52 protein-coding genes (2 of these 52 cut by a window edge) are annotated in these 56,216 nt (G+C 73.4%); 10 read left to right on the plus strand and 42 right to left on the minus strand.

Annotated elements, in window-relative coordinates:
- The 6 genes from AB0910_RS02740 to AB0910_RS02765 form a co-directional block, all read right to left on the minus strand.
- Positions 1 to 1,224: the 5' portion of a cytochrome P450 gene (locus tag AB0910_RS02740; RefSeq protein WP_366742654.1), read on the minus strand. Its footprint begins 6 nt before the window's first position; 1,224 of the gene's 1,230 nt are visible here — the first part of the coding sequence; its start codon is at positions 1,222 to 1,224; its stop codon lies beyond the left edge, outside the window.
- Entirely contained in the window at positions 1,221 to 2,810 is a 1,590-nt protein-coding gene (locus tag AB0910_RS02745; RefSeq protein ID WP_366742655.1) for an MFS transporter, read from the minus strand. The genes AB0910_RS02740 and AB0910_RS02745 overlap by 4 nt, the downstream gene beginning before the upstream one ends.
- A gap of 278 nt (positions 2,811 to 3,088) precedes the next feature.
- On the minus strand, positions 3,089 to 4,267 hold the full coding sequence (locus AB0910_RS02750; protein ID WP_366742656.1) for an FAD/NAD(P)-binding oxidoreductase: 1,179 nt from the start codon (positions 4,265 to 4,267) through the stop codon (positions 3,089 to 3,091).
- A complete protein-coding gene (locus AB0910_RS02755; protein ID WP_366742657.1) occupies positions 4,264 to 4,467 on the minus strand; it encodes a ferredoxin in 204 nt (67 codons plus the stop codon). Before AB0910_RS02755 ends, AB0910_RS02750 begins: the two co-directional genes overlap by 4 nt.
- A 121-nt stretch (positions 4,468 to 4,588) precedes the next feature.
- Positions 4,589 to 5,809 (minus strand): cytochrome P450, encoded by a 1,221-nt coding sequence (locus AB0910_RS02760; protein ID WP_366742658.1) that lies wholly within the window; start codon positions 5,807 to 5,809, stop codon positions 4,589 to 4,591.
- A gap of 154 nt (positions 5,810 to 5,963) precedes the next feature.
- The gene (locus AB0910_RS02765) at positions 5,964 to 6,134 is read right to left on the minus strand and encodes a hypothetical protein (protein WP_366742659.1); all 171 of its coding nucleotides are present in this window, start codon (positions 6,132 to 6,134) and stop codon (positions 5,964 to 5,966) included.
- Positions 6,135 to 6,612: 478 nt separating this feature from the next.
- Between AB0910_RS02765 and AB0910_RS02770 the strand changes: the two genes are divergently transcribed.
- Positions 6,613 to 6,945 (plus strand): hypothetical protein, encoded by a 333-nt coding sequence (locus AB0910_RS02770; RefSeq protein WP_366742660.1) that lies wholly within the window; start codon positions 6,613 to 6,615, stop codon positions 6,943 to 6,945.
- 30 nt (positions 6,946 to 6,975) lie between these two features.
- Here the strand turns inward: AB0910_RS02770 and AB0910_RS02775 are convergent, their stop codons facing one another.
- The gene (locus AB0910_RS02775; protein WP_366742661.1) at positions 6,976 to 7,272 is read right to left on the minus strand and encodes a hypothetical protein; all 297 of its coding nucleotides are present in this window, start codon (positions 7,270 to 7,272) and stop codon (positions 6,976 to 6,978) included.
- Between the two features lie 55 nt (positions 7,273 to 7,327).
- Positions 7,328 to 9,025, minus strand: a complete 1,698-nt coding sequence (locus tag AB0910_RS02780; protein WP_366742662.1) for a sodium:solute symporter family protein — start codon at positions 9,023 to 9,025, stop codon at positions 7,328 to 7,330.
- A 667-nt stretch (positions 9,026 to 9,692) separates the two neighbouring features.
- Between AB0910_RS02780 and araB the strand changes: the two genes are divergently transcribed.
- The 5 genes from araB (at position 9,693) to AB0910_RS02805 (ending at position 15,716) form a co-directional block, all read left to right on the plus strand.
- Entirely contained in the window at positions 9,693 to 11,405 is a 1,713-nt protein-coding gene (araB, locus tag AB0910_RS02785; protein ID WP_366742663.1) for a ribulokinase, read from the plus strand.
- A 64-nt stretch (positions 11,406 to 11,469) separates the two neighbouring features.
- Positions 11,470 to 12,978 (plus strand): L-arabinose isomerase, encoded by a 1,509-nt coding sequence (gene araA / locus AB0910_RS02790; protein ID WP_366742664.1) that lies wholly within the window; start codon positions 11,470 to 11,472, stop codon positions 12,976 to 12,978.
- A 133-nt stretch (positions 12,979 to 13,111) separates the two neighbouring features.
- Positions 13,112 to 13,825: an L-ribulose-5-phosphate 4-epimerase AraD gene (araD, locus tag AB0910_RS02795; RefSeq protein WP_366742665.1), complete on the plus strand. Its 714-nt coding sequence runs from the start codon at positions 13,112 to 13,114 to the stop codon at positions 13,823 to 13,825.
- Positions 13,826 to 13,933: 108 nt separating this feature from the next.
- On the plus strand, positions 13,934 to 14,980 hold the full coding sequence (locus AB0910_RS02800) for a LacI family DNA-binding transcriptional regulator (protein ID WP_366742666.1): 1,047 nt from the start codon (positions 13,934 to 13,936) through the stop codon (positions 14,978 to 14,980).
- Positions 14,981 to 15,134: 154 nt separating this feature from the next.
- A complete protein-coding gene (locus AB0910_RS02805) occupies positions 15,135 to 15,716 on the plus strand; it encodes a methyltransferase domain-containing protein (protein ID WP_366742749.1) in 582 nt (193 codons plus the stop codon).
- A gap of 97 nt (positions 15,717 to 15,813) precedes the next feature.
- On the opposite strand, the gene AB0910_RS02810 is transcribed toward AB0910_RS02805, so the two are convergent.
- Both AB0910_RS02810 and AB0910_RS02815 read right to left on the minus strand, forming a co-directional pair.
- Entirely contained in the window at positions 15,814 to 16,479 is a 666-nt protein-coding gene (locus tag AB0910_RS02810; RefSeq protein WP_366742667.1) for a hypothetical protein, read from the minus strand.
- A gap of 41 nt (positions 16,480 to 16,520) precedes the next feature.
- Entirely contained in the window at positions 16,521 to 17,141 is a 621-nt protein-coding gene (locus tag AB0910_RS02815; protein WP_366742668.1) for a CGNR zinc finger domain-containing protein, read from the minus strand.
- A 181-nt stretch (positions 17,142 to 17,322) separates the two neighbouring features.
- On the opposite strand from AB0910_RS02815, the gene AB0910_RS02820 reads away from it, so the two are divergent.
- Positions 17,323 to 18,252: a pyridoxamine 5'-phosphate oxidase family protein gene (locus tag AB0910_RS02820; RefSeq protein WP_366742669.1), complete on the plus strand. Its 930-nt coding sequence runs from the start codon at positions 17,323 to 17,325 to the stop codon at positions 18,250 to 18,252.
- A 33-nt stretch (positions 18,253 to 18,285) separates the two neighbouring features.
- Here the strand turns inward: AB0910_RS02820 and AB0910_RS02825 are convergent, their stop codons facing one another.
- The 8 genes from AB0910_RS02825 to AB0910_RS02860 form a co-directional block, all read right to left on the minus strand.
- On the minus strand, positions 18,286 to 20,100 hold the full coding sequence (locus AB0910_RS02825; protein ID WP_366742670.1) for a glycoside hydrolase family 2 TIM barrel-domain containing protein: 1,815 nt from the start codon (positions 20,098 to 20,100) through the stop codon (positions 18,286 to 18,288).
- Positions 20,101 to 20,228: 128 nt separating this feature from the next.
- A complete protein-coding gene (locus AB0910_RS02830) occupies positions 20,229 to 20,864 on the minus strand; it encodes a hypothetical protein (protein ID WP_366742671.1) in 636 nt (211 codons plus the stop codon).
- Positions 20,865 to 20,868: 4 nt separating this feature from the next.
- On the minus strand, positions 20,869 to 21,705 hold the full coding sequence (locus AB0910_RS02835; RefSeq protein ID WP_366742672.1) for a carbohydrate ABC transporter permease: 837 nt from the start codon (positions 21,703 to 21,705) through the stop codon (positions 20,869 to 20,871).
- Positions 21,702 to 22,667: a sugar ABC transporter permease gene (locus tag AB0910_RS02840; RefSeq protein ID WP_366742673.1), complete on the minus strand. Its 966-nt coding sequence runs from the start codon at positions 22,665 to 22,667 to the stop codon at positions 21,702 to 21,704. Before AB0910_RS02840 ends, AB0910_RS02835 begins: the two co-directional genes overlap by 4 nt.
- A complete protein-coding gene (locus tag AB0910_RS02845) occupies positions 22,664 to 24,004 on the minus strand; it encodes an extracellular solute-binding protein (protein WP_366742674.1) in 1,341 nt (446 codons plus the stop codon). The genes AB0910_RS02840 and AB0910_RS02845 overlap by 4 nt, the downstream gene beginning before the upstream one ends.
- 123 nt (positions 24,005 to 24,127) lie before the next feature.
- Entirely contained in the window at positions 24,128 to 24,853 is a 726-nt protein-coding gene (locus AB0910_RS02850; protein WP_366742675.1) for a cupin domain-containing protein, read from the minus strand.
- A complete protein-coding gene (locus AB0910_RS02855) occupies positions 24,850 to 25,773 on the minus strand; it encodes a PmoA family protein (RefSeq protein ID WP_366742676.1) in 924 nt (307 codons plus the stop codon). Before AB0910_RS02855 ends, AB0910_RS02850 begins: the two co-directional genes overlap by 4 nt.
- A complete protein-coding gene (locus tag AB0910_RS02860) occupies positions 25,770 to 26,918 on the minus strand; it encodes a Gfo/Idh/MocA family oxidoreductase (RefSeq protein WP_366742677.1) in 1,149 nt (382 codons plus the stop codon). The genes AB0910_RS02855 and AB0910_RS02860 overlap by 4 nt, the downstream gene beginning before the upstream one ends.
- 273 nt (positions 26,919 to 27,191) lie before the next feature.
- Between AB0910_RS02860 and AB0910_RS02865 the strand changes: the two genes are divergently transcribed.
- Both AB0910_RS02865 and AB0910_RS02870 read left to right on the plus strand, forming a co-directional pair.
- Positions 27,192 to 28,235: a LacI family DNA-binding transcriptional regulator gene (locus AB0910_RS02865; RefSeq protein ID WP_366742678.1), complete on the plus strand. Its 1,044-nt coding sequence runs from the start codon at positions 27,192 to 27,194 to the stop codon at positions 28,233 to 28,235.
- Positions 28,236 to 28,427: 192 nt separating this feature from the next.
- Positions 28,428 to 29,657: a beta-1,3-glucanase family protein gene (locus AB0910_RS02870; protein ID WP_366742679.1), complete on the plus strand. Its 1,230-nt coding sequence runs from the start codon at positions 28,428 to 28,430 to the stop codon at positions 29,655 to 29,657.
- Between the two features lie 29 nt (positions 29,658 to 29,686).
- On the opposite strand, the gene hydA is transcribed toward AB0910_RS02870, so the two are convergent.
- The 22 genes from hydA to AB0910_RS02980 all read right to left on the minus strand — a co-directional run bounded on the left by hydA (position 29,687) and on the right by AB0910_RS02980 (position 53,796).
- Complete coding sequence (gene hydA / locus AB0910_RS02875) at positions 29,687 to 31,090, minus strand: dihydropyrimidinase (protein WP_366742680.1); 1,404 nt, start codon at positions 31,088 to 31,090, stop codon at positions 29,687 to 29,689.
- A gap of 40 nt (positions 31,091 to 31,130) precedes the next feature.
- A complete protein-coding gene (locus AB0910_RS02880) occupies positions 31,131 to 32,414 on the minus strand; it encodes an aspartate aminotransferase family protein (RefSeq protein WP_366742681.1) in 1,284 nt (427 codons plus the stop codon).
- Positions 32,411 to 33,283 carry a nitrilase-related carbon-nitrogen hydrolase gene (locus AB0910_RS02885; RefSeq protein WP_366742682.1) on the minus strand — a complete coding sequence of 291 codons (873 nt, stop codon included), beginning with the start codon at positions 33,281 to 33,283 and terminating at the stop codon, positions 32,411 to 32,413. Before AB0910_RS02885 ends, AB0910_RS02880 begins: the two co-directional genes overlap by 4 nt.
- Before the next feature lie 108 nt (positions 33,284 to 33,391).
- Positions 33,392 to 33,796, minus strand: coding sequence for a PPOX class F420-dependent oxidoreductase (locus tag AB0910_RS02890; RefSeq protein ID WP_366742683.1), 405 nt, complete (start codon positions 33,794 to 33,796; stop codon positions 33,392 to 33,394).
- Positions 33,797 to 33,806: 10 nt separating this feature from the next.
- Positions 33,807 to 35,018 carry an alginate lyase family protein gene (locus AB0910_RS02895; protein ID WP_366742684.1) on the minus strand — a complete coding sequence of 404 codons (1,212 nt, stop codon included), beginning with the start codon at positions 35,016 to 35,018 and terminating at the stop codon, positions 33,807 to 33,809.
- 132 nt (positions 35,019 to 35,150) lie between these two features.
- Positions 35,151 to 36,965, minus strand: a complete 1,815-nt coding sequence (gene ggt, locus AB0910_RS02900) for a gamma-glutamyltransferase (protein ID WP_366742685.1) — start codon at positions 36,963 to 36,965, stop codon at positions 35,151 to 35,153.
- 652 nt (positions 36,966 to 37,617) lie between these two features.
- Positions 37,618 to 38,058, minus strand: coding sequence for a DUF6278 family protein (locus AB0910_RS02905; protein WP_366742686.1), 441 nt, complete (start codon positions 38,056 to 38,058; stop codon positions 37,618 to 37,620).
- Positions 38,059 to 38,172: 114 nt separating this feature from the next.
- A complete protein-coding gene (locus AB0910_RS02910; protein WP_366742687.1) occupies positions 38,173 to 39,249 on the minus strand; it encodes a DUF2891 family protein in 1,077 nt (358 codons plus the stop codon).
- Positions 39,246 to 39,887, minus strand: coding sequence for a pyroglutamyl-peptidase I (gene pcp / locus AB0910_RS02915; protein WP_366742688.1), 642 nt, complete (start codon positions 39,885 to 39,887; stop codon positions 39,246 to 39,248). Before pcp ends, AB0910_RS02910 begins: the two co-directional genes overlap by 4 nt.
- Positions 39,888 to 39,906: 19 nt before the next feature.
- A complete protein-coding gene (locus AB0910_RS02920) occupies positions 39,907 to 40,875 on the minus strand; it encodes a DUF979 domain-containing protein (protein ID WP_366742689.1) in 969 nt (322 codons plus the stop codon).
- Positions 40,872 to 41,585 carry a DUF969 domain-containing protein gene (locus tag AB0910_RS02925; RefSeq protein WP_366742690.1) on the minus strand — a complete coding sequence of 238 codons (714 nt, stop codon included), beginning with the start codon at positions 41,583 to 41,585 and terminating at the stop codon, positions 40,872 to 40,874. The genes AB0910_RS02920 and AB0910_RS02925 overlap by 4 nt, the downstream gene beginning before the upstream one ends.
- Positions 41,586 to 41,751: 166 nt before the next feature.
- Positions 41,752 to 42,459 (minus strand): GntR family transcriptional regulator, encoded by a 708-nt coding sequence (locus AB0910_RS02930; protein WP_366742691.1) that lies wholly within the window; start codon positions 42,457 to 42,459, stop codon positions 41,752 to 41,754.
- Positions 42,460 to 42,605: 146 nt separating this feature from the next.
- A complete protein-coding gene (locus tag AB0910_RS02935; protein ID WP_366742692.1) occupies positions 42,606 to 43,385 on the minus strand; it encodes an exodeoxyribonuclease III in 780 nt (259 codons plus the stop codon).
- 30 nt (positions 43,386 to 43,415) lie between these two features.
- On the minus strand, positions 43,416 to 44,048 hold the full coding sequence (locus AB0910_RS02940; protein WP_366742693.1) for an MBL fold metallo-hydrolase: 633 nt from the start codon (positions 44,046 to 44,048) through the stop codon (positions 43,416 to 43,418).
- A 97-nt stretch (positions 44,049 to 44,145) separates the two neighbouring features.
- Positions 44,146 to 45,762 (minus strand): 4-carboxymuconolactone decarboxylase, encoded by a 1,617-nt coding sequence (pcaC, locus tag AB0910_RS02945; RefSeq protein WP_366742694.1) that lies wholly within the window; start codon positions 45,760 to 45,762, stop codon positions 44,146 to 44,148.
- A gap of 152 nt (positions 45,763 to 45,914) precedes the next feature.
- Positions 45,915 to 46,586, minus strand: a complete 672-nt coding sequence (locus AB0910_RS02950; protein WP_366742695.1) for a GntR family transcriptional regulator — start codon at positions 46,584 to 46,586, stop codon at positions 45,915 to 45,917.
- 119 nt (positions 46,587 to 46,705) lie between these two features.
- A complete protein-coding gene (locus AB0910_RS02955) occupies positions 46,706 to 47,362 on the minus strand; it encodes an amino acid ABC transporter permease (RefSeq protein ID WP_366742696.1) in 657 nt (218 codons plus the stop codon).
- A complete protein-coding gene (locus AB0910_RS02960; RefSeq protein ID WP_366742697.1) occupies positions 47,362 to 48,051 on the minus strand; it encodes an amino acid ABC transporter permease in 690 nt (229 codons plus the stop codon). Before AB0910_RS02960 ends, AB0910_RS02955 begins: the two co-directional genes overlap by 1 nt.
- On the minus strand, positions 48,045 to 48,965 hold the full coding sequence (locus AB0910_RS02965; protein ID WP_366742698.1) for a transporter substrate-binding domain-containing protein: 921 nt from the start codon (positions 48,963 to 48,965) through the stop codon (positions 48,045 to 48,047). The genes AB0910_RS02960 and AB0910_RS02965 overlap by 7 nt, the downstream gene beginning before the upstream one ends.
- Before the next feature lie 23 nt (positions 48,966 to 48,988).
- On the minus strand, positions 48,989 to 49,723 hold the full coding sequence (locus AB0910_RS02970) for an amino acid ABC transporter ATP-binding protein (protein ID WP_366742699.1): 735 nt from the start codon (positions 49,721 to 49,723) through the stop codon (positions 48,989 to 48,991).
- Between the two features lie 86 nt (positions 49,724 to 49,809).
- Complete coding sequence (locus tag AB0910_RS02975; RefSeq protein ID WP_366742700.1) at positions 49,810 to 52,512, minus strand: M14 family zinc carboxypeptidase; 2,703 nt, start codon at positions 52,510 to 52,512, stop codon at positions 49,810 to 49,812.
- Positions 52,513 to 52,764: 252 nt separating this feature from the next.
- On the minus strand, positions 52,765 to 53,796 hold the full coding sequence (locus AB0910_RS02980; RefSeq protein WP_366742701.1) for a medium chain dehydrogenase/reductase family protein: 1,032 nt from the start codon (positions 53,794 to 53,796) through the stop codon (positions 52,765 to 52,767).
- 156 nt (positions 53,797 to 53,952) lie between these two features.
- Here AB0910_RS02980 and AB0910_RS02985 point away from each other — a divergent pair, with 156 nt between their 5' ends.
- Complete coding sequence (locus AB0910_RS02985) at positions 53,953 to 54,603, plus strand: TetR/AcrR family transcriptional regulator (protein ID WP_366742702.1); 651 nt, start codon at positions 53,953 to 53,955, stop codon at positions 54,601 to 54,603.
- A gap of 30 nt (positions 54,604 to 54,633) precedes the next feature.
- On the opposite strand, the gene AB0910_RS02990 is transcribed toward AB0910_RS02985, so the two are convergent.
- Positions 54,634 to 55,224 (minus strand): hypothetical protein, encoded by a 591-nt coding sequence (locus AB0910_RS02990; protein ID WP_366742703.1) that lies wholly within the window; start codon positions 55,222 to 55,224, stop codon positions 54,634 to 54,636.
- On the minus strand, positions 55,221 to 56,216 hold the 3' portion of the coding sequence (locus AB0910_RS02995) for an ROK family glucokinase (RefSeq protein ID WP_366742704.1). The gene runs 177 nt beyond the window's last position; only the last 996 of its 1,173 coding nucleotides appear in the window; the start codon falls outside the window, past its right edge; its stop codon occupies positions 55,221 to 55,223. The genes AB0910_RS02990 and AB0910_RS02995 overlap by 4 nt, the downstream gene beginning before the upstream one ends.

A 56,216-nucleotide genomic window follows, 5' to 3' on the forward strand; every position in this document is an offset into this window, starting at 1 on the left:
GGTGACGGGCAGGGAGTGCAGGCCGTAGATGACCGCGTCGTACTTGAAGGGGATGCTGCCGAGCTCTCCCGCCGCGCGCAGGGTCGGCACGCGGCGGAACAACGTCGGGTAGATGACCTGGAGTTCCATCCGGGCGAGCGGCTGGCCCACGCAGTGGTGGGTGCCCGCGCCGAACGCCTGGTGCCTGCGGGCGTCGCGGGTGAGGTCGAGGCGGTCGGGTTCGGGGAAGACGTCGGGGTCGCGGTTGGCGAGCTCGCCGAGCAGGATGACGCCGTCCCCCGCGCGGATGGTGTGCCCGGCGACCTCGATGTCCTCCAGTGCGGTGCGGCGGCGGCCGAGATGGACGATCGAGAGGTAGCGCAGCAGTTCCTCGACGGCCTCGCGGACCACCGCGGGGTCGTCGGTGTCGCGCAGGACGGCCAGCTGATCCGGGTGCTGGAGCAGCAGCAGGGTGCCGAGGCTGATCATGTTGGCCGTGGTCTCGTGGCCGCCGAGCAGGAGGAGCACGCCCATGGCCGCGGCCTCGCGCCGGGTGAGCTCGCCCCGGGTGATCTGGGCGCACAGGCCGGAGAGCAGGTCGTCGCCCGGCGCGGTGAGTTTGCGGCCGATGAGGTCGTCGAGGTAGCCGGCGAGGCTGGTGTGGGCGCTTCGCCGGTCCTCGACGCTGGAGACCGCGGAGACCAGTGTCTTGCTGTTGGTCTGGAAGAACGCGTGGTCCTCGTAGGGGACTCCGAGGAGTTCGGAGATGACGAGCGAGGGGATCGGCAGGGCGAGGCACTGGACGAGGTCGGCGGGCCGGGGGCCTTCGAGCATGGCGTCGATGAAGTCGTCGGCCATCTTCTGCACCAGGGGCCGCATCGCCTCGACGCGTTTGATGGTGAAGGTACCGCTGACCATGCGGCGCAGCCTGGCGTGCTCGGGGTCGTCCATGCCGACGAAGCTCAGGTCGGTGCCGCCCGCGTGGGCGTGCGCGGGGTCGACGGGGCTGGGAAAGCCGGGCTGGGAGAACTCGGCGCTCAGGCGCGGGTCGGACAGCAGCGCCTTCTGCTCCGCGTGTCCGGTCACGGCCCACGGGGTGGTGCCGCTCCAGGACCGCACCCGGGTGAGCGGCCCGTGTCCCGCGAGCGCGCGCATGCCGGGTGACGGGTCGAAGGGGCAGCCGGCCGAGCGGGGCGCGGGAAAGTCGGGAAGGCCGGCGTGCGGGGTGGCGGGCGTGGTCGTCATGCTTCCTCCGACGGGGTGGAGCCGGCTCCCGGGGCGCGGGAGGGGCGGTGGGTACGGGGGTGGTCGGTGTGCGGCAGGGGCGCGTCGCCGTCGCCGTGACGGCTGCTGCCGCCGTCCTGTTCCTCCGGCCCGTGGGAGCCCTGGCGGCCGTCGGCGCGCGCGGGGACGCCGCTGTCGCCCTCCTCGGCCGGTGCGGCGTCCGCGCGGTACGGGATGGCGGCGGCGATCGCCGCCGCGGCGAGCGCGACGCCGCAGCCGAGCAGCAGGCCGGTGCGGAAGCCGCCCTCGCTCGGCACCGCGACGGCACCCGTCCGTACGGTCATCCGGGCGAGGACGATGCCGACGACGGCCGCGGCCACGGAGGTGCCGACGGAGCGCAGCAGGGTGTTGAAGCTGTTGGCCGACGCGGTCTCGGACCTGGGGACGCCGCTCATGATGAGGGCGGGCATGGCGCCGTAGGCGAGGGCGACCCCCGTGTTGCAGATGCAGGTGACGACGAGCAGGCCCGGGGCCGACCCCATCAGCACGGTCGACGAGCCGTAGCCGAGGGCTATGACGAGCCCGCCCACCACGAGGGTCGTCTTCGGGGAGCGGGCCGCCGACAGCTTCGCGCCGAGCGGCGACACCGCCATCATCGTCAGGCCGGAGGGCGCCATCCACAGACCTGCGGCCTGCATGGACCGGCCGAGGCCGTAACCGGTCTCCCTGGGCAGCTGCAGCAGTTGCGGCACGATCAGCGAGGCCGCGTACATGGCGAAGGCGACCACGACGGAGGCCGCGTTGGTGACCAGGACGCGGGGCCGCGCGGTGACCCGCAGATCGACCAGGGGCGCGGGGGTGCGCAGTTCCCACCGGCCCCAGGCGAGCAGGAGGACGGGCGCGGCGACCAGCAGGGCCAGCGTCGTCGCACTGCCCCAGCCCCAGTCGGCGCCCTTCGACACGGCGAGCAGCAGGCAGACGAGGCCGGCCCCGAGCCCAAGGGCGCCGGGGGCGTCGAAGCCGCCCCGCCCGCGCGCCGGGGTGGCGGGGACGACCAGGGCGATCAGGAGCGCGACGAGGGCGCTGAGCGCGGCGGAGACCCAGAACAGGATGCGCCAGTCGGCGTGTTCGGCGATCGCGGCGGCGAACGGCAGGCCGAGGGCGCCGCCGATGCCGAGCGAGGAGCTGATCAGCGCGATCGAGGAGCCGAGCCGCTCCGGCGGCATGAGGTCGCGCAGGGCGCTGATGCCGAGCGCGACGATGCCCATCCCCATGCCCTGGAGCGCGCGGCCCGCGACCATGGTCGCGAGCGAGGTGGCGAGCGCGCAGACCACCGAGCCGGCCACCAGCGGCACGCAGCAGGCGAGCAGCACGCGCCGCTTGCCGAACAGGTCCCCCAGCCGCCCGGTCACCGGCGTGGTGACCGCGCCGGCGAGCAGCGTCGCCGTGACGGCCCATGAGGCGTTGGACGCGGTGGTGTGCAGCAGGGCGGGCAGGGTCCCGATGAGCGGGATCACGAGCGTCTGCATCAGCGCGGCGACAATGCCGCCCGCCGCGAGCACGGCGACGCTTCTGCCGGGGTGGGCAACGGGTCTTGGGGTGGTCATGACGGTCCCTGTGCGGTGGCGGGGTGCGGACGTGGATGCGGTGCGGGTGCGGGTCAGATGCGGACCGGGGGTGCGGTGCAGGTGCGCCTGCGGAAGCGGTACGCGGTACGCGGCGGCAGTGCGCCGGAGCTCGGTACGCGGCGGTGGCCGCACACGCCGCTCCGGCGGGCGGGTCGCGGGGCTGCCGCCCACGGCGGGGAACGGGCGGGGCGGCGGGGCGGCGGGGCGGCGGGGCGGCGGGGCGGCGGGCGATCGTCCGGTGCCGGCAGGGGCGCGGCTCAGCCGGGGGTGGTGTAGCGGTCGAGGAGGGGTGGGCGGTGCAGGCGTGCCTGCCGGGGCATGTTCCAGCCGAGGACGGCGGCGGGGCCCGCGCCGTCCTCGTAGCGCGCGACGAACCGGCCTTCTTCCAGGGAGCCTTCGACGACGTGCACAGCGGCGTCGGGCGCCGGCAGGCCGTACAGCTGGATCCTGGCGCCGAACTGGTCGGTCCAGAAGTAGGGCACGGGCGTGTAGGGGCGGTCCTCGCCGAGGAGGTTCGCCGCGACCGCCATGGCCTGCTCGGTGGCGTTGGTGCGGTTCTCGAGGCGCAGCATCCTGCCGAGCGCGCTGTGGTGGAAGCGCGCCAGGTCCCCCGCGGCGTAGACGCCGTCGGCCGCGCGGCAGCGGGCGTCGCACACCACGCCGTCCTGGAGTGTGAGTCCGCTGCCCGCCAGCCACGCGGTGGCGGGGACGCTGCCCATGGCGGCCACGACGAGGTCGGCGGGGAGGGGCGCGCCGTCCACCGCCCGTACGCCGGTGACGTGCCCGCCCGCGCTCTCCACGCCGTCGGCCCGGGTGTGCGGGCGCAGCCGTACACCGTGCCCGGTGTGCAGCGCCGCGAGCCGCCGCGCCACCACCGGCCCCAACTGCGCCCGCATGGGGGCCTCCTGCGGGCCCGTCAGGGTCACATCGCGGCCCGTGAGCCGGACCGTTGCGGCGATCTCGGCGCCGAGCACGCCGTCGCCGACGACCACGACGCGTCGCGCGGCGGCGAGTCCGGCGCGCAGCCGCACGGCGTCCTCGATGCCGCGCAACACGTGCACGCCGCCGACGCCGCTCGCCCCCGGGGGCCTGCGGGCGTGCAGGCCGGTGGCGAGCACCACGGCCTCGGCGCTCAACTCGCGGTCGAGCTCGGTGCGTACGGTGCGGGTCGTGGCGTCGAACGCCACCGCGCGCTCCCCCAGGGCGAACGCGGCGCCCAGCGCGTCGAGGGTCTCCTTGGTGCGCAGCAGCGTCCGCTCGGGGTCCCAGGTCCCGGCCAGGACCTGCTTGGACAGCGGCGGCCTGTCGTAGGGCGCGCCCGCCTCCGCGCCGAGCAGGGTGATCCGGCCGACATAGCCCTTGCGGCGCAGGGCCTCCACGACGGCGAGCCCGGCGGCGCTCGCCCCGACGACGAGCACGTCCTCCGGGGTGCTCACGCGCCGTCGCCTGCGAGGTGGATGGCGGCCGCCGGGCAGACGCCCGCGGACTCGCGGACCGCGGCGTGGTGCTCCTCGGCGGGCTCGGCGTCGAGGAGCACCACGATGCCGTCCTCGTCGCGCTGGTCGAACACCTCGGGGGCGATCAGCACGCACTGTCCCGCACCGCAGCACTTCTCCTCGTCGACGGTGATCCTCATGAGTCCTCTCCTGTACGTTCCGCGCGGTGCGCTGTGACGGTCGTCCGACGGGCAGGCGGGGCGGCCGCGTGCCCGGCGGGCCCGGGCTCCGGGGCGGCCGCGCCCGGCCGGGTGCCTCGGCTCACCACGCCACCGGCAGTTCGCGCAGCGGGGTGGTCAGCATGCCTTCCTGGCGCCGCAGTTCGCCGACGTCGACGGCGAGCCGCAGCCCCGGCAGGCGGCGCAGCAGCACACCGAGCACGGCCTGGAGTTCGGTGCGGGCCAGCGGCTGGCCGAGGCAGGAGTGGGGCCCTGCACCGAACGCCAGGTGGGGGTTGGGGCTGCGGCCGATGTCGAGCACGTCCGGGTCGTCCCAGGCGCGTTCGTCCCGGTGCGCCGCCGCCATGCTGCACACCACCGTCGTGCCGCGCTCGACCCGGCCCCCGGACAGCTCGATGTCCTCGTGGGCGTAGCGCAGCATGCCGAAGCCGCTGCCGTTGGGGTCGTAGCGCAGCACCTCCTCCACCGCGGGGCGGATCAGCGAGGGGTCGGCCGACAGCCGCTCCCAGCGGCCGCGTTCGGCGAGCAGGTGTGCGGTCATCATGGAGATGAACCCGGCCGTCGTCTCGTGCCCTGCGAGCAGCAGGGCCTGCCCGGTGGCGACGAGCCCGGCCTCCGACATGGGCCTGCCCTCGGTGTCCGCGCCGTCCATCAGCCTGCTCAGCAGGTCGTCCCCGGGGGCCTCGCGCTTGCGTGCGACGAGGTCGGACATGTAGGCGGCGAAGTCCCGGTGTGCCGCCTCGGTCTCCTCGCGGGTGTACGTGGTCATGTTGAGGAAGGTGTCCGACCAGGCCTTGAAGCGGTCCCGGTCGCTCTCGGGCACGCCGAGCATCGTGCAGATGACGTAGACGGGCAGCGGGAACGCCAGCATGCCCACCAGGTCGGCGGGGGCGCCGTGCGCGACCATCCCGTCGACGAGCAGGTCGGCCATCTCCTCCATGCGCGGTTTCAGCGCGGCCATGCGTTTCGCGGTGAACCACCTGCCCACCATGCGGCGCCAGCGCCCGTGCCCCTCGTCGTTGAGTGCCTTCGCCATGGGGCTGCTGAAGATGCCCTCGGCCTCCCCCGCGGTGATGCGCGCGGCGTCGGGGCGTGCCAGGCCCTCGCGGCTGAGGCGCGGGTCGGTCAGCGCCGCCTTGACGTCCTCGTACCGGGTCAGCAGCACCGCGGGGTCGCCGCTCGGGAACGTCACCGGGGCGACCGGGCACCTCTGCCTCAACCGCGCCCATTCGGCCGGTGGTTCGAGCGGCTCCGGGGCGGAGATGGGGTAGTCGGGGGACCGCGTGCCGCGCGCGTCGCTCATGGCTGCTCCTCGGATCCGTGGGGGGTGGTCGCCCGTCCGGCGGGCGCGATCAGTGGATCGCAGAATCCCCTCTAAGTCAATCGACTGACTTAAACTCGCCCCTGGGGTCGTCCCCGGCCGCGCCCCGTCCGTACTCCCCGCCGGAGGGCCCGGGTTACGCCTCCTCGGGTCCCAGCGCGTCCAGCTGGGAGCGCAGCCGGGCCCGCAGCACGGTGCGCGGTTCCCTCGGCTCGACCCCGGTGAGCGGCACGGCGAGGGCCCGGCAGGCGGGTGGCGAGCTCGTCCAGGTCCCCTCCGCCCACGGTGACCACGGTGGCATCGGCACCGGCGCGCTCGTGGACGCCGGACCCCGGCGGTACGAGCCGCTCGGCCTCCGGGAGCGGCACCGGCAGCACCGCCGTCCCGTACACCGGGTAGTGGCCGGTCAGCATGGTGGCGACCAGCTCCGCCGCGTCCGCGTCAAAGGACCCGGCGGTGCGGCCGTCTCGCGTCCGAGGGCACCCGCCCCTGCCTGCCGTGGGCGGTGCGCGTGCCCGCGCTCCTCGACCGGCCCGGCGTCACACTGCCGCTGCTGGACGCGCTGTACCGCGACACCGACGCCGCGGTGCGCCGCTCGGTCGCCAACCACCTCAGCGACCTCAGCCGCGACCACCCGGAGCTCGCGGTCGGCGCCGCGGCGCGCTGGTCGGCGGCGCCCGTCCCCTGCGGGCCACACGCCCCCGCTGGTCCGCCACGGCCTGCGCACCCTCGTCAAGCGCGGCCACCCCCGGGCGCTTGCGCTGCGGGGCTTCCACCCTGCGTCCGTGGCCGTGGAGGGGCCGGTGCTCGACCCGGCCGAGGTGCCGTTCTCCGGGTCCGTACGGTTCACCGCGACGCTGCGCAACACCGGTGCGCTCCCCGCCAGGCCGGCCGTCGACTACACCGTCCACCACCACAGGGCGGACGGCCGCCAGAGCGCGAAGACCTTCAAGCTCACCACCCGTTCCCTCGACCCCGGGCAGGAGCTGCGTGTGGAGCGCGAGCATGCGTTCAGGCCGCTGACGACCCGGCGCCACCACCCGGGCCCGCACGCGATCCCGCTGCTCGTCAACGGGGTCGCGGGCGAGCGGGCCGCCTTCCGGCTGCTGCCGCCGTGACGGGGAGCGGTGCCGCTGCGGCGCGTGCCGTCAGGCCGGCGGCTCGTCCTCCGCGGGCGGTGCGGCGGGCGTGCGGTCGCGCTCGTCGGCGCGTACGGGCCTGAGCGCGGCCCACACGGCGAAGGCGGCGCCGACGGCCAGCATCCCGATGCCGGTCCACAGGTTGAGCCGGATGCCGCCGCTCTTGTCGAGCTCGGCCGGATCGGTGAAGGCGAGCCCCCAGACCAGGCAGACGGCGCCGTAGATGACGAACAGCACGGCGATGCAGGTCCGCAGGTCGAGCCAGAAGCTCAGCCGGGAGTCCTCCGGGCGGACGGGCTGTGACATGGGTTCCCCTTTCGGGGCGGGCCCGCGGGGCGGGGCCCGCGTGCGGGCGGGTGGGTCAGACGCTGAAGGCGATGTAGCAGGCGGCGGTGAGGACGAGCACACCGCCAGAGAGCACCGCGGGCGAGCGGTACCAGCCGGGTTCGCGCTCCACCGTGCGCGCGGCCTTCGGCGTCACGCTCCGCACCAGGCCCACGAGTTCGGCGTCCGGCTTGGGCGCGGTCGCCAGCGAGACCGCCACGCCGACCAGGATCGCGAGCACGAAGCCCACACCGCCACCGACGTAGCTCGACCCCTGGCCCGAGAAGTGCACGACCCCCGTCTGGTTGAGCACGAACACCGTGACCGCGCCCACCGTCCCGGCGACCAGGGCGGACCAGCCGGCCGTGCCGGTCATCCGCTTCCAGAACATGCCGAGGATGAAGATGGCGAAGAGGGGGACGTTGAAGAAGGAGAACAGCGTCTGGATGTAGTCCATGATGTTGCCGAAGCCCGCGGCGATGAAGGCCGTGCCGACCGCGAGCGCCGTACCGGCGACCGTGACCAGCCGCCCCACCCTCAGGTAGTACGCGTCGGGCTTGCCCGGCTTCACCCAGTCCTGCCAGATGTCGTACGTGAAGACGGTGTTGAAGGACGAGACGTTGGCGGCCATGCCCGCCATGAACGAGGCGAGCAGACCGGCGAGCGCGACTCCGAGGAAGCCGTTGGGCAGCAACTCCTGGAGCAGCAGGGGGACCACGTCGTTGTACTGGGCGCCGGACGGCAGCCCCTGGCGCAGGTGGACGATCTGCGGCACCAGCACGGCCGCGATCATGCCGGGGATGACGATGACGAACGCGATGAGGGTCTTCGGGAAGGCCGCGATCAGCGGGGTGCGCTGGGCGGCCGACGCGCTCTTGGCGGAGAACGCGCGCTGCACCTCGGTGAAGTTGGTGGTCCAGTAGCCGAAGGACGTGATGAAGCCGAGCCCGAGCACCACACCGAAGGCGCTGCCCACGCCGCTGTGGATGCCGGTGAGTTCGTGCCCGGGGAAGGGCGAGAGGTCGGCCTGCCCGTGCGGCTGTCCGGAGAGCTTCGCGGTCAGGCCGTGCCAGCCGCCGACGCGGTGCAGGCCGACCAGGGTCAGCGGCACCATCGCCGCGACGATGACGAAGAACTGGAGCACCTCGTTGTAGATGGCCGCGGAGAGCCCGCCGAGAAACGTGTACGAGAGGACCACCGCGCCCGCGACGACCACGGCCACCCAGGTGGGCCAGCCGAGCAGCGCGTTGACCACGATCGCCATCGCGTACAGGTTGACCCCGGCGAGGAGCACGGAGGCCACGGCGAACAGGACGGCCTGGATGCGCTGGGTCGCCGGGTTGAACCTGCGCCGCAGGAACTCGGGGACGCTGCGCACCTTGGAGCCGTAGTAGAACGGCATCATCACCAGGCCGAGGAAGACCATCGCGGGGATGGCGCCGATCCAGTAGTAGTGCACGGTCTGGATGCCGTACTGGGCGCCGTTGGCGGTCTGGCCGAGCAGTTCGGTGGCGCCGAGGTTGGCGGACATGAACGCGAGGCCGGTCACCCACGCGGGCAGGGAGCGGCCGGAGAGCAGGAAGTCCAGGCTGGTGGAGACGGAGCGGCGGGCGATGAAGCCGATCCCGAGCACCAGGGCGAAGTACACCGCCACCAGCACGTAGTCGATCGGGTGGGCGTTGATCCGCAGCGCGGGCTCTGCGGCGAGCAGCAGCTCGGGGGGCGAGGTGGGCACGGGTTTCCTTCCCGGGGCGGTGTGTTCTCCGGACTGCCGGCTCCCGCGGGCGCGCCCCGCCGGACGGCCCGCGGCGCTCCCCATTCCGTGCCGGCGGGAGGAACGGCCCCGGCGCGGGACGGGGGTGCGGGCCGTGTCCCGCCCGGCCGCTGCGGGGCGGGGCCCGCCCCTGGGCGTGCGGGCGTGCCCCGGTGGACGGCGCCGCGGGGCCCCGGCAGGCCCCGCTCCGGCGGCCCTCGACCGCAGGTGTCCCCACGGGCCGGGCGCCGTCGCCGCCCATATTGTTAGCGGCAACAATCTGGAGGGTCAAGGGCCGTCACCACGAAGCCGCGAGCCTGGCGCGGGGCCGGCGCGAAGGCGGGCGGCGGGGGCCGGGGGAGGCGCGCCCCGTCGGGGCGGTACCGCCGATCCATCGGAACGCTTCTCCCAACCCTGTTGTGGCATGCCCTGGTTGTACAGTCGCTCAATCGCCGCACTCGACTCGACACGGGGCGCGGGGCGAGGGGCCGCGCGGGACGGCGCGGCGAGGACCCTTGCGTGGGACTTTTGTTATCGCTAACAATCAGGGGGCCGCCGTACCGGCACCGGCCTTCCGGGTGCCGGGCGGCGCGTCCGTACGTGCCCGCAGCCCGGTACGCACGACCCCGCACCCAGGTGAGGAACCGACGTGACCGCTCCCCCAGGCCCCCGCACCGAACCCGCCACGAGCGCCGGACCCTGCACGGTCGGCATCGACTTCGGCACGCTCTCCGGGCGGGCCGTGGTGGTCAGGGTGCGCGACGGCGAGGAGCTGGGCGCCGCCGTCCACACGTACCGACACGGTGTGATCGACGGCGCACTGCCGGGCACGGGCGCGGAACTGCCGCCCGACTGGGCCCTCCAGCACCCGGAGGACTGGCGGGACGTGCTGCGCCACGCGGTGCCGGAGGCGCTCGCCGCTTCCGGGGCCGACCCGCGGGACGTCATCGGCGTGGGCACCGACTTCACCTCGTGCACGGTCCTGCCCGTACGCCGGGACGGCACACCGCTGTGTCTCGCGGGGCGGGGCGGACACCCGCACGCCTGGCCCAAGTTGTGGAAGCACCATGCCGCGCAGGGCCAGGCCGACCGGATCACCGACCTGGCCCGTGAGCGCGGGGAGCCGTGGCTCGGCCGCTACGGCGGGCGGATCTCGGCCGAGTGGCAGTACGCCAAGGCGCTCCAGGTGCTTGAAGAGGACCCGGAGACCTGGGCCGCCTGCGAGCGGTGGATCGAGGCCGCCGACTGGATCGTGTGGCAGCTGACGGGGCGCGAGTCCCGCAACGCCTGCGCCGCCGGCTACAAGGGCATCCACCAGGACGGCAGGTACCCGGACGAGGCGTATCTCGCCGCGCTGGACCCGGGGTTCGCCGACTTCCCGCGCACCCGCCTCGACCATCCGCTGTCCCCGCCGGGCAGCGCGGTCGGCACCCTGACGGCCGGGGCGGCCGCCTGGACCGGGCTGCCAGCGGGCATCCCGGTGGCGGCGGGCAACGTGGACGCGCACGTGAGCGCGGCGGCCTCCGGCGCCGTCGCGGGCGGGCGCCTGCTCGCCATCATGGGCACCTCGACCTGCCACGTGCTGAACAGCGACGTACTCGCCGAGGTGCCCGGCATGTGCGGTGTGGTGGACGGCGGGATCGTGCCCGGCGCCTGGGGCTACGAGGCAGGGCAGAGCGCGGTCGGCGACATCTTCGCCTGGTGGACCTCGACGGGCCTGCCGGACGCCTACCGCGCGGAGGCCGAGCGGCGCGGCCTCGACGCGCACGCCCTGCTCACCGAGAAGGCGGCGCGCCAACCGGTCGGCGCCCACGGCCTGGTGGCGCTCGACTGGCTCGGCGGCAACCGGTCCGTGCTCGTCGACCACCGGCTGTCCGGGGTGATCGCGGGCCTGACGACCGCCACCGCGCCGGAGGACGTGTACCGGGCGCTCCTGGAAGCAACCGCCTTCGGTACGCGGGTGATCGTGGAGGCGCTCGAGCGCGGGGGCATCCCCGTCACCGAGTTCATCGTCGCCGGCGGCCTCAAGAAGAACGCGCTGCTGCTCGGGATCTACGCCGACGTGCTCCGCAGGCCCGTCTCCGTCGCCGTCTCCGACCAGGCGCCTGCCCTCGGCTCGGCGATCCACGCGGCCGTCGCCGCCGGCGCGCACCCCGATGTGCGCGCCGCCGCACGGGCGATGGGCCGCGTCGAGCGCGCCGTGCACCGGCCCGACCCGGCGCGCGCCGACGCCTACGACGCCCTGTTCGCCGAATACCGGCTCCTGCACGACCACTTCGGCGCGGGGCCCGACCGGCAGCTGCACCGCCTGCGCGCGATCAGGGACGCGGCGCGCTCCGCCGGTGCCCCGTACGCCGGTTGAACCGGGCGCACCGCGCCCGTACCCCCTCCACCACCACACCCCGTTCCGGGAAGAGGAGACGTCGATGGCAGCCGAGCCCGCCCCTGGTGAGATCTGGTTCCTCACCGGGAGCCAGCACCTGTACGGCGCCGACATCCTGCGCCAGGTCGCCGAGCAGTCGCGCGGCGTCGCCGAGTTGCTCGCCGCGCACCCGGACCTGCCGGCGCGCCTGGTGTGGAAGCCGGTGCTCACCGGCGCCGACGCCATCCGCAGGATCTGCCTCGACGCCAACGCGGACGACCGCTGCACCGGGGTGATCGCGTGGATGCACACCTTCTCCCCCGCCAAGATGTGGATCGCCGGTCTCGACGCGCTGCGCAAGCCGCTGCTGCACCTGCACACCCAGGCGCACGCGGAGCTGCCGTGGTCCACCATCGACATGGACTTCATGAACCTCAACCAGGCCGCCCACGGCGACCGGGAGTTCGGCTTCGCGCAGACGCGGCTCGGCACGGCGCGCAAGACCGTCGTGGGACACGCGGGCGACCGGGAGACCGTGCGCAGGGTCGCGGCCTGGGCGCGGGCCGCGGCGGGCCGCGCCGAGCTGGCCCGCCTGCGGGTGGCGCGCTTCGGCGACACCATGCGGGACGTGGCCGTCACCGAGGGCGACAAGGTCGAGGCGGAGCTGCGGTTCGGCGCCTCCGTCAACACCTACGGCGTGAACGACCTGGTGCCGCTGGTCGATTCGGCGTCCGACGCCGAGGTGGACGCCCTGGCCGCCGACTACGCCGCGGCGTACCGCCTCGCGCCCGCGCTGCGGCCGGGCGGCGACCTGCACACCTCGCTGCGGTACGCCGCGCGGATCGAACTGGGCCTGCGCGCCTTCCTCGTGGACGGCCGGTTCGGCGCGTTCACCACCAACTTCGAGGACCTGGGCGGGCTGCGGCAGCTGCCGGGCATCGCCGTCCAGCGGCTGATGGCCGACGGATACGGCTTCGGCGCCGAGGGCGACTGGAAGACCGCCGTGCTGCTGCGCGCGCTCAAGGCCGCAGCGCGCGGGCTGCCGGGCGGCACGTCCTTCATGGAGGACTACACGTACCACCTCGACGCGGGGCGTTCGCTGATCCTCGGCGCGCACATGCTTGAGGTGTGTCCGAGCATCGCGGCCGGTGTGCCGTCCTGCGAGATCCACCCGCTGTCCATCGGCGGGCGCGAGGACCCCGTGCGCCTGGTGTTCGACGCGGCGCCGGGTCCCGGCGTGGTGGTGGGGCTCAACGACCTCGGAGACCGCTTCCGGCTGGTGGCCAACGAGATCGACGTCGTGCCGCCGCCCGAGCCGCTGCCCCGGCTTCCGGTGGCGCGCGCGGTGTGGCGGCCGCGCCCCGACCTGCGGACGTCCGCCGAGTCGTGGCTCACCGCCGGCGGTCCCCACCACACCGTGCTGAGCACGGCGCTCGGCGCCGAGGAGCTCGACGACCTCGCCGAGATGCTCCGCACCGAGCTGGTGGTGATCGACGCGGACACCACCGCCCGCCGCTTCTGCCAGGAGCTGCGGTGGAACCAGGCGTACCACCGCCTCGCCAGGGGCCTGTGACGCTCCCGTCCGGCCCACTCGCCCGTACGCACCTCGTCCACCGCCCGTACGTGCCCCGACCGCCCTCGCACGCAGCACCACCCGCCAGGACAGGACCGGCCGTACGCCGGGGAGAAGGAGACAGCGACCCGCCATGACGACCAGGCACTCGCTCACCGCCCTGCGCCGCGAGGTGCTTGCGGCGAACCTGCGCATCCCCGCCTCCGGCCTCGCCACGCTGACCTGGGGCAATGTCAGCGGTGTCGACCGGGACGCGGGGGTGTTCGTGATCAAACCGTCCGGTGTGCCGTACGCGGAGCTGCGGGAGGAGCACCTCGTCACGGTGGCGCTGGACGACGGGCGCGTGGTGGACGGGGACCTGAGGCCGTCCACGGACACCGAGACCCACCGCTGCCTCTACCGGGCGTTCCCCGCGCTCGGCGGTGTGACGCACACCCACTCGACGTACGCGGTCGCCTTCGCCCAGGCGCGGGCGCCGGTCCCGGTGCTCGGCACCACGCACGCCGACACTTTCAACGGGCCGGTGCCCGTGACCGACGACCTCACGCCTGAGCAGTGTGCGCGCGACTACGAGTACCACACGGGCCAGGTCGTGGTGGACCTGCTGGGCGGCGACGGGGAGCGCGCGGCGGCCGTGCCCGGCGCGCTCGTCGCCCGTCACGGCCCCTTCACCTGGGGGCCCACGGCGACCGCGTCGCTGGAGAACGCGGTGGTGCTCGAAGCGGTCGCCGAGATGGCGCTGCACACCCTGCGCCTCGCGAGCGCGGCCGTCCCCCCTCCCCCGCACCTGGTGGCGCGGCACTACACGCGCAAGCACGGCCCGGACGCGTACTACGGCAACGGCTGAACGGCCGCCGCCCGCGCGGCACCGCGCAAAGGGGAGCTTTGACGCCTCTCCAAGTGAGCAATACAATTTGCCGATTTGACACCCCCGCCCCCTCTGGATCGGTACCGCATGGCACGGCTCCCCGAAGACACTGCGACGCCTCGCAGAGCCCCCACCATGGCGGACGTGGCACGGCTCGCCGGCGTCTCCCACCAGACGGTCTCCCGGGTACTCGGCGATCATCCGAACGTGCGGCCGGCGACGCGGGCCCAGGTGCGCAGGGCGATCGAGGAGCTGGGCTACCGGCGCAACCCGTCGGCGCGCGCCCTGGTGACACGGCGGACCCGCACGATGGGCGTGGTGGCGTGCAACCCCACGCTGTACGGGCCCGCCAGCACGCTCGTCGGCCTCCAGGAGGCCGCCATGGCCGAGGGGTACCTGGTCTCGGCGGTCACGCTGCGGCGCTTCGACGCGGACGCGCTGGCCGACGCGGTGGAGGGCCTCGGCGACTGGGGTGTGGAGGGCGTGGTGGTGATGGTGCCGCAGGGCGAGACCGTCGCCGCGCTCGCCTCGCTCGACCCGCCGTTCCCCGTGGTGACCGTCGAGGGCGGCCACGACCTGCCGATCCCCGGTGTCTGCGTGGACCAGGAACGGGGCGGCCGCATGGTCACCACGCACCTGCTGGCCGCGGGGCACCGTACCGTGTGGCATGTGGCGGGGCCGCAGAACTGGCTGGAGGCAGAGGCCAGGCTGCGCGGCTGGCGGCGCACGCTCGAAGAGGCGGGCGCCGAGGTGCCGCCGGTGATCGAGGGCGACTGGACGCCGCTCTCCGGCTACCGCGCGGGCCAGGAGCTTGCGGGCCGCGCCCTCGCGGGCGGCGCCGGCCTCTCCGCCGTCTTCGTGGCCAACGACCAGATGGCGGTGGGCGTGCTGCGGGCGTTCCGCGAGGCGGGCATCGCGGTGCCGGGGCAGGTCGCCATCGCGGGGTTCGACGACATCCCCGAGGCCGAGTTCCTCACCCCGCCGCTGACCACCGTCCGCCAGGACTTCACGGCGGTCGGCGAGGCCAGCATCCGCCTCCTGGTCGACCGCATCGAGTCGGCCACCCCGCCGGGCCCGGCGCAGGTGGTCATCGAGCCCCGCCTCATCGTCCGAGGCAGCACCACCCCCGGCTGACGACGCCCCGACGCGTCCTGAAGCGTCCCGGCGCGCCACGGTCGACCGAAAGCACGTCGTCGCCGCGGCGGACACCCGGCTAAGGTCCTCGTCCGTGACGCTCTCCTCCTCACCCTTCTCGTATCTCACCGCGACGGCCGACGCCTACGACGCGATGGCGGCCGTCTACGCCGACTTCGCCCGCGACGCGCTCGACGACCTGCCGCTCGACCGGGCGGTGATCGCCGCCTTTGCCGAGCTGGCGCGGTCGGGTCCCGCGGGCCCCGTCGCCGAACTCGGCTGCGGGCCCGGGCAGGTGACCGCGCACCTGCGCGACCTCGGCCTCGACGCCTTCGGCGTCGACCTGTCGCCCGCGCTGATCGCCCTCGCCCGCGCGGCCCACCCGGACCTGCGGTTCGACGTCGGCTCCATGGCCGCGCTCGACCTGCCCGACGGTGGGCTCTCCGCCGTCCTGTCCTGGTACTCGGTCATCCACACCCCGCCGCACGAACTGCCCCCGTACTTTGCAGAGTTCGCCCGTCTCCTGACGCCCGGCGGCCATCTCCTGCTCGCCTTCTTCGAGTCGGAAGGCGACCCGGTCAGTCCCTTCGACCACAAGGTGACCACGGCCTACCGCTGGCCCATCGACGAACTCGCCGCCCTGGCCCGCGCGTACGGTCTCACCAAGACCGCCCGCATGCTGCGCGCCCCCACCCCCGCAGAACGCTTCCGCCGCGGCCACCTCCTCCTCCACTAGCCCCGCACCTGACACCCCCGGCCCGGCGCCGGGCGCGGCTCACCAGGGACGGGGGGCGCGGCCCCCGTGGGCAGCGTCGGGCCCGGACCGAGTCGTTCTACGCGGGCGGCGGCTGGGGTGCGGGCGCGCCCAGGGAGGTCCAGAGGAGGGCGGACGCGTAGCTGCGGAAGGGCGCCCAGGCGAGTGCGCGCCTGGCCGTGTCGCGCGGGCTCGGGGCCTCGGCGAGCCACCAGGCCGCCTGGACGGCGCGGCGGATGCCGATGTCACCCGCGGGGAGGATGTCGGGGCGGCGCAGCTGGTGGATGAGGAACATCTGTGCAGACCAGGGGCCGACGCCGTGGATCGCGGTGAGGTCGGCGAGCGCCGTGGCGTCGTCGACGCCGTCCATGTGCTCGACGTCGATGACGCCCTCGGCCTGGCGCCGTGCGAGGTCGTGCAGGTAGGCGGCCTTGGCCCGGGAGAGGCCGCAGGTGCGCAGGGTGTCCTCGGCCAGGCCGAGGAGGCGGCGCGGTGTGAGGGTGCCGCCTGCCGCCCCGGTGACCCTGGCGAAGATCGTCAGCGCCGCGGCGACCGAGATCTGCTGGCCGACGATGTGCAGGGCCAGGGCCTCGAAAGGGGTGGACGAGGGGAAGCCGCGCGCGGCCCGGTCGAACGGGTCGGGCCGCCCCACGCGCCGCACGAGCCCGCCGAGGACCGGGTCGCCTGCGAGGTGGCGGTACGCAGCGGCGCGGGCGGCGGCGTCTGTGGCGTCTCGGCTGTTCATGGGGGCTCCCTGGTGCGGTGTGTCGGAGAGGTGCGGTGCCGTCAGGCGCTGCCGTGGCGGTGGCGCCGGTAGTGGCGCGCGGAGCGTGCACGGTTGCCGCAGCCGGGAGAGCACCACTCCCGCCGCGGGTGGTTCTTGGTGAAGTACAGGACGCACCCGGGTGCCAGGCAGGCGCGCAGGTCGTGGCGGGCCTCGCCGCAGAAGAGGAGGACGGACTCCTCCGCGAGGGCGGAGAGGGCCGCGGCCGCGGCCCGCCCGCCGGTGCGGGTGTGCCGCTCCGGCGCGCGGCCGGGCGTCCAGGACAGGGCCGACCAGTGGGGCGTCTCGCCCGCCGCGGCGTTGAGCGCGGCCACGGCGTCCGCCAGTTGCAGGGCGGGGGTCAGGGCCGCTGGGCGCGGGTCGCCGGTGGCCTCGGCGGCGAGGCGGCGCAATGCGCCCCGCAGGTCGGTCAATCTGCCTGCCAGGCGCGCGAGTTCAGGTCCGGTGAGCGCATCGAAGTCGGCCGCGGCCGGCAGGGCCGTACGGGCGGAGACGGCGGCCAGCCACTCCGTCGCCCCCTCGGGGCGGTCCAGTGTGTCGTACACGCCGTCCCGGTCGGCCCTGACGGTGTTCATCAGCTCGACCGGGAGCGGCTCGCCCGGCGGGGGCGCGGCGGTGTCCATACGAGGGAGGCTACCGCACTTCTAACGGTTACAGACACCTTCAAGCGTTGACACCCGGCGCGCGGGATGCCATGGTGGTTCTAACGGTTCAATGCACCTGCAACCGTCAGAGCGTATGCGGGCTCCCGCACCTCACGTGCGCTCCTCGGCCCGTCCCCCGCGGCGCGTGGAAGGAAGAACCATGAGCGACCCGGCACGCCCCACCCCCACCGGCTTCCACGAGGGCGAGCTCGCCGTCCAGCGCCTGGCGGGCGTGACGAAGGACGCCGCCCGGCTCTCCGGCATGCTGGCGCCCGCGCGGCTGCGGGGCGGCGCGAGCGGCTTCCTCGGCGAGCGGACCTTCGCCGCCGTGACGGCACGCGACGCGACGGGCACCCTGTGGATCTCCCCGCTCACCGGCCCGCCCGGCTTCCTGCACGTCGCCTCGCCCACCGCTCTCGACGTCCGGGCGGTGCCCGCGGAAGGAGACCCGCTGCACGGGCTCCCCGCAGATCAGCCCGCCGGGCTGATCGTGGTGGAGTTCGCCGCCCGCAGGCGCCTGCGGATCAACGGCACCCTGACCGCCTCCGACGCCGACGGCCTGCGCGTCGACGTGGAGCAGATGTACGGCAACTGCCCCCAGCACATCCGGCCCCGGCGCCTGCGCCCCGCGCGCGCGGCAGGCGCGGCACAGGTCCGGCGGGCGGCCGCGCTCGACGCGGACGACACCGCGCTGGTCCGCGGCGCGGACACCTTCCTGATCGGCACCGCCCATCCCACCCGCGGCAACGACGCCTCCCACCGCGGCGGGCCCGCGGGGTTCGTGCGGGTCGAGGACGGCGGGCTGTGGTGGCCCGACTACGAGGGCAACAACATGTTCAACACCCTCGGCAATCTGCGGGCCGACCCCACCGCGGCGCTGGTCTTCTTCGACTTCGCCGCCGGCCGCACCCTGCACCTCTCCGGCCGCGCCGAGGTCGAGTGGGGGGCGCCGGGCGCGCCGGGCGACGACGGCGGTACCGGACGCCGGGTGCGCTTCACCCCGCGGCGCGTCGTCGCGGGCCGCCTGCTGCCGCTGCTCGCCGACGGCCCCGCGGCCCCCGCGCCGGCGGGGCCGCGCCCCGCCCGGTGAGGCGCCCGCCCCGCCGGGCCCGCGGGAGTGCCCCTAGTCGGTGTGCGGCAGGGTGAGGACGGCGCGGAGCCGGTCGAGGGGGATCTTGGGGGTGCGGTCGGGGGTGAGGAGGCCGTTGGTCTCCTGGAGGGTGTCGGTGAGCTGCGTGTAGCAGTACCCGGCGAGCTGGGAGCGGGTGGCCGCGGTCACCAGGGCGGTGAGGCGCTCGGCGAAGTCCTCGGTGGTGGTGAGGGTGTCATAGGCGAAGACGCTCTCGCCCTGGGCGGGTTCGAGGGTGGCGCCGCCGAACTCGCTGAGTACGACGGGCTGGCCCTGGTGGCGGGTGCCGTCCAGGACGAGGCGTTTGGCGCCGGGCCAGGGGGTGGTGAACTCGCCCTGGCGCAGGGCGGGATGGCGGTAGCGCCGGGTGAGGGTCGAGGCGTCCTGGGTGTAGTCGTGGACGCCCCAGATGTCGGCGGTGGAGATCTCCCAGCCGTCGTTGGAGACGGCGGGGCGCGAGGGGTCGAGGGCCTTGGTCAGGTGGTAGAGCGCGTCCATGAAGTGGCGCTGGGCCGGGACGAGTGACGGGTTGGGCACGGACCAGGACTCGTTGACGGGGACCCAGGCGACGATCGAGGGATGGCCGATGTCGCGCAGCACGGCCTGGGTCCACTCCGCGGTGACGCGCTCGACGGTGGGGGCGGTGTAGGCGTAGGCGGAGGGCATCTCCTCCCACAGCATCAGCCCGTAGCGGTCCGCCCAGTACAGGAAGCGCGGGTCTTCTATCTTCTGGTGGATGCGCAGCCCGTTCAGCCCGAGCCGCTTGGCGAGTTCGGCGTCCCGGCGCAGGTCCTCATGGGTGGCGGCGAGATGGGACTGCGGCCAGTAGCCCTGCTGGAGCGCCATGCGCAGGAAGCAGGGCTTGTGGTTGAGCAGGAAGACCCCGTCGCTCCAGCCCACCTCCCGCAGTCCGAGATAGGAGCCCACCTCGTCGACCACGGCTTCCTCGCGCCCGGGTTCGGTGAGGGTGACGGTCGCGTCGACCAGGTGCGGGGCGTCGGGGCTCCACAGCAGGTCGCCCAGGTCCTGGCCGTGGCGCAGGGCGGGTACGGCGATGTCGAACACCGCCTGCTGCTCCTCGACGCGGACCTGCTGGTGGGCCAGCGTGCGCTCGCCCAGGCGCAGTCGGACGGTGGCGTGCAGGGGGCGCTCGGGCCAGCGTGCCAACTGGAGGGCGCACTGGACGCGGGCGTGGGCGACCTGGGGGGTCCAGTGCAGGCGGGTGAGGTGCTGCTCCGGTACGGTCTCCAGCCAGACGGGCTGCCAGATGCCCGAGGTGCGGTGGTACCAGATGGTGTGCGGCTCGGGGCGCCAGTCCTGTTTGCCGCGGGGCTGGGACGCGTCCCTGGGCTGGTCCTCGGCCCGTACCACCAGCACCTGCGGCCCCTCCTCGGCCAGCGCCCGGGTCAGGTCGCAGGTGAATCCGGTGTGGCCGCCCTCGTGGGAGGCGAGATGCTGCCCGTTGAGCCAGACCTCGGCACGGTAGTCGACCGCCCCGAAGTGCGCGAGCAGCCGCAGCCCCGGCCCCGGGCGCACGGCGTCGAGGGTGCGCCGGTACCACAGGACGGGGTGGAAGCCCGTGTCGTGGATGCCGGAGGCGGGCGACTCGGGCGGGAAGGGCACCGTGATCGTCCGGGTGAACGGGTCCTCGGCCGGCGCCGCCGGGTCCATCCACCGCTCGTCGCGGCCCCGGTCCGCGTCGTCGTGGGCGAAGTCCCAGGGCCCGCTCAGGTCGTGCCAGTCCACCTCCCGTACCAACTGCGGCCTGGGGTGGCCTGCGACATCGACGTGACTGAAGGACAGCGGCATGCGGGAACTCCGGAGGTGTCGTACTCGGTTGCGTGCGGGTGCGGATGCGCTGAGTGCGGGGTACGGGGTACGGGCGCGGGGTGCGGATGCGGGGGCCCGGACCGGCGCTCGGCCGGGCCCGCGCCGGTTCAGGCGCTCCCGCGGTGGGCCGTGAAGCGCAGGTCGACGACCGTCGCCGCGAAGGCGAGGGGCCCGGGCAGGAGGGGCACGAGCAGCGGGATCGACCAGGCGAGCACCCCGGCGAGCAGGGCACCGCCCGCGAGGAGCAGGGAGCCGCGCGGGTCGGCGGCGGCGCGCAGCAGGCCCTCGCGCGCCGACAGCCGGTGCGGGGCTTCGAGCGCCGTGGTGCGCAGCGCCACGACGGCGGCGCCCAGGACGAGCAGGACGAGCACGGGGGCCAGAAGGCGCGCCCCCGGCAGGGGGCTCGCCAGCAGGCTCGCGTCGAGGAGCAGGAGCACGGCGAGCGCGGGCGGCACCAGGCCGCAGGCGAGCGACCTGGCGGACAGGTGCGCGCGCAGGTGGCCTGTGTACCCGGCGGCCCGCACCGGCACGCCGCTGTGCGCGGCCCCGCGCAGTGTCGCCGACGCGGCGGCGAACGCCGCGGGCGCCGTCACGACCGGCAGGCACGCGAGGCTGGTGAGCAGGCCGACGAGCAGCATGTCGGCGAAGAGGGTGAAGCCGCCCCCGAAGACCTCTCCGGGGTCCCTGCGCTCGCCGGGCGGCAGGGTGGCGGGTGCCTGGGTCGTGGCGCGTCCCTGGGACATCGCTTCAGCCCTTCAGTCCAGAGGTGGCCATGCCCTGTACCAGGTAGCGCTGGAAGACGAAGAAGAACAGCACGATCGGCAGCACGGAGATGACCGACATCGCGAACATCGGTCCGTACGCGGAGGTGCTTGACTGGTCGACGAAGCTGCGCAGGGCGAGGGTGATGGTGAACTTCTCCGGCGCGAAGAGGTAGATCATCTGTGTGAAGAAGTCGTTCCACGTCCAGATGAAGGTGAAGATGGCCGTGGTGATCAGCGCGGGCCTGCTCAGCGGCAGGGTGATGGCCCAGTAGGTGCGGAACGCGCCGCAGCCGTCGATCCTCGCGGACTCCTCCAGTTCGCGCGGCAGGTTGCGCATGAACTGGACGATGAGGAAGACGAAGAACGCCTCGGTGGCGAGGAACTTCGGCAGGATCAGCGGCCAGTAGGTGTCCACGAGGCCGAGCCGGTTGAAGATGATGTACTGCGGGATCAGCACGACGTGGTGCGGCAGCATCAGCGTCGCCACCATGAAGCCGAACATCGGCTTGCGCAGGCGGAAGCGCAGCCTGGCGAAGGCGTACGCGGCCAGCGAGCAGGACAGCACGTTGCCGACGACCGCGCCCACCGCGATGAGCAGGGTGTTGCCGAGCAGCCGGGTGACGGAGATGCCGGACACGCCGTCGAGCGCGGTCGTGTAGTTGGACCACTCCAGGTGGCTGGGCCACAGGTCGAGGCTGGTGACGACCTCGTCGGCCGGTTTGAGCGACGTGGCGAGCAGCCACGCCAGGGGGTACAGCAGGAGCAGCAGGGCCACGATCGCGACGGCGTGCGGCAGCCTGCGCTTGACGGCGGGGTTCATCGTCCCTCCTCGTCCGCGTAGAAGACCCAGGAGCGGGACGTCTTGAACAGGATCAGGGTGACGGCTCCGATGGCGACGAGCAGCAGCCAGGCCATCGCCGCGGCATAGCCCATGTGCGAGGCGGTGAAGCCGCGTTCGTACAGGTACAGCGTGTAGAACATGGTCGAGTCCGCGGGTCCGCCGTTGCCTCCGCTGATGGCGAAGGCGGGGGTGAACACCTGGAAGGACTGGATGGTCTCGAGCACCAGGTTGAAGAAGACGACGGGCGAGAGCATCGGCACGGTGACGGAGGCGAACTGCCGCCGGCGGCCCGCCCCGTCGAGTGCGGCGGCCTCGTAGAGGTCGGACGGTATCTGCTGGAGGCCCGCGAGGAAGATGACCATGGGCGCGCCGAACTGCCAGGCCGTCAGCAGCACCACCGCGTACACCGCGAGGTGCGGGTTGCCGACCCAGCCGCCGGTGTGGATGCCGACGGCGTCCAGGACGTGCGAGACGGAGCCGCCGTCGTTGAACAGGGCGCGCCACACCAGGGCGATGGACATGCTCGCGCCGAGCAGGGAGGGCGCGTAGAAGGCGGAGCGGTAGAAGGCCCGGCCGCGGCCGAGGTTCTTCAGCAGCATCGCGGCGCCGAGCGCGAGCGCCAGCTTCAGGGGGACGGCGATGACGACGTACAGCAGGGTGGTGCCGACGGACCGCCAGTAGCGCGGGTCCTCGGTGAGCATCTGGGTGTAGTTGCGCAGGCCGACCCAGTGCGGCGGGTCGAAGAGGTTGTAGTCCGTGAACGAGAGGTACAGCGACACGGCCATCGGCACCAGGGTCAGCACGACCGCGCCGATCATCCACGGCGAGAGGAACACATAGGCGGGCCACTGCTTCTCCCTCCTGCCGCGGCGGCTTCCGGCGCGCCGCGGGCCTGCGGTGTGCTCGGCGGGCGCGGGCGCCCTGGTCGACACTGTGCTCATGACCGCAGCTCCCGGTTGGCCTCGTCGATGAGTTCGCGCGCCGCCTGCCGGGGCGTGGCGAGCTGGAACATGACCCGCTGGTAGGTGCGGGTGAAGGCGGACTGGACGGCGACGTCGCCGCGCGGCGGTGCGCTCGGCGGGGCGGCGAGGCCGTACTTCGCCATGGCCTCGGCGTAGTCGTAGATCTCCCGCTCCGCGCCCTTGAGGGTGGTGGCGACGCGGGCGGCGACGGTCCGGTTGGGCGGTGTGGAGCGGGTGAAGCCGAGGATGTCGCCCGCGCGCCGGTCGTTGAGGAGGAAGTCCACGAGCCTGGCCGCCTCCTTCGGGTGGGCGGTGTGCGCGCCGATGCCCACCAGCATCGAGGGTTTGAAGTACTGGCCCGCGCGGCCGCCGAGGGTCGGTACGGGCGCGAAGTGCACCTGGTCGCCGAGCAGCGCCGTGTATCCGGGGAACGGCGCGTCCCAGGTGTAGTCGGCGGCGGCCAGGCCCCGGCCGATGGGCGAGGTCTCGGTGGAGGCCGCCTGCGTGGTGTCGCGGGCCGCCGCCACGGCGCCCTGCCTGCGCAGCCGGTCGAAGAACGTCCAGAACTCGGTGAGCTCGTCCTCGGTGAAGCCGAGCCGGGTCTGGCTCGCGTAGAGCCGCCCGCCGCGGCTGCGCAGCCAGTCCTCGAAGACGTCCTCGTTGGGCCCGCAGTCGTTGGCGCCGCTGACGGTCCGCCCGTCGGGGGAGCGCAGCCGCAGCCCGGCGATCCTCCTGCCGGCCTCGGCCCAGTCGTCCCAGGTCCAGCTGGGCGGTGGCGGCGTGCGGAGGCCGGCCTTGCGGTAGACGGCGGTGTCGTAGGCGAACCCGGTGATGCCGCGGCCCATGGGCATGGCGTACTGCCTGCCCCCGAAGGTGCCCGTGCGCAGGAAGACCTCGTCCATCTCGGCGGTGCGGAGCGTGCCCCCGCCGATGGCGTCGTCGAGCGGCAGCAGGGCGCCACCGCCCGCGTACTGGGAGATCTGGCGGTAGTCGAGCTGCGCCACGTCGGGCATCCCGCCGCCCGCGGCCTGGGTGGCCAGCTTCTGCAGGTACGAGGCGAAGTCCGCGTTGGACGTGCGGACGGTGATGCCGGGGTGCTCCTTCTCGAAGAGGCGCACGGCCTGCTGCGTGCGGGCGGCGCGGTCGTCGTTGCCCCACCAGGCGAAGGTGAGGGTGACACCGCCGGACGTCCCTCCGCCCGCTGCGGAGCAGGAGGAGAGCGCGGTGGTCAGGGCGGTACCGAGACCGACGGCTGCCGTGGCCAGGACGGCGCGGCGGCTCGGGGGTCGGTGCCCGCCGCTTCTGGGCTCGGGCATGGGGGCCTTCCGGGGGTACGAGGAGGAAGAGGGGGAGGCGGGGGCGTGCGGTGCGTGCCGGGCCCGCCGCCCGGTGCTGTGCTGGGTCGTGTCCGCGAAGTCCCGGCGGGCGGGGCGCGCCGGTCAGATCCCCGGGTAGACGTCGAGGCGGCCGCACATGCCGAAGCGTCCGCGGGCGGCAGGACCTGTGGCGCCGACCCGGGCCTCGGTCAGATGGGCCGCGTCCCGCCCGCGCAGGGCGTCGAGCTGGGCGCCCGTCGTCTCGGCCGCCGCGCGGGCGCCCGCGCGCCAGCGCTGCTCCCACGCGTCGAGCCGGGGGTGCACCAGGGCTGCGGCGGCCCGCTGGAAGGCGGCGAGCGGCTCGGGGTCGCCGCGCTCGGCGGCCTCGCGCAGTTCGAGGAAGCGGCGGGTCGCCAGGTCCCTGCGGGCGCGCGCGGCCTCTGCCTGGTCCGCCTCCGGCACGTCGGCAGGGATCCGTACGGCCTCGGCGTACGTGCCGGGGTCGGTGAGGAGGTGCTGCGGCAGGGTGAGCACCGCGTCGCCGGCCTCGGGCAGTCCGCTGTTCTGCATCACGACGGTGATTTCGAGGCCGCCGCGGTTGGTCAGGCGGTGGATGGTGCCGGGCGTGAACCAGGCGACGGTGCCCGCTTCGAGCGGTGTCTCCCGGTAGCCCGAGGTGGTGAGGGTCTGCACCGTGCCGGTGCCCGCCGTCACCACGTACCCCTCGGTGCAGGTGAGGTGGAGGTGCGGGGTGCCGCCCCCGGGCCCGCCGTCCACCGTGGGCCAGTCGTAGACCCGCAGCCTGGAGACGCCGACCGCGCCGGGGAAGCCGTCGTACGCGCCGCTCACCACGGGAGCCCCCGCAGGTGTGCGGCGACCCGGTCGCGGTCCCACGCGCCGTCGGCGAGGGTGACGCGGTAGCGCCTGGCGAGGGTGTCGCCGGGGGCGAGGACGAGTTCCTGGTGGAACGCCCAGGAGGGCGCGACGGCGGCGAACGGGTCGCTGCGCACGAACCAGTGCGCCGGGTGGGTGCCTCCTGCGCCGGTGTGGTCGTTGGCCGGGTCGTGCTCGAAGACGAGGGTGGCGTGGCCGTCGCGCCCGTCGTGCTCGCCGGTGTACGCGAGCCAGTCCGCCTGGCTGCCCATCAGGTCGCCGCCTTCGGCCTCGGCGGTGAAGACCCGCCCGTCGCGGAAGGCGCGCGGTCCGCGCCAGAACAGGCCGGTGTAGCCGGCGGCGGGGCGGCCGTGGGTGGTGGGGCTGCCGAGGCGCAGCGGTTCGCTCCGCCGGTTGGTGACGGCCGAGCTCCAGGTCAGCGTCCAGCTCCCGGCGTCCGTGTCGACGTCGGAGACCTCGACGCTGCGCTCCTCCTCGGCCCACAGCTCCCCGCCGTGCGGGTGCCAGGTCAGGCGCTCGGCGATGACCGCGCGATCGCCCTGCGCGCGTACCTCCTCGAAGGCGGTGTGCGCCATCGAGCCGACCTTCTCCGGCAGGGGGAGGTAGCCCTCGCCGTGCACGTAGGTGTTGCCGCCCCACAGGTTCTGCCCCGACAGGTGGGAGGCGGTCAGCTGCAGCCCCTTGTGCCAGCGGTGGTCGTTGGGCCGGTAGTCGGTGACGAGCGCGCCCGACAGGGTGCGCAGCGGGTGCAGGTACGGCTTGGGTGCCTCCCACGCGGCCTCGGGGCGGTAGACGTAGGCGAACAGCTCGGTGCCTGTGGCCTCGTGGGTCACGGTGATCCGGTCGCCGTGGGCGTGGGTCAGTGCCAGGGTCATGCGCGGTCCTCCTCCTTCGGGGAGCCGGCCGGGGCCCAGCCCGGGGCGCCGCCGTGCAGTTCGGTGTAGTAGGGGTCGCCCGGTGCGACGTCGCCGGCGCGCACGGCGGTGCCGGTGAACGCGGACTTGTACAGGGCGGTGATGAACTCGAGCGTGCGCCGGCCGCCCTCGCCGCTGGTGGGGTGGCGCCGCCCTGCCTCGATGTCCGCGACGAGGGCGCGCAGTTGGGCGAGGTGCGAGCTCGGCTCGTCCGGGCCGAAGTCGCGCCAGCGTGCCGCGGTCTCCTCGGGGACGCCGGGCGCCGGTGTGATGCGCCAGTCGGCGTTGCGGTAGCCGTAGAGGTGGGTGACCTCGATGGTGGCGCGCTCGCAGTCGATGCGGATGCGGCTGACCTCGTCGGGGCTGAGCACGCTGTTGACGACGGTGGCGAGCGCGCCGTTCGCGAAGCGCACCTGCGCGGTGGAGACGTCCTCGGTCTCCACGTCGTGCACCAGCCTCGCCGCCATGCCGCTCACCTCGCTCCACGGGCCCATCAGGTCGAGCAGCAGGTCCGTCTGGTGGATGCCGTGGCCCATGGCGGGGCCGCCGCCCTCGGTGGCCCAACGGCCGCGCCACGGCACGGCGTAGTAGGCGGTGTCCCGGTACCAGGTGGTCTGGCAGTGGGCCACGAGCGGCCGGCCGAACGCGCCCCCGGCGAGCAGCCGCCGCACATGCCGCGCGCCCGAGCCGAAGCGGTGCTGGAAGACGATGGAGGCGTACGGGTCGCCGTCGCCGCCCCGCTCCGCGGCCTGTACGGCGTCGTAGTCGGCGAGCGAGGGGCACGGCGGCTTCTCGCACCACACCCACGCCCCCGCCCGCAGCGCGGCCACGGACTGCTCCCGGTGCACGGCGGGCGGTGTGCACAGCACCACGAGGTCGGGGCGCACGTCGGCGAGGGCGGCTTCGAGGCCGGTGGCGGCGTGCGGGATGCCGAACTCGTCGGCGAAGGCGCGTACCGCGCGCTCGTCCACGTCGACCGCGGCGACGACCTCCGTGCGCCCCTCGGCCGCCAGCGTCCGCAGGGCGGGCAGGTGGCTGGAGCGCGCGATGCCTCCGGTGCCGACCACGGCCGTGCGCAGCGGGGCGTTCGATCGATGCCGAGACATGCGGTCCCTCTCGTGAGGCGGACGGTGGGTAGGGCGGCGGCGCACGCGCCTGGCCTGCGCCCCCGTCCGGGGCACGGGCATCGCCGCCCTGGCCGACAGCAACCGCTTGCCATCGGTTCCAACGTTGTAACCACTGGGTATCCACGAGGTCAACCCTTTGGCGCGAATACGGTCGGCGATCCCGCGGGAGCGGGTGCGGCCCGAGGGCCTCGACTGACAGAATCTGCCACCTGTGTGCATAATCCAGGGGATGTCCAGCAAGGGAGCCGTGCGGTGGCAGCAGTGACGCTCAAGGACGTGGCAGAGCGCGCGGGGGTGTCGATCAAGACAGTTTCCAACGTTGTACGCGATGCCCCGAGGGTCTCTCCTGCCACGCGGGAGCGGGTGATGCGCGCCGTGCACGAACTCGGCTACCGGCCCAACCCGTCGGCGCGGCGGCTGCGCACGGGGCGCAGCGGCCTGATCGCGCTCGCCGTCCCCGAGCTCACCACGCCGTACTTCGCGGACCTGGCCCACCACGTGCGGACGGAGGCCACGGCGCTCGGCCTGACCGTGCTGATCGAGGAGACGCTCGGGGACCCGGCGGAGGAGCTGCGGCTCGCCACCGGCGTCGGCGCTTCGCTGCTCGACGGCGTGATCCTCTCGCCGCTCCATGTCACCACCGCGGAACTGGCCCCGGTCGCCGACGAGTTCCCGCTGGTGCTGCTGGGCGAGCGCAGCTTCGACGATGAGCACGTGGTCGCCGACCACGTGCTCATCGACAATGTCGCGGCGGCGCGCGAGGCCACGGCGCACCTCGCGGGCCTCGGCCGCACCCGGATCGCGGCGGTGGGGGTGGACCACAAGGCGTCGGCCACCAGCCGGCAGCGGCTCGAAGGCTTCCAGCAGGCGCTGCACGCGGCCGGCCTGCCCTTCGATCCGCGGCTCGCGCCCCGCGTCAAGGAGTTCGACCGCCGCAACGGCCTGCTCGCGATGCGCGCGCTCCTCGGGCTCCCCCAGGGCGCCCGGCCCGACGCGGTGTTCTGCTTCAGCGACATGCTCGCGGTCGGCGCGCAGCGCGCCCTGCACGAGGCGGGGCTCGGCGTGCCGGGCGACATCGCGCTCGCCGGGATCGACGGCTCCCAGGAGGCGCTGTACAGCACGCCGTCCCTGACCACCGTGGTCCCCGACCTGGCCGGCATCGCATCCCTGGCCGTGAAGTGCCTTGCGGCCCGCATCCGTTCGGACTCCCCCCTGCCCTTCGAGGTGCACGTGGCCCCGCACTGGCTCCAGGCGCGCGAGTCCACACGCGGCGGGACCGCGCCGCTGGCACCGTGAGGCGGCGGGGCGCACCCCGGCCGGGCCGTCCGCCGCCCGGAGCCGGACGTGGGGGGCTCTTGATCAGGCAGAACGATTCCGCCCTTGACGCGATGCCAGGCCTAGACCAATAGTGTTCGGAACTTCCGCGCACCCCACCACTCCGCGGAAGCCTCCCCCCACCCGTCTCGGCCTCCTCGGAGGAGGAACACGTTGCTCTCACGACGTTCATTTCTCGCCACAGCCGGTGCGACCGGCGCAGCGGCAGCCCTCGCCTCGCCGCTCGCCCCGCGGATGCTGACGCAGCACGCGTCCGCCGCCGGTCCCTCGCTGCCGCTCTCGCTGCGCAACAACTCGGGCAGCGGCACCGTCTACGCGTACATCAGCGGCTCCGACGACTCGGGCTGGCCCGGGTTCGTCGACTCGGGCGGCGCCTTCCAGCGGCTGCCGAGCCCGTCCTCCGTGCAGACCCCGGTGCAGGACTACGCGATCACGCTGGGCGCCTCGGGCTCCGCCGCCACCCAGCTGACCCTCGGCGACTACGTCACCGGCGGCCGCGTCTGGTTCTCCGTCGGCAAGAAGCTCCAGTTCTTCGTCAACCCGCCGGGCGGCGACGGCGGCGTGCCCGGCCTCGTGCAGCCCGCCCTCGTCTCCGACGACGCCAACTGGCAGACCAACTGGACGTTCTGCGAGTTCACGTACAACAGCGCCAACCTGTACGCGAACATCAGCTACGTCGACATGGTCGGGCTCCCGGTCTCGATGGCGAGCTCGGGCAGCGCGGGCGACCAGTCCGTGAGCCCGCTGCCCGCGGGGGCGCTCGGCGCCATCGCCGACGGCCTGCGCGACCAGCACGCGGCGGACGGCGCCCCCTGGGACAAGCTCGTCGCCACCGACTCCTCCGGCGGTGTGCTGCGGGTGCTGGCGCCGTCCCACTCCCCCGTCGACTTCGGCGGTTACTGGGACTCCTACCTGGACTCCGTGTGGAGCCACTTCCAGTCGGCCGACCTGACCGTGAACGGGCAGGGCAGCATCGGCGGTTACACCGGCCGGGTGTCCGGCGACACGCTGGTCTTCGACGGCCTGGAGACGAACGGGGTGCCGTTCACCAAGCCGAGCGCCGTCGACATCTTCGGCTGCGCGAGCGGCCCGCTGTACAACTCGGGCTCGGACGCCCGCGGCGCCGTCGCGGCCCGTATCGCCGCCGCGATCAACCGCAGCAGCCTGCTGGTCACCGGCGGCGGGAACCAGCCCGACGGGGTCAAGCCCGACCAGTACTACACCGAGGCCGTGACCAACCACTACGCGCGGCTCGTGCACGAGCACGCGGACATCGGCTACGCCTTCCCCTACGACGACGTCGGCCCCACCGGCGCGGCGCCCGTCGACGGCCACATCCAGGACGGGGCGCCCACGTCCTGGACGGTCACGCTCGGCGGCTGACCCCGCGGCCCGCGCCGCGGGGGCCGTGCTCAGTGCGCGTACTGGCCGGTCCCCCGCGGCAGGTAGCCGCCGTGGCCCGCGCGCCCCACATAGGCGCCGCCCTCGATCACCGGCACGCCCCGGGACAGCACCGTCTCGACCCGGCCCGTCACCCGCCGGCCCTCGTACGCCGAGTAGTCGACGTTCATGTGGTGGGTGGCGGCGGAGATGACCTGCTCGGCGTGCGGGTCGTAGACGACGAGGTCCGCGTCGGAACCGGGCGCGAGGGTGCCCTTCTTCGGGTAGAGGCCGAACATCCGCGCGGGCGCGGCGCAGGCCAGGTCGATCCAGCGGCGGCGGGTGATGCGGCCCTCGACCACGCCCTGGTGCAGCAGGTCCATCCGGTTCTCGACGCCCGGCATCCCGTTGGGGATCTTCGAGAAGTCGCCGCGGCCCAGGTCCTTCTGGCCCGCGAAGCAGAACGGGCAGTGGTCGGTGGAGACGACCTGGAGGTCGTCGGTCCGCAGCCCGCGCCAGAGCGCCTCCTGGTGCTCGCGGGGGCGCAGCGGCGTGGAGCACACGTACTTGGCGCCCTCGAAGTCCGGCTCCGCGAGGTTGTCCGTGGACAGGAACAGGTACTGCGGGCAGGTCTCGGCGTAGACCGGCAGGCCCAGGTCGCGGGCCGCGGCGATCTCCGCGAGCGCCTCCTGCGCCGACACGTGCACCACGTAGAGCGGGGCGCCCGCGACCCGGGCGAGCTGGATCGCGCGATGGGTGGCCTCCGCCTCCAGCAGCGCCCTGCGCACCTCGCCGTGGACGCGCGGGTCGGTGCGGCCCTCCGCGAGCGCCTGCTGCACGAGGACGTCGATGGCGATGCCGTTCTCGGCGTGCGTCATCACCAGGCCGCCGTTGCCCGCGGCGCGCTGCATCGCGCGCAGGATGCGGCCGTCGTCGCTGTAGAAGACGCCCGGGTAGGCCATGAACAGCTTGAAGGACGTGACGCCCTCCTGGACGAGGAGGTCCATCTCGGCGAGCGAGTGCTCGTTCACGTCGGAGAGGATCATGTGGAAGCCGTAGTCGACCGCGCACCTGCCGTCGGCCTTGGCGAACCACGCGTCGAGCCCCTGGCGCAGGGTCTGCCCGCGCGACTGGATGGCGAAGTCGACGATGGTCGTGGTGCCGCCCCAGGCCGCTGCGCGGGTGCCGGTCTCGAAGGTGTCGGAGGCGTAGGTGCCGCCGAACGGCATCTCCATGTGGGTGTGCGCGTCCACGCCGCCGGGGACGACGTAGCGGCCGGTGGCGTCGATGACGGTGCCCGCGCTCCAGCCCTTGGCGGTGTCCGAGTCGTGGGCGGCGAGCGCGGCGATCCTGCCGTCCTCGATCAGCACGTCTGCGTGGGTCTCGTCCGCGGCGGTGACGACGAGGCCGCCGCGGACGAGGGTGCGGGTGGTCATCGGCGGCGCTCGCCCTTTCCGTAGGCGCGGTGCGGCGGTCTCATACGGTGCGCAGCGCGCGGTCGAGGACGGCGGCGCCCTCCTCGGCCTCGGCCACCGTCAGGGTCATCGGCGGGGCGATCCGCAGCACGCTCGTGTCGTGCCCGCCGCCCTTGCCGATCAGCAGGCCGCCCTCGCGGGCCGCCTCCAGCACGGCGGCGGCCCGCTCGGGCGACGCCTCTTCTGTGCCCGGCCTGACGAGTTCGACGCCGGCCATCAGGCCGCGGCCGCGGACCTCGCGCACGGCCCCGACCTGCGCGGCCGTGGCGCGCAGCCGCTCGATGAGCAGTCCGCCGACGCGGCGGGCGTTGCCCTGGAGGTCGTGGTCGAGGAGGTAGGCGAGGTTGGCGAGGCCGGCCGCCATGGTGACGGGGCTGCCGCCGAAGGTGGAGATGGAGTTGGTGTCGATGCAGTTCATGATCTCGGCGCGGGCGATCACCCCGCCGACGGACATGCCGTTGCCGATGCCCTTGGCGAAGGTGACGATGTCCGGCGGGCCGTTCTCCGCGTGCGCCTGCCAGCCCCAGAAGTGGTCGCCTGTGCGGCCCCAGCCGGTCTGCACCTCGTCGCTGATCCACAGGGTGCCGTGCTCGGCGAGCACCGCGCGGAAGGCGGCGTAGAGGCCGTCGGGCGGCATGGTGAAGCCGCCGACGCCCTGGACGGGTTCCGCGATCAGCGCCGCGGGCGTCCTGCCGTGGCCGAGGAGGTCCCTGAGGTCGGCGACGCACGCGGCGGTGAACTCCGCGTCGCCGAGGTGGGCGAAGGGGCCGCGGCTGCGCACCGCCCCGTGCACGTAGGCCGTCTGGAGCGGCGACTGGCTCGTGGGCGACCAGCCCTTGTTGCCGGTGACGGAGACGGTGGAGAAGGACCGGCCGTGGTAGCTGTTGCGCATCGCGAGGATCTGGTTCGAGCCCCGGTACGCGGTGGCGAGCAGCAGCGCGGTGTCGTTGGCCTCGGTGCCCGACGTGGTGAAGAAGACGCGCGCGTCGGGGATGCCGGACAGGGCGGCGATCCGCTCGGCGAGTTCCACCATGGGGCGGTTGAGGTAGAGCGTCGAGGAGTGGACGATCCGCGCCGCCTGCTCGCTGACGGCCTTGGTGACCTCGGGCAGCGCGTGCGCGGTCATGGTGGTGAGGATGCCGCCGAAGAAGTCGAGGTAGCGGTTGCCCGCGGCGTCCCAGACGTGGCGGCCCTCGCCGTGGGTGAGTTCGAGCGGCTCGCCGTAGTAGAGGCTGAGCCAGTCGGGCAGTACGGCGCGGTGGCGGTCGTGCAGCGACCCGGTCATGGCGTGGCCAGCCCTTCGTACGCGTCGGGCCTGCGGTCGCGGTAGAAGGCCCACTGCCGCCGCACCTCGTCGATGAGCGAGAGGTCCAGGTCCCGCACGAGGAGTTCCTCCTCCGTGTCGCTCGCGGTGCCGCCGACGAGCCGGCCCCGCGGGTCGGCGAAGTAGCTGGTGCCGTAGAAGTCGTCGTCGCCGTACTCCTCGCGGCCGACCCGGTTGATCGCGGCGACGAAGTACGCGTTGGCGACGGCCGCCGCGGGCTGTTCGAGCTGCCACAGGTGGGCGGAGAGGCCGCGCGAGGTGGCGGACGGGTTGTAGACGATCTCCGCGCCGTTCAGGCCGAGTTGGCGCCAGCCCTCGGGGAAGTGGCGGTCGTAGCAGATGTACACGCCGACCCGGCCGACCGCGGTGTCGAAGACCGGCCAGCCCGCGTTGCCCGGCCTGAAGTAGTACTTCTCCCAGAAGCCGGGCAGCTGCGGGATGTGGTGCTTGCGGTACTTGCCGAGGTACGAGCCGTCCGCGTCGATCACGGCCGCGGTGTTGTAGAAGAAGCCGGGGCCCTCGGACTCGAAGACCGGCACCACGAGGACCGTCCCGGTCTCGCGGGCGAGTGCGCGCATCCGGGTGACGGTGGGCCCGTCGGGGACCGGCTCGGCCCAGCGGTAGTGCTCGGGCTCCTGCACCTGGCAGAAGTACGGGGCGTTGAACACCTCCTGGAAGCCCAGGATCCGCGCGCCCTGCCGGGCCGCCTCGGCGGCGTGCTCCTCGTGCTTCGCGATCATCGACTCGGTGTCCCCCGTCCAGGTCGCCTGGACGAGGGCGGCGCGCACCGTGCGGGACCGGGTCCCGGGGTCTTCGGAGGGGTCGGTCACGTGCTGCTCCTTCGGATCAGCTGACCCGTCGAACGTAAGCCCCTGCACGAACCGGGGCAAGACCACCTTCACCCGAATGCGCGGGGCCCTGCGGCGGCCGGACCCGGTTCACAGTTCGACGGCGATGCCCGTCATCGGGTGGCGCCTGCGGCCGCCGGTGAGCCGGTCCTTCAGATCGGTGACGCGGTACTGCCAGCCGTACTTCCCGGCGAGCAGCCCGCGCACGTGGTCGAGTTCGTCGGGTCCCGGCAGCAGGCGCGCGGCGCCCTCGGCCCGTACGGCGCCCCGCTCGATCCGGCCGCGTACGGTGCACACGGTGACGACGGCGCGCGGGGTGCGGCGGATGCGCCGTACCTTCCAGGAGTCGGCGCGGGTCAGGATGTAGAGGGTGCGGTGGTCCACCGCGTGCCACACCGGTGTGTCGATGCCGAGGCCGTCCTCGCGGTACGTCGTCAGGCTGACGTAGCGGCTGCGGGCGAGAGCGTCGAGGGTGCGTCGGTCGAGGCTGGTCACGGGCCGAAGGCTACGCCCTGTCAGGCGCCGGATTGTCCGCGTGGGTCAGCGTCTCCCAGGACACGAAGAGGCCGTCCGTGCCCGCGGGCCTGTCCTTCTTCACCAGGCGCGCGGTCTGCGGCATCGAGAGGTGCAGCCTGCCGTGCAGGTGGTTGTAGGCGACCTCCAGGTCGGGGCCCATCGTGCGGGTGACCTTGCCGCCGCACAGCCACTGGGGCGGGCGGGCGCCGAGCTGGTAGCGGGCGTGGAACTCCATGGCGGCGCGCAGCCGCCCCGCCTGCTCGCCGTAGAGGTCGACGCCCTGGTGCCAGGCGGTCTCCGCGATGTGCGCGGTCGCCGCGAGCGAGTAGCCGATGTGCATGAAGTTGCGGCAGGTCTCCTGGCCGAGGCCGTCGGCGTAGGTGCGCTGGCCGAACCAGTAGGAGGCGAGCCGCGCCGGGGTGCGCTCGGTGCCGCCGGGCGGCGGCTTGGGCAGCCTGCCGTCGGAGGACAGGTAGAAGTAGGCGGGGACGCGGGCCCGGAAGCGGGAGACGGCGTGCGCGAACATCCGGTGGTCCTCCAGGAAGACCGCCATGCCCATCTCGGCGTCCGTCATGGCGAGTTCCCAGTTGCCGTTGTAGTCGGGCACCTTGGCGACGAGGTCGGGCAGGTACGCCTTGCGCAGCATCCACTTGAAGCGCATGACGGCGGGCTCGCGCCACTGCGGGTAGGTGGCGTGCATCAGCTCGGCGGCCCTGACCCAGGAGGACCCGGTCCAGGCGCTCTGCAGGTCCGCGTCGCTGAGCGTGTGGCGTTTGACGACGGCGGACCAGGCGTCCATGATCTGCACGGCCTTGCGGGCGTGGGCGGGCTGCCCGGTCACGGACCACAGCAGCGCCTGGGTGTAGGCGGCGACGGCGTCGTCCCGTTCGAAGACGCAGGCGGGCGTGCCGTGGTGGGACTGACAGGCGACGGTCGCCGAGGGGTGGGGCGTGTAGTCGGCGGCCGCGTACCTGCTAGCGCTCAGCTGCCGGAAGGCGGAGGCCCAGGGCTCCCGGTGGGCCCGCACCTCCTTGCGCACGGTCGCCAGCTGGCCGGCGCCGACCACGACGCCGGGGTGCCGGAACCGTACGGGGTCGCCGCCCGGCGCCGACGCCGCGTGCGGGGACGGGCCGGCGCAGGCGGGCAGCAGGGCGAGCGCGCACAGCGCGGCGACACCGGCGATCACTTTGCGTAGGGGCACGCAGCCACGGTGTCCCCGGCGGCGGCGCCCCGCAATCCGGGCGCCCCGCAGGGGTGACGCGGGCGCGCCCGGTCGCCGGGGCGGCGGCGGGCAGGCGGGGCGCCCCCGCGGGTCCTGGGCGCCCCGCGCGTCCTACTGCGGGCCCGCCGGGTGGACGACCATCGCGGAGCCGCCGCCCCTGCGGACCTTCTCGGCCGCGGCCTGCCAGCGGCCGTCGGGCAGGCGCTCGACGCCGGTCGCCGCACCGATCTCGTCGATCTCGGTGAACTTCTGGCCGAGCGCTTCGAGTTTCGCCCTCAACGGGCTGTCGTAGAGGGCGGGTTCCAGTTCCGTGGCGGCCGCGTTGCGCTGGCTCGCGCGGGGTGCGGCGATCGCGTCGACCAGTGGCATGCCCCGGTCCACATGGTTGACCAGGGTCTGCAGGACGGTGGTGATGATGCTGGCGCCGCCCGGCGAGCCGATCGCGAAGACCGGCCGGTGCTGCCGGTCGAGGACGACGGTCGGCGAGATCGAGGAGCGCGGCCGCTTGCCGGGCCCCGGCAGGTTCGGGTCGGGCACGGCCGGGTCGGCCGGGGTGAAGGAGAAGTCCGTCAGCTCGTTGTTGAGCAGGAAGCCTCGGCCCGGCACGGTCATCGCGCTGCCGCCGGTCTGCTCGATGGTGAGGGTGTAGGCGACGACGTCGCCCCACCGGTCGGCGACCGTGAGGTGCGTGGTGTTCTGCCCCTCGTACGGGGTCGGCGCGGCCTTCCCGCCGTGCGCGCAGGGCACCGGGCGGCGCGGGTCACCGGCGGCGAGGGGGCTGGTGAGCGCGTGGTCCGCGCTGATCAGGCAGGCGCGGGAGTCGGCGAACCGCTGGGAGAGCAGGGCGCCGGTCGGCACGTCCTCGTACGCCGGGTCGGCGACCCAGCGGCCGCGGTCGGCGAAGGCGATCCTGCCGGCCTCGATGTAGTGGTGCAGGTACTGCGTCTGCGAGGCGTGCGCGAGGTCGGTGTCCTCCAGGATGTTCAGCGCCTCGCCGACGGTGGTGCCGCCGGAGGAGGACGGCGCCATGCCGTACACGTCGAGGCCGCGGTAGGAGACCTCGGTGGGTTTGCGGAAGACGGTGCGGTAGCCGGCGAGGTCGCGGGTGGTGAGGTCGCCCGGGCGCACGACGCGCGTGCTGCCGGGCCTGACGGGCGGGGTGCGCACGGTACGCGCGATGTCCTTGCCGAGGTCCCCGCGGTAGAGCAGCCCGATGCCTTGGCGCCCCAACTTCTCGTAAGTGCGCGCCAGATCGGGGTTCTTCAGGGTGGATCCGACGGCGGGCGGGCGGCCGCCGGGCAGGAACAGCTTCGCCGTGTCGGGGAAGTCGGCGAAGCGCGCGGCGTTGGACGCGGTCTGCGACCTGAAGGTGTCGTCGACGGTGAAGCCGTCCTTCGCGAGGTGCTCCGCCGGCCTCAGCACCTGTCCGAGCGACCTGCTGCCCCAGGCGCGCAGGGCGCTGTCCCAGGTGGCGGCGGTGCCGGGGGCGCCGACGCTGCGGCCGCTCGTGACGGCGTCGTCGAACGGCAGCGGCTTGCCGTCCTTGTCGAGGAAGAGCGAGGAGTCCGCGGACGCGGGCGCCGTCTCCCGGCCGTCCACGGTGTGGACCGTACGCGTCCGGGCGTCGTAGTAGACGAAGTAGCCGCCCCCGCCGATACCGGCCGAGTAGGGCTCGGTGACGCCGAGCGCGGCGGCGGTCGCGACGGCGGCGTCCACGGCGTTCCCGCCCGACCTGAGTACCTGGAGGCCGGCCGCTGTCGCGTCCGCGTCCACGCTGGCCACCGCTCCTCCGTACCCGGTGGCGACCGGGGTCTTGGCGGGCGCGCGCGGGGCGTCGTGCGCGGCCGGCGGCGCGGCGGCGCCGGTGGTGAGCAGGGCTGCGGCCACGGCGATGACCGAGACATTGCGTGCGGTGGAGCGGCGCATCCGTACCTCCGTACCCGGTGGGTGATCGGTCCGGGAAGCCTAGCCCGCACGCCCGCCCCTCGTCAGGAACACGTCACTCCGGGGCGGGGACCGCCGAGCGGGACGGGAAAAGAGAAGGGAGCGGGCCCCCGCCGCGCACTTGCGCGACGGGGGCCCGCTCCACGCCGAGCACAACCCGGCCGTCCCGCAGCTGACCTTCTCCCCTGAACAGAGAAGTGATCTCCGGCTGCCGTCAGGACCGGGCCGCTGCCCCTGAGCTACCGCGCGCCTCGCAGCAGCGTCCCTGGTGCGGCCGGGGCGCCGCCCTCGGCCGCCGGTCCCGGCAGGGGGGAAGCACCCGCCCCGGGACCGCTCGTCCGGATCGCGCCGGGCTCCCGTGCCCCGGTGCCGCTTCCCGGGCACCGGACTCCGTTGGCGGAACCGGCCCGACCCAGACGAGAGACCCTAGTCGAGATCGGGCCCGGAGGTCCTGCTCTGCGCGGATGCGGCTCGATCAACGGTTCGACGGCCATACGCTGCCCTACCCCATTCTCGGCTCTGTCGAGGTCAGCGCAAACTATCCACGCACCCAAGGGACTTCGAGGACGACACGCATAAATCCGGCATAAGCGTTATTTACTGCCAGTTCTCTACAGTTCACCCATTCGGGACGTCACGCCTCCGCGGCCTCCGCGTAGACCTGGGCGAGTTCGGGCGCGCCGCCGACCGCCCACTCGACGCCGGACTCCACGACCTGCACCTCGCGGCCCGACGCGAGCCGCACCACGGGCTGTCCTGTGGGCCAGATGTGCCACCGCGCGCCCGGGACCGTACGGACGATCACCGAGCCGAGGTAGAGGCCCGCGTCGTTGCCGAGCCACGGCAGCTCCTCCGGGTCCTCGCGCCACAGCGGGGGCAGCTGGTCGAGCGCGGAGAGCGAGTCGACCGAGTCGTCGAGCCGCAGGCCGAGGTGCATCGCGCGCACCCGCAGCAGTTCGCACTCGGAGAGCAGCTCGGTGATCCCCTCCTGTTCACGGGCGGCGGCGACCGGCGACGACACGTCGTACTCGCCGCGCCGCCTGTTGCGCCATGTGTCCAGAAAAGGAATATTCATACCGCCAGCGTGCCACCCGGACAGGGGCCGCACCACAGGACACGCTGGGCGGGTTCCGGACTGTGAGACGGCTGTGCGGCCGTCCGGGGCCCCGCGAGGGCCCCCGGCGGTCCGTCAGTCCGAGGCCCGCGCCCCGGACGCCTCAAGTGCGAGGACGGCGAAGGTCGCGAGCCAGTGGTCCGTGGTGAAGTCGCCGGAGCCGAGCGCGGAGAGCCCCGCCTCCAGATGGGCGTCCGCCGTGTCGCGCAGTACCCCTGAGCGTGCGTCGTCCAGCGCGTCCGCCAGGGAGTAGAGGGCGGTCGCCCGGCTGAAGCAGAGGCCGTGCAGATGGCCGATCTGGCCGTCGGCCGGGTCGGTGACCTCGGGCGGCGCGAGCAGCAGCCACTCCCCCGAAGCGGCGGCCGCCGTCAGCTCGGGCAGCAGGCGCGCCGTCCAGGCCCCGAACTCGCCGGGCGCAGCGACCCGGCGCATCGCGTCCGCCTCCGCCAGCAGCGGCGAGAGGAAGTCCTGCCCCGACGGCTCCCAGCGCAGCGCGCCGCCGTGGTCGCCCTCGAACCACTCCCGCAGCTTCGCGCGGACCGGCTCGACCAGGTCGGGCACTCCGGCGCGGTCGGCGCTGTCGAGCACCAGGCCGAGGGCGAAGGCGCTGTTGCCGTGCACGCCGTGCCGCACCGGGTAGCGGGCCTTGGGCAGCCAGGCGAGCAGCAGGTCGGCGACGGCGCGGGCGGCCGGCGCGAGCGCGGCGTACCAGCGGCCGTCGGTGCTCTTCACGTTCTCGGCACTCTCGGCGCTCTCGGCGGTGAGCATCAGCAGCCAGGCCCAGCCGTAGGGGCGCTCGAAGGAGGGGTTGGCACTGAGGTACGCGGCCTCGGCGGCCAGCGCCTCGGGGGTGAGGTGCGCGTCCAGCACCTCGGTGACCGCGGCGGTCTCGGCCGCCGCGAGCGGGTGGCGGTTCAGCAGGCGCAGCGCGAGCCAGTGCATGTGCACCGCGGAGTGCCAGTCGTAGGCCCCGTAGAAGGCCGGGTGGTACGCGCGGGGCGCGACCGGCTCGTCCGGGCCCGCGAGCAGGTGCGCGGGGAAATTCGGGTACGCGCGGGTGACGTTGGCGACGGCGAGCCGCGCGAACGTGTCCGCGTACGAGGCGAGCGCGGCGCGCGGTCCGGTGCCCGCGGCCTTCGGCGAGGCGGTCAATGCGTCGCTCCTTCCGGGACCTTGAGGTCCGTAGTGGTACGTGCGGCGGTCTCGACGATCACGGCGAGGCCGCGCGCGATGTCCTGGACGGACATGGAGGGCTCGGCGCGGCCGACGACCTGCTCGGGCGCGTACGGGACGTGCACGAAGCCGCCGCGCAGCGCGGGCCGCTCGGTGGCGATGAGGTGGGCGAGGCCGTAGAAGACGTGGTTGCACAGGAAGTTCCCCGCGGTCCCGGAGACCGAGGCGGGCAGCCCCGCCTCGCGCACCGCCGCGACGCACGCCTTGACCGGCAGGGAGGAGAGGTAGGCGACCGGGCCGCCGGGCACGATCGGCTCGTCCACCGGCTGGTTGCCCGCGTTGTCGGGGATGCGGGCGTCGTCCACGTTGACGGCGACGCGCTCGACGCTGAGGCCGGTCCTGCCGCCCGCCTGGCCCGCGCACAGGACCAGGTCGGGGCCGGTGTCGGCGACGGCGGCTCGCAGCTCTCCGACAGCCTTGCCGTAGACGCAGCTGAGGCGGACCGCTGTGGTCTCGAACCCACCGGGGCGGGCCTCGGCCACCAGCCGCGCCGCGGCCCACGAGGGGTTCACGCCCTCGCCGCCGAACGGTTCGAAGCCGGTGATCAGGACTTTCATGGATGCTCCGTCCGAACGGTCAGAACGCGAAGAAGTAGATGATGAAGATGTTGCAGACGAGCAGCACGAGCGCGGTCGGCGCCTGCACCTTGATGGGCCCGTACTGGTCCTTGAGTTCGAGCAGGGCTGCCGGTACGAGGTTGAAGTTGGCCGCCATCGGCGTGCAGAGCGTGCCGCAGAACCCGGCGAGCATGCCGACGGCCATGACCGCCGCCGCGTTTCCGTGCAGGTGCTCGACGAGGACGGGCCAGCCGACGGCGGCCGTCATCACGGGGAAGGCGGCGAAGGCGTTGCCCATGATCACGGTGAAGACGAACATGCCGACGCAGTAGAGGGCCACGGCCGCGAGGAGCTGGCCGTTCGGCAGGATCTTCTCGGTGACCTTGCCGACCTGGGTGCCGACGCCCGCCGCCTGGAAGATGGCGCCGAGGACGGCGAGCAGCTGCGGCAGCAACAGTGCCCAGCCCATGGACTCCAGCATGCCGCGGCCCGCGTGGAGGGGTACGGAGATCCGGGGCTCCCGCAGCACCCGCATACCGACGACCAGCGCGACGATCGAGCCGACGCCGAGGCCGAGGATGGTCTCGTTGCCCTTCTCGAAGACCACATGGCCGCCGAAGTGGAACTTCGGGATCACGACCGCGCAGATCACCGCGACGACCGGGATGGTCAGGGCGGGGATGAACAGCTTGCTGCCGAAGCGCCCGGCGAGCTCGGTCCGCTGCTTCTCGTCGGTCGTCTTCGGGGTGCCCTTGCCGACGAGGTTGAAGCCGCCGAGGCAGATCAGCACGAGGACGGCGATGCCGAGGGGCTCGGACGGCAGGGTCTTGTCGACCACCCAGGAGCTGTAGAAGAAGGTGACGCCGAGGAGCGTCCAGAAGGAGCCGGAGGTGAGGCGCCTGGCGTTGGTGCGGTCCATCAGCGTCTGGACGCCCATGACGATGAAGACCGCGCCGACCAGCCAGTAGAACCATTCTGCCTTGATCATTTCGCCGACTCCTCGACGTCGAGCTCGGCGTTGGCGACGACCAGCTCGCGTTCGAGTGCGCGGTCGAAGCGCAGCAGCCTGGCGCCGTGCACGAGGAAGGCGCAGACCGCGCTGGGTATCGCCCACAGCGCGAGGTCGAGCGGCTCCAGGTGCGCGTGGTAGGTGGCGTCGACCAGGCCGGTGATCAGCAGGATGGAGCCGATGGCCAGGAAGATGTCCTCCCCGAAGAACACGCCGACCGTGTCGGCGCCGGCCGCGTGCGAGCGGACCTTGTCGCGGATCGCGCGGGGCAGCGGGCGCCCGCCGTTCCTGCGCTCTGCGGCCGCCTCGGCCATCGGCGCGATCATCGGCCGGACGCTCTGCGCGGGCCCGCCGATGGTCTGGAGGCCGACCGCGGCGGTCAGCTGGCGCAGCAGCAGGTAGAGCGTGAGGAAGCGGCCCGTGGTGAGGTTGCCGAGCTTCCCGATGAGCGTACGGGCCTGCTGCTGGAGGCCGTTGCGCTCCAGCAGCCCGATGACGGGCAGGGTGATGGCGAAGATCGTCACGGAGCGGCTGGAGGCGAAGCTCTCCCCGAACGTCTTGAGGATCTCGTCGGGAGAGAGCTTGCCGAGCACTCCGGTGACGATCCCGGCGACTCCGACGACCAGCAGAGGGTTGCGCCTCGTGGCGAATCCGAGGATCACCACGAGGACACCGAGCAGAACGATCATGCGCTCTCGGCCTTCCGTACAGGGGTTGCGCAACGGCGGCGCGGACCGGGGGGTGTGCACGGAGGCTAGATGATTGTTGAACGATCCGACAAGGGTAGAGGGACCGCAGGTTTTTCCGCGCTCCCGGCGCCCGCACGGGCCCGCCGGTCCCCGCGGGGACCGCGCGTCAGTCGGGCAGGCCCGCGGGCTCGGGGTACGCCTCGGCCAACTGCCTTCTGGAGTCCTCCAGATAGAACCCGAGCAGGCGCTCGGCACCCTCCGCCTCACCGGAGGCGAGCGCGGTGAGGAGCTCGCGGTTGCGGGTGAGGTACGGCTCGTGGAAGCGGCGCGGATCATCCATGATGTGGAACGCCAGGCGCAGTTCCGCGAGGACGCCCCGCATCAGGTCGTCCAGCCGCTCGCTGCCCGCGAGCCCAGCGACGGCCTGGTGGAAGTGGATGTTCGCGGTGCCGCAGGCGGCCCAGTCGCCGGCCTCGGCCGCCGCCCTGCCGGCCTCGACGGCGCCCTCGACGGCGTCGAGCGGTGCGGGACGCGCGCCGTGCGCCCGTACGGCCGCGCACTCGACGACCTGGCGCACCCGGTAGATGTCCGCGATGTCCGCGGCCGTGAGCACCCGCACGAAGGTGCCTCTGTTGAGCCGGTGGACCAGCAGCCGCTCATGGGTGAGCAGCCGGAACGCCTCGCGCAGCGTGTTGCGGGAGATGCCGAGCGCCTGCCCGATCCGCTCCTCCGAAAGGCGGCTGCCCGGCGGGAAGGACCCCTGGGCGATGCGCTCGCGCAGGATCGCGGCCACCCGCTCCGCCGTGCTCGTGCGGCTCAGCAGCCTGCGGTCGGCGAGCAGTCCGGTCAGACCGGGGCCGAGGTCGGCGCTCATGCGGATCTTCCCCCCTGGGCGGACAGGTCGGCCCGTTGCAACCGGGTTACCGGAACGAAACACTATCCCCAGGGGGGATCGTTGAACAATTGTTTCGATGAGGTTACGGCCGGATTCCCTGCCCCGCGCGCCCCCTGGAGAGCCCGTCAGACGTCGAGGTCGACGACGACCGGGGCATGGTCGGACGCGCCCTTGCCCTTGCGCTCCTCGCGGTCCACATAGCCGTCCTTGACCGCGGAGGCGAACGCCTCGTTGCCGTAGACCAGGTCGATGCGCATGCCGCGGTTCTTGGGGAAGCCGAGCTGCCGGTAGTCCCAGTACGTGAACGGGTGGTCGTACTTGAGGGGGCGGGGCACCACGTCGCTCAGGCCCGCGCCGCGCAGCTCGGCGAGCGCGGCGCGCTCGGGCTCCGTGACATGGGTGGCGCCGTCGAAGGCCGCGCGGTCCCAGACGTCCTCGTCCGTCGGCGCGATGTTGAAGTCGCCGAGGACGGCGAAGGGGCGGCCCGCCGCAGCGTCGGCCGAGACCGCGTCCTTGAGCGCCGCCAGCCACCGCAGCTTGTACGCGTAGTGGTCGTGGCCGACCTCGCGGCCGTTGGGCACGTAGACCGACCAGACGCGGACGGGGCCGCAGGTCGCGCTGACGGCGCGGGGCTCCGCCACGCCCTCGTACTCGGGGCCGCCGGGCAGGCCGCGCACCACGTCGGCGAGGCCGGTGCGGGAGATCACCGCGACCCCGTTCCACCTGCCGGTGGCGTGGACCGCGCACTCGTACCCCGCGGCGCCCAGCTCGGCCACCGGGAACTGCTCCTCGGTGGTCTTGGCCTCCTGGAGGCACAGCACGTCCGTGCCGCTGCTCTCCAGCCAGGCGAGCAGCCGCGGCAGCCGGGCGGTGACCGAGTTGACGTTCCACGTGGCGATGCGCATGCCCACCACTGTATCGGCGGCCTGAGACAGTCAGATCTCCAGCGAGTCGCCGGGCGCGAGCCGCAGGTGCTCGGTCCCGCCGAGCGCCCCGAGCAGCCCGTCGTAGGTGGGCCGCGCGAGGTCGCGCAGCAGCGCGTCGTGCACGTCCACCGCGCGTACCGGCGCCACCTCGCGCAGGTAGTCGATGACGTCGGCGATCCGGTTCCACGGCGCCATCACCGGCACCATCAGCGTCTCGACCCGCGTCCCCGGCACGGTGAAGGCGTCGCCCGGGTGGAAGACCGCCCCGTCCACCAGGTAGCCGGAGTTGGCGATCCGGCGGATGTCGGGGTGGATGACCGCGTGCAGCTCGCCGTGGACCTGGACGTCGAAGCCGGCGGCGGCGAACGCGTCGCCGTGGCCGACCGTGTGCACCCGGCCGGGGAAGGCCGCGGCGATCCGGTCCGCGACACTGCGGGGCGCCCACAGCTCCGCCGCGGGGTCGGCTTCGAGCCCCGCGCGCAGCCGCCCCTCGTCGAAGTGGTCCGGGTGCTCGTGGGTGACGAGGATCGCGTCGGCGCCGACCGCCGCGTCGTCCTCGCTGTAGCCGCCCGGATCGATGACGAGGGTGCGCCCGTCCTTCTCCAGCCGCACGCACGCGTGCTTGCGCTTGGTGAACCTCACGACCGGCCGCCTTCCTCTCGCGTCGCGTACGCAGCGCCCGCGCGGGAGCCTGGCCCCCCGGCGCGGGCGGGGCCGCGGGGGCCCCACAGCCATCGTCCTACTCCTGCGGCGCGGTCTCCTCCCGGATCACCGCGCCCGCGACCTGGAAGGCCGTGTTCGCAGCGGGGACACCGCAGTAGACCGCGGTCTGGAGCAGCACTTCCTTGATCTCGTCGGGGCTGAGGCCGTTGCGCAGAGCGGCCCTGGTGTGGAACTTCAGCTCGTCGAAGTGGCGGCCGGCGACGAGGGCCGTCAGCGTGATCACGCTGCGGGTCCTGCGGTCGAGGCCGTCGCGCGTCCAGATCTCGCCCCAGGCGTACCGGGTGATCAGCTGCTGGAAGTCCTCGGTGAAGCCGTCGGTCGCGGCGACCGACCGGTCCACGTGGTCGTCGCCGAGCACCTCCCTGCGCACCCGCATGCCCGCGCCGTAGCGGTCGTGGGCTGCTTCGGGTCCGGCCGGGGCCGAGGGCTCCGCGGCCGGGGCCGAGGGCCCCGCGGGCTCGGGGCCCGCGTCTGCGGCGCTCCCCTGGAGGCCGTCCGCGGCCGGGGCCACGGGGGCGGCCGACGGCGGCACGAGGGGCCCGGCGGGCGGCGGCACGAGGGGCCCGGCGGGCGCCCCGGGCGCCACCGGGGCTGCCGGTACCGCCGGGGCTACCGGGGTTGCGGGCGCCGCCGGGGCTCCCGGGACCGCTGCGGCGGCAGGGGTCTCCTGGGGCGCGGGCGGGCCCTCGGGGGCGGAGGCCGGCGGACCCGCGGGCGCGGAGGAGGACACCTGGGCCGCGGGCGCCGCGGCGGCCGCCGGGGGCGCCACCGGTGGGCCCGCGGGCAGCCGCTCCGGCAGGATCGTGATGCCGGTCGAGGTGTCCGAGGGGTTGTACCAGGCCGTGGAGAAGTGGTGCGTGAGCAGGTCCGTGACGGCCGCGGGCTGCTCGACGGGCGCCAGGTGGGAGGCGCCGGGGACCAGCGCGAGCCGCGCGTCCGGTATCCCCGCGACCAAGGTCCGCGCCTCCGCCGGCCCGGTGACCTGGTCCTCCGCCCCGACCAGCACGAGCGTCGGCACGGCGATCCGGCCGAGTTCAGCGCGGATGTCGAAGGCCGCGAGCGCCTCGCAGGCCGCCACGTAGCAGGCGGGGTCCGTGGTACGCACCATCTGGACCGCCCACTCGACGATCGCGGGCTGGGCCGCGGCGAAGGCGGGCGTGAACCAGCGCTCCGGCGCGCTGCGCGCCATGGGTTCGAGGCCGTTGGCCCGGACGATCACCCCGCGCTGGCGGAACTCGTCGGCGGTGCCGAACCGGGGCGACGCGGCGACCAGCGCGAGCGACGCGACCCGGTCGGGCCTGCGCAGCGCCAGCTCGGCGCCGACGGCCGCGCCCAGGGCGCAGCCCGCGTAGCCGAAGCGCTGGATGCCGAGGCCGTCCAGCGTGTCCACCAGGCGCTGCGCCAGGTCGGGCACGGAGGCGGCGGGCACGGCGGACGCGCCGCCGTGCCCCGGCAGGTCGAAGCGCACCACGCACCACTGCTTGGCCAGCTCAGGCACCTGCCGGTCCCACATGTGCCAGGTCGTGCCGAGGGAGGGCCCGAGGACCAGGGCCGGAGCGTCTTTGGGCCCGTCGACGCGGTACTGAAGGGTGTTCGGTGGTGTCTCGCTCACCCGGCTGACCCTCTCATCCATCACGAAAACTCACATGGCCGGGCCGAACCTAGCAGCTCCGGCTTTTCGCACCGAGGCCAGTCCTGGGCTCACGACCGCGGAGAGAAAAACCTGTGGGAGGTGTGCGGAGATCCTGCGCCCCGTCGTCCACGAGCCGCCCGCGGCGCCCGGTGTCACGGCCGCCGGTCCGCCTCCGGCAGGGCGAGGTAGCGCCGCAGCGCGTCCCCCGCCTGCCTGACGTGGTGCCGGATGTGGCGCTCGGCGGCGAGCGGGTCGCCTGCCCGGATGGCCTCCGCGACGGCCTCGTGCTCGCCGACGGCGACCGGCAGCCGGCCGGGCGCTCGCGCGGAGAGGCGGTTGCCGAGGCGCACCTGCGCGACCAGGTTCTCCGCCACGGGCAGGAGCCGCCGGCTGCCCGCCCCCTCCCAGATGAGGCGGTGGAAGGCGAGGTCGAGTTCCCCGTACCCGTGCAGGTCCCCCGCCGCGACGGCCCTGCGCTGCCGGGCCAGGACACCGCGCAGCCGCGTGGCGGTCCCCCGGTGGCCCGGCGCGCCCGCCGCCCTGCGGGCGGCGATCCCGTCGACGGCCTCCCGCAGCTCGTACAGTTCGAACAGGTCGTCGGTGGTGAACTCGGGTACGAAGTAGCCCCGGTGCGGGACGGCGACCAGGAACCCCTCGCGTTCGAGTGCGGCCAGGGCCGCCTTGATGGGGGTGGGGCTGAGGCCGAGTCGTTCCGCCAGGGGACGGACGGTGACGCGGGAGCCCGGGGCGAGGGAGCCGTCGAGCACGGCGGCCCGTACATGGTCATAGGCGGCGCTCAGCAGTGTGCGGCGCGGGACTGTCACAGTCGCCGGTCTCCCTCTCTCCTGTTTCCCTTCTGCCTTTCTCCTCTGCTGTCCTCTCTCCGGGTGACGGTGTGTCCGTCCGCAGTGTGCGCTGCGGCAGGACGTCCTGAGCTGCGATGTCAGCGGAGTCTGCGTTCGTACCAGCGGGACAGCAGGGTCAGCGGCAGGCACACCACGAAGAAGACGGCGAGCACCGCGCCGAGTATCGGTACGGCGTGCGGCGAGCCACCGGTCAAGGTGAGCCGTTCGATGGAGCGTTGGGCCGCTTCGAGGACGTCGAGCAGCCCGATGACGGCGGCCAGTGAGGTCTGCTGGGTGAGGTTGACGACGAGTCCGATCATCGGGGGCAGGGCCCGCCTGGCCGCCTGGGGCAGGAGGACGTGGCGCATGCGCCCGGTCCAGGGGAAGCCGAGCGCCGCGGCGGCCTCGGCCTGCCCCCGGGGCACCGACTGGACCGCGCCGCGTACGACTTCGGCGGCGTTGGCGCTCCCCCACAGGGACAGTCCGGTCGCCGCGGCGGTGAAGGTGCCCACCCGGATGCCGATCACGGGCAGGACGAAGAAGACGAAGAACAGGATGATGAGGATCGGCAGGCCGCGCCAGATCTCCACGTAGGCACGTGCGAGCGCCCTGGCCGGGCGGTTCGGCAGGGTGAGCACCGCACCGAGCGGGACGCCCGCGACCAGGCTCGCGGCGATGCTGACGAGGGCGAGCAGGGCGGTCTGGCGCAGGCCGCCCGCGAGGTAGTCGGCGACGGGGACCGCCCAGGGCGGCATCAGTGTCCTCCCGGTGTCGCGAGGCGGCGTTCGACGGCGCCGGCGCCTAGTGACATCAGCCGGACCAGGAGGAGGTAGACGACGCCGATGGCGAGGAACACCTCGAACACCCGGAAGGTGACGGCGACGATACCGACCGCGGTCTCGGTGAGCTCCGGGTAGCCGATCGCCACCAGGAACGACGAGTTCTTGAAGACGGAGATGAGGGTGTTGGTGACGGACGGCACGGCGACGCGGGCGCCGAGGGGCAGGGTGACGTGCCGGAAGGCGCCGAGGCGGCCGAAGCCCAGGGCCCGGCACGCCTCGATCCGGCCGCTCTCGACTGCTTCGAAGCCGGCCCGGAAGTTCTCCGTGTGGTACGCGCCTCCCCACAGGAGCAGGGAGAGCCAGCCGGCCGTGAACCCCCCGAGCCGCAGGCCTGTTTCGGGCAGCGCGAAGTAGAGGAAGAAGATCTGGACCAGCAGCGGGGTGTTGCGGAACAGCTCCACGTAGACCGTGACCAGTTGCCGTGCCACGGGCACGCGCAGCGCGCTGACGGCCCCGAGCAGCGCGCCGACGAGCAGTCCGCCGGCCATGCCGACCGCGCTGACCGCCAGTGTGCGCAGCAGGCCGGCGCCGAGTTCGCCGAGGTGGTGCGCGACGAAGCCCGGCTCGAAGTGGTAGCCGGCCGCGCCCGTCACGCTCAGCACCGGAGGGTGGCGCCGGAGGGGTAGGTCAGGCCGTGGCCTGGCCGGGGCACGAACCTGGCGAACTGCCGCTGTACGGAAGGGTCGGTGACGGCCTTTTGGAAATCGCTCCAGAAGAAGTCGCTCTGCTGCATGCGGGCCAGGGCGCCGTCGACCCACGCGAGCATCGGTTTGTCGCCCTTGCGCACGCCCATCCCCCAGGGGCTGTCGGCCTTGGCGTCGCCGACGACCTTGAGGCCCGGATTCTTCGCCGCCAGGTCGAGGAGGAGGGTGTCGTCCTGTGCGAGCGCGGCGCCGCGCCTCTGGTTGAGCGCGGTCAGGGCCTGGCTGGTCTCGGTGAACAACTGCTGCTTGACGCCCTTCATGCACTGGGTGAGCCAGAGGCTCGCGGTGGCGCCCGTGGTGCTGATGACCGTCTTGCCCGCCAGTTGGTCGAAGGAGGTGACCGGGGAGTCCTTGGGAACGAGGAGTTTCACACCGCTGTCGAAGTACGGGGTGGAGAAGTCGATGGTCTCGGCGCGCTCCGGTGTGTAGTTCATCGTGGCCTCGATCAGGTCGATGCGCCTGGAGGTGAGGAACGAGACGCGGTTGGAGCCGGTCACGCAGGTCAGGGTCAGTGCGCCGGGGTCTCCGAAGGCGTAGGCGGCGAGTTGGTGGGCGACGTCGATCTCGAAGCCCGCGTTCTTCGACGCTTCGTCGATGTAACCGAAGGGCGGGTAGTCGCACTTGACGCCGACGGTGAGCCTGCCTCTTTTCTGTACCTCGGCGGGGAGCGGTGCGCCTACGTCGACGGGCTTGCCGGTGGCGGGTGAACCGCCGGAGCCGCCAGTGGAGTCGCTGTCGGAGGTGGAGGAGCAGCCGGCGGCGAGTACCAGGAGCAGCGCGGCGCCGAGGGCGGCGCGGAATCTCGATTTCACGGCGTTACTTCCTTCTTGCCCGCTCAGGCGGGCTGTCGGAGGACCTTCCGCAGGAACCGGCGGGTGCGTTCGTGGTGCGGGTGGTCGAGGACGTCGGCCGGGCGGCCCTGCTCGGCGATCACACCGCCGTCGACGAAGACCAGGCGGTCGCCGAGTTCGCGCGCGAAGCCCATCTCGTGCGTGACGCACAGCATCGTCATCCCGGAGCGCGCGAGGTCGCGCATGGCGTCGAGGACCTCACCGACCAGCTCGGGGTCGAGCGCCGATGTGACCTCGTCGAAGAGCATCACGTGCGGGTCCATCATCAGCGCGCGGGCGATGGCGACCCGCTGCTGCTGCCCGCCGGAGAGCTGCCCCGGGTAGGCGTCGGCGCGGTCCGCGAGGCCGACGCGGGCCAGTAGCGCTTCGGCCCGCTCCCGCGCCTCGCGCCGGGGCGTGCGCAGCAGTTTGCGGGGCGCCAGGGTGAGGTTGTCGACAGCGGACAGGTGCGGGAAGAGGTTGAACTGCTGGAAGACCATGCCGACGCGGCGGCGTACCCGGTCCCGGTCGACGCCGGGGGCCGTCAGGTCCTCCCCCTCCAGCAGGACCTGGCCGGCGCTCACCGGTTCCAGCAGGTTGACGCAGCGCAGCAGGGTGCTCTTGCCGCCGCCCGACGGACCCACGACGGCGACCACTTCGCCACGTGCCACCGCCAGGTCGACACCCTTGAGCACGTCGGCGCCGCCGTAGGACTTGTGCACACCGCGCAGCTCCACCATGGCAGCCGCACCGTCCGCGGTCGTCCCCGCGGATGCCGGGGCGGCGTCGCGCCGGCCCTCGGAGGGGTCTTTTCGCACCGTGCGGCCTACTTCCCGAGCCGGCCGAACCGGTCGGCGGTGAGCTTCGCCGAGGGCCCGTGGTAGGCGGCGTTGAACAGTACCCGCTGCTCGGAGCGGTTCCAGGTGCGGAAGCCGACCTCGTTGCCGAAGGTGACGACCCAGCCGTCGCCGACGGTCCAGGACAGCCCGTTGACCGCGCCGGCGAGGTGCTCGTCGCCGATCAGCCAGCCGCTCCGCAACTGCTCCCCGCTGTCCGGGTACTTGGCGACGACCTGGACCGGATGGGCGGTGGTGCTGGTCAGCTTGTACGCGTCGTCGGAGACGAACCACACCGGATTGTCCGCGCTCAGGCCCCACGCCACCGGGTTGTCCGTGTCGAACTCCTGGCTCAGCAGCGAGCCGGGGCAGTAGAAGTCCGAGGAGGAGCCGCCGGGCAGGACGGAGGCGATCGGCAGGTCGAGGAGCTGCTGCGCGGTGGCGGTGCCGCTGCCGTAGGAGACCAGCGTGCCGCCGCCCGTGACGAAGTCGCGCAGCTGGTTCCAGCCCGTGGCGCCGACGCCGAACGCCCAGGCCCAGTCGGGCGGGTAGCTTTTCGGGGCGAGGCCGTCGACGATGGAGCCCTTGCTGACGCCCTCCGGCATGATGAGGGTGTCGTAGCGGTCGGCGAGGTGCGGATAGTCGTCCGCCGACACGACTGCGTACTCCACGCCGTACTGGTCGAACGTCCACATCAGCCAGCCGGACGGCATGTTGTCCGGCGGTTTGAGCAGGCCGATTCTCGTGCCCTGCTTGAGCTGGGCGCCCGGGACGCGCGGCACCGCGGTGAGCGCGTGCACCGGGATCCCGGTCTCTTTCGACTGTGCCCGCAGGAGCTTCTGTGCCGCGGCGGACGGCGGGACGAGGAAGGTGCCCGCGGGGAAGGAGCGCCCGCCGTCGCTGAAGGCCGCGGCGGCGCGGAAGGTGGGGAGGCCGTGCTTCTGCAGGGCCGCGACGATGCGGAACACCCCGTAGGACTCGGGCCCGATGGCGTAGGCGCCGGTGCGCGGCGGGGCGGGCGGGACGGCCACTGCCGGGGCCGCGATGCTTCCCAGCTCGGTGGTGGCGACGGAGAAGGGCTCCTTGACGAGGTCGGCCCGGAAACCCAGCAGCATCGGGAGGGTCTGCGCGGTGGTGTCGTAGGGACGCTGCGGCGGCCCGCCGGGGTACTGCAGCAGCTGCGGGTACTCCTGCACTTCGAGCAGCGTCTTGGCGAAACCGGCGTAGGGCTGCTGGAAGTGGATGACGTACGAGCCCGCGGGGTACTTCTGGCCGCCGGCGCTGAACGCCGCCCCGGCCTGGTGGATCTCGACCGCGCCGAGGTGGAGGATCTCCAGCGCGTCGCGCACCGCCTGGGGGTCGCGCTGCCCGGCCGGGACGACGTACGCGTACGCGTCGGTGCGGGTCACCGCCTTGCGGCCGACGCGGTAGGTGTCGAACAGCCAGTTGTAGGTGTCGTGGGCCACCGTCTCGATGCCCGAGTAAAAGGCCTGGGAGACCCGGTCGACGATGTCGCGCAGGGTCCAGGTGTCGGAGTCGTACGGCTCGATGAAGTTGATGTCGGTGGTCTGCTGACCGAGCGGGCCCTTGCCGACCTGCGGGTAGGCCAGGTTCGCGGCGGCCGCCGCCTCGGTGAGGATGCGCGCGGAGCCGTGGTAGACGCAATACTGCCGGGACGGGGACCAGTAGTCGTACTCCGAGCCCCAGCCGTTGCCCTTCATCCCGGCCGCGGTCATGCCTCGCTGCATGGCGAGGCCGACCGCGTCGGTCTCCTGCACCAGGATCGTGTCGATGTTGGGGTCGTACGGTGAGAGGTACGGCGGGGTGAACAGCCGCGGGGCGCCCGCGCCCGCGCCGTGCGAGTCCTGGAAGACCTGTGGGCGGTACTTGTTGAGGACCGAGACGTTGTACCGGCTCTCGACCTGGGTGAGCATGATCCAGTCGCGGTTGTCGTCGTGGCCGGTGTACTTGTTGTAGAGGTCCGGGTAGGTGCGGTCGTAGCCGGTGCCGGCGGTGGCGGCGAAGTAGTCGTTGACCAGGACGATGCCGTCCGGGTTCTGGCACGGCTGGAGCAGGATGACGAGGTTGTCGAGGATCTTCTCGACGTAGTCGGACCGCTCCGTGGCCAGCCGGTGCGCCCACTCGATGGCGGCCTGGGAGTTGCCGACCTCGGTGGAGTGGATGCCGGCCTGCACGTAGTAGAACGGCTTGCCCTCGGCGGCGAGCTTCTTCGCGCCGGCCTCGGACAGCCCTCTGGGGTCGGAGAGCCGGGCGTTGATGCCGACGAGCCGGTCGAGGTCCGCGAGGTTCTTCGGCGAGCTGATGGTGAGCAGGATGTACGGGTTGCCGTGCGTGGTCTTGCCGATCTCCTCGTACCTCAGCCGGTCGCTGCGGTCGGCGAGCAGCCGGAAGTACGGGACCATGCGGTGCCACTGGGCCAGGAAGCCGTCCGCGCCGATCGGCGTGCCGAAGTACTCGGCCGGGCTGGGGACGTGGCCGTTGAGCGGACCGGTACCGGTGTCGGGCGACCGGGTGGCGGGGAGGCCGCTGCCGGTCGCGGACGGGAGGGCGGCGGGTGCGGCCTGGGCCTCGGCCGGGCGTACCGCCGCGGTGGCTGCCACCGCGGCGCCGGCGGCCGCGGTGGTCCTCAGGAGCGCTCTGCGGGACAGTCTTGAGCCTTCGTCGCTGGTCATCTGCCGACATCGCCTTCCACGGCCCGGCGGGACCCGGCCGTTGTCCTTGGCGGAGCCGGGGGGACTCCGCTGATCTGGGGGTGTCGTACGGCGCCGAACGCAATGTGTCAGCCGCCCAGGATCCGCGGCAACGGCTCCGCCCTGGACTTCATATTCAAAACACATTGCGGCAACACTCGGCCCCGTCCGCGGGCGTCGGCCGACGCCTCGTCAACTGCCCTGATCTGCCAGGAGGCTGAGGCGTCGGCAGGCTCAGGGCGTCAGGACGACCTTGCCGGCGACGGTGCCGGACTCCGCCAGGCTGAGCGCCTCCGCTGCGCGGGCCAGCGGGAGCCGGGCGGCGATGCGGGGGACGACGTCGCCGCGCCGGACGGCGGCGAGGATCTGGGTGAGGTCCTCGTGGAAGCGGGCGCGGAAGCGGTCCCTGTGCAGGGAGCGGCCGGCCCAGATGTTGTAGAAGTGCGCGCGGCGGCCGTTGGGCAGGGCGTTCCAGAGCCAGGTGCGGGCGAGGATCTTCAGCACGGGCCACTGCTTGGAGCCCGTGTCGTCGCGGGTGGACGCGCTGCCGTAGGAGACGAGGGTGCCGCCGGGCGCGAGCAGGCGCCAGGAAGCGGGGACGCTGCGCCCGCCGAGGTGGTCGAAGACGGCGTCCACACCGCCCGGCGCGAGCTTCCTGACCTCGGCCGCCACGTCGCCCGCGCGGTAGTCGACCGGCCGCACCCCGAGCTCGCGCAGGGCGTCGTGGTGGCGGGCCGAGGCCGTGCCGATCACCTGGATCCCCGCGGCGCGCGCCAGCTGGACGAGCACCGTGCCCACCCCGCCACTCGCGCCGTGCACGAGGACGGTCGCCCCCGCGCGCACCCGGGCCGTGCGGTGCAGCATCTGCCAGGCGGTGACGCCGTTGACCACCACGGCCTCGGCCTGCGCAGCGCCGACCCCGTCGGGCACGGGCACGGCGTCGGCCGCCTCGACCCGGATGCGGCTGGCCCAGCCGCCGACCTTGAGCAGCACGGCGACCCGGCGGCCCACGAGGGAGGGGTCGACGCCCTCGCCCGTGGCGAGCACGCGGCCCACCGCGTCGTAGCCCGGCACGAACGGGAAGGGCGGCTGGTCGAAGTAGCGGCCGCGGCGCATCTGCTGCTCGGCGAAGGAGACACCGCTCGCCTCCATCGCGAGCACCAGCTGCCCGGGGCCCGCCTCGGGCGCTGCCGCGGTGCGGACCTCCAGGCCCTGCGGCTCCACGATCCCCGGCAGTACGACCTCGACCAGGCGTTCGCTCTCCATGACGCTCCTCCTTCTTCTCGCCGTGCCGCGCCGGGGGCCGGGCGGCCGGGACACTATCGCGTTCGTTAGAAGTTATAACTGAAGCGCCCGTGAGAGTCAAGAAGAAGAGTGATACCTTCTAACGGAATGGTGCAGACATCGGGAAAGGAGGCGGACGTGGCCGCAGCGGACACGAGCAGTCCACGGGAGCGCTACCGCGCCCAGGTCAGGGAGGAGATCAAGGAGCACGCGCGCGAGCAGATCGCGACAGCAGGTGCCTCGGCGCTCTCCCTCAACGCCATCTCCAAGCGGATGGGCATGAGCGGCCCCGCCCTCTACCGGTACTTCGCCAGCCGGGACGCGCTCATCACCGAGCTGGTCACGGACGCCTACCGCAGCCTCGCCGACACCTTCCACGACCGCGCGGCGGCCGACGGGGGCCTGCCCGGGCTCGCGCAGGCCCTGCGGGACTGGGCCCTGGCGGACCCGCACCGGTACTTCCTGGTCTACGGCACGCCCGTGCCCGGCTACCGCGCCCCCGAGGACACCACCCTGATCGCCGCGGAGATCATGTCCGTGCTGCTGGCCGCCTGTACCGCCGAGGACGCGCCCGACGCCGCGGCGGCCGGCCTCGACGAGCACCTCGCGCACCACAGGACCTGGGCGCCCGACCCTGCGGACCCGCCGGCCAGGCTGCGCCGCGCCCTGCTGTGCTGGACCCGGCTGCACGGCGTCCTGTCGCTCGAACTCGCCGGCCACTTCACCGGCATGGGCCTGGACCCCTCGGTCCTCTACGAAGCAGAGGTCAGGTCGCTCACCACCCGCTGACGAAACACCCCGGAAGCTGCCTGGTCCTGGCTACGGCTTGGCCGTGGACACCGCGTAGACGCGGGGCACCGCGGGGTCCGACAGGTCCACGACCACGTCCACGGTGGGCAGGGGCTGCTTCTGCTTCAGCACGAGCCCCGCCCACAGGTGGTCGGGGACCGAGAAGTCCCACGTGGCGATCTTCTGGTCACGGGCCGAGATGGTCACGGCGCCGGGGCGCAGGGCCGAGCGGTCGGTGCCCATCTGGTCGAGGAAGGTGTCGAGCCGGCCCGATGTCACGTCGAACTGCGTGTACAGGCGGCTGTTCTTCCAGTTGTTCGTCTCGTAGTAGCGCACCTTCGTGGCGCCCGCGGGGATCGGCAGGTCGTAGATCCGCTTGCGGAACCCCGCGGGCCTTATCGGCTGGAGGCCGGTCGCCGCGGCCTCCGCCTCGCTCTTGCGGCCGCTGTCCCTGCTCTGCTCCGCGGCGATCGCCAGATAGCCCGCGGGCACGCCGACGAGCAGCACGATCACCACGAGGGTCAGAAAGCGCCTGCGGTTGCGGTGGCGGCGGTCCTCCGGCGGCCTGCCGCCGTCCTGGAGGGACGGCGCGGCCGCGGGGGGCTCGGACGGCGGGGTCATGACGGCGGTTCCTGCTCCTGCTCCGAGGGGATCGTGCGGGTGTTCCTGATGGCCTGGGCGTAGCGCTCGTAGCGCTCGTGCCGCTCGGCGCGGCGGCGGTTGGCGCGCCGGAAGCGGCGCGCGACCAGGCGCGCCAGGTCGGCGGCGCCGACCATGCCCGCCTCCGGGCCGAGCTGCGCCTTCACGATACGGGCCTCCGGCCGGTAGCCGCGGCCGGTGAGCTGGCGGCGGAAGGCGTCCCGCGCGGGCCCGATGAGCAGGTCGTCGGCGGCGCTGACGCCGCCGCCGATGGCGAAGCAGGAGGGGTCGAGGGCGGCCGCGAGGTTGGCGATGCCGACGCCGAGCCACTGGCCGATGTCCTGGAACAGCTCGATGCACATCGCGTCGCCCTCGCGGGCCAGCTCGGTGATCAGCGGTCCTGTGATCTCGTGGACGTTGCCCTTGACGCGCTCGATGATGTTGTACGCGACGGGCGAGTCGGCGGCGGCCAGCTCCCTGGCCTCGCGCACCAGCGCGTTGCCCGAGCTGTACTGCTCCCAGCAGCCGCGGTTGCCGCAGGGGCAGCGGTGGCCGCCCGGCACGACCTGCATATGGCCGAACTCGCCCGCCACCCCGTACTTGCCGCGCTTGACGCGGCCGTCCTCCAGGATGGCGCCGCCGATGCCGGTGCCCAGCGTGATCATGACGAGGTGGTCCTCGCCGCGCCCCGCGCCGAAGCGCCACTCCGCCCAGGCCGCCGTGTTGGCGTCGTTGTCGACCATGACGGGGACGGCGAGGCGGGCGGCGAGCGCGTCGCGCAGCGGCTCGTCGCGCCAGGCGAGATGCGGCGCGAACAGCACCCGGGAGCGGTCGGCGTCCACCCAGCCCGCCGCGCCGATCCCCACGGCGTGCACGTCGTGCCGGTCGGAGAGGTCGAGGACCAGTTCGACGATGGTGTCCTCGACGACCTTGGGGCTCTTGGACTTGTCGGGGGTCTCCGTGCGCAGGTGCTC

The sequence above is a fragment of the Streptomyces sp. NPDC047002 genome (assembly GCF_040704505.1).
Taxonomy (GTDB): Bacteria; Actinomycetota; Actinomycetes; order Streptomycetales; family Streptomycetaceae; genus Streptomyces.

What these genes read in the sequence shown, in the direction of transcription:
- AB0910_RS02745 (WP_366742655.1), bottom strand. Translation starts at nt 2,810, where the DNA reads ATGACCACCCCAAGACCCGTTGCCCACCCCGGCAGAAGCGTCGCCGTG.
- AB0910_RS02755 (WP_366742657.1), bottom strand. Translation starts at nt 4,467, where the DNA reads ATGAGGATCACCGTCGACGAGGAGAAGTGCTGCGGTGCGGGACAGTGC.
- AB0910_RS02760 (WP_366742658.1), bottom strand. Translation starts at nt 5,809, where the DNA reads ATGAGCGACGCGCGCGGCACGCGGTCCCCCGACTACCCCATCTCCGCC.
- AB0910_RS02775 (WP_366742661.1), bottom strand. Translation starts at nt 7,272, where the DNA reads ATGTCACAGCCCGTCCGCCCGGAGGACTCCCGGCTGAGCTTCTGGCTC.
- araA (WP_366742664.1), top strand. Translation starts at nt 11,470, where the DNA reads ATGGCAGCCGAGCCCGCCCCTGGTGAGATCTGGTTCCTCACCGGGAGC.
- araD (WP_366742665.1), top strand. Translation starts at nt 13,112, where the DNA reads ATGACGACCAGGCACTCGCTCACCGCCCTGCGCCGCGAGGTGCTTGCG.
- AB0910_RS02800 (WP_366742666.1), top strand. Translation starts at nt 13,934, where the DNA reads ATGGCACGGCTCCCCGAAGACACTGCGACGCCTCGCAGAGCCCCCACC.
- AB0910_RS02805 (WP_366742749.1), top strand. Translation starts at nt 15,135, where the DNA reads ATGGCGGCCGTCTACGCCGACTTCGCCCGCGACGCGCTCGACGACCTG.
- AB0910_RS02810 (WP_366742667.1), bottom strand. Translation starts at nt 16,479, where the DNA reads ATGAACAGCCGAGACGCCACAGACGCCGCCGCCCGCGCCGCTGCGTAC.
- AB0910_RS02815 (WP_366742668.1), bottom strand. Translation starts at nt 17,141, where the DNA reads ATGGACACCGCCGCGCCCCCGCCGGGCGAGCCGCTCCCGGTCGAGCTG.
- AB0910_RS02820 (WP_366742669.1), top strand. Translation starts at nt 17,323, where the DNA reads ATGAGCGACCCGGCACGCCCCACCCCCACCGGCTTCCACGAGGGCGAG.
- AB0910_RS02825 (WP_366742670.1), bottom strand. Translation starts at nt 20,100, where the DNA reads ATGCCGCTGTCCTTCAGTCACGTCGATGTCGCAGGCCACCCCAGGCCG.
- AB0910_RS02830 (WP_366742671.1), bottom strand. Translation starts at nt 20,864, where the DNA reads ATGTCCCAGGGACGCGCCACGACCCAGGCACCCGCCACCCTGCCGCCC.
- AB0910_RS02835 (WP_366742672.1), bottom strand. Translation starts at nt 21,705, where the DNA reads ATGAACCCCGCCGTCAAGCGCAGGCTGCCGCACGCCGTCGCGATCGTG.
- AB0910_RS02840 (WP_366742673.1), bottom strand. Translation starts at nt 22,667, where the DNA reads ATGAGCACAGTGTCGACCAGGGCGCCCGCGCCCGCCGAGCACACCGCA.
- AB0910_RS02845 (WP_366742674.1), bottom strand. Translation starts at nt 24,004, where the DNA reads ATGCCCGAGCCCAGAAGCGGCGGGCACCGACCCCCGAGCCGCCGCGCC.
- AB0910_RS02855 (WP_366742676.1), bottom strand. Translation starts at nt 25,773, where the DNA reads ATGACCCTGGCACTGACCCACGCCCACGGCGACCGGATCACCGTGACC.
- AB0910_RS02860 (WP_366742677.1), bottom strand. Translation starts at nt 26,918, where the DNA reads ATGTCTCGGCATCGATCGAACGCCCCGCTGCGCACGGCCGTGGTCGGC.
- hydA (WP_366742680.1), bottom strand. Translation starts at nt 31,090, where the DNA reads ATGACCACCCGCACCCTCGTCCGCGGCGGCCTCGTCGTCACCGCCGCG.
- AB0910_RS02880 (WP_366742681.1), bottom strand. Translation starts at nt 32,414, where the DNA reads ATGACCGGGTCGCTGCACGACCGCCACCGCGCCGTACTGCCCGACTGG.
- ggt (WP_366742685.1), bottom strand. Translation starts at nt 36,965, where the DNA reads ATGCGCCGCTCCACCGCACGCAATGTCTCGGTCATCGCCGTGGCCGCA.
- AB0910_RS02905 (WP_366742686.1), bottom strand. Translation starts at nt 38,058, where the DNA reads ATGAATATTCCTTTTCTGGACACATGGCGCAACAGGCGGCGCGGCGAG.
- pcp (WP_366742688.1), bottom strand. Translation starts at nt 39,887, where the DNA reads ATGAAAGTCCTGATCACCGGCTTCGAACCGTTCGGCGGCGAGGGCGTG.
- AB0910_RS02920 (WP_366742689.1), bottom strand. Translation starts at nt 40,875, where the DNA reads ATGATCAAGGCAGAATGGTTCTACTGGCTGGTCGGCGCGGTCTTCATC.
- AB0910_RS02925 (WP_366742690.1), bottom strand. Translation starts at nt 41,585, where the DNA reads ATGATCGTTCTGCTCGGTGTCCTCGTGGTGATCCTCGGATTCGCCACG.
- AB0910_RS02930 (WP_366742691.1), bottom strand. Translation starts at nt 42,459, where the DNA reads ATGAGCGCCGACCTCGGCCCCGGTCTGACCGGACTGCTCGCCGACCGC.
- AB0910_RS02935 (WP_366742692.1), bottom strand. Translation starts at nt 43,385, where the DNA reads ATGCGCATCGCCACGTGGAACGTCAACTCGGTCACCGCCCGGCTGCCG.
- pcaC (WP_366742694.1), bottom strand. Translation starts at nt 45,762, where the DNA reads ATGGATGAGAGGGTCAGCCGGGTGAGCGAGACACCACCGAACACCCTT.
- AB0910_RS02955 (WP_366742696.1), bottom strand. Translation starts at nt 47,362, where the DNA reads ATGCCGCCCTGGGCGGTCCCCGTCGCCGACTACCTCGCGGGCGGCCTG.
- AB0910_RS02970 (WP_366742699.1), bottom strand. Translation starts at nt 49,723, where the DNA reads ATGGTGGAGCTGCGCGGTGTGCACAAGTCCTACGGCGGCGCCGACGTG.
- AB0910_RS02975 (WP_366742700.1), bottom strand. Translation starts at nt 52,512, where the DNA reads ATGACCAGCGACGAAGGCTCAAGACTGTCCCGCAGAGCGCTCCTGAGG.
- AB0910_RS02980 (WP_366742701.1), bottom strand. Translation starts at nt 53,796, where the DNA reads ATGGAGAGCGAACGCCTGGTCGAGGTCGTACTGCCGGGGATCGTGGAG.
- AB0910_RS02990 (WP_366742703.1), bottom strand. Translation starts at nt 55,224, where the DNA reads ATGACCCCGCCGTCCGAGCCCCCCGCGGCCGCGCCGTCCCTCCAGGAC.